General features: G+C 64.0%; 52 protein-coding genes and 1 pseudogene (2 of these 53 cut by a window edge). 25 read left to right on the top strand and 28 right to left on the bottom strand.

Annotated features, from left to right (window positions below; translation table 11 throughout):
* Positions 1-1017: the 5' portion of an acyl-CoA dehydrogenase family protein gene (locus AC629_RS02340; protein WP_084803161.1), read on the bottom strand. It extends 258 nt beyond the left edge of the window; 1017 of the gene's 1275 nt are visible here — the first part of the coding sequence; the start codon lies at positions 1015-1017; its stop codon lies beyond the left edge, outside the window.
* Positions 1018-1241: 224 nt separating this feature from the next.
* On the opposite strand from AC629_RS02340, the gene AC629_RS02335 reads away from it, so the two are divergent.
* Positions 1242-2021: an enoyl-CoA hydratase-related protein gene (locus tag AC629_RS02335; RefSeq protein WP_084803160.1), complete on the top strand. Its 780-nt coding sequence runs from the start codon at positions 1242-1244 to the stop codon at positions 2019-2021.
* A 172-nt stretch (positions 2022-2193) separates the two neighbouring features.
* On the opposite strand, the gene AC629_RS02330 is transcribed toward AC629_RS02335, so the two are convergent.
* The 3 genes from AC629_RS02330 to AC629_RS02320 are packed head-to-tail and all read right to left on the bottom strand — an operon-like array spanning position 2194 to position 4345.
* The gene (locus tag AC629_RS02330; protein WP_084803175.1) at positions 2194-2571 is read right to left on the bottom strand and encodes a DUF6285 domain-containing protein; all 378 of its coding nucleotides are present in this window, start codon (positions 2569-2571) and stop codon (positions 2194-2196) included.
* A 2-nt stretch (positions 2572-2573) separates the two neighbouring features.
* Positions 2574-3560 (bottom strand): phosphotransferase family protein, encoded by a 987-nt coding sequence (locus AC629_RS02325; protein WP_084803159.1) that lies wholly within the window; start codon positions 3558-3560, stop codon positions 2574-2576.
* On the bottom strand, positions 3557-4345 hold the full coding sequence (locus AC629_RS02320) for an enoyl-CoA hydratase/isomerase (protein ID WP_084803174.1): 789 nt from the start codon (positions 4343-4345) through the stop codon (positions 3557-3559). Before AC629_RS02320 ends, AC629_RS02325 begins: the two co-directional genes overlap by 4 nt.
* Positions 4346-4525: 180 nt before the next feature.
* Between AC629_RS02320 and AC629_RS02315 the strand changes: the two genes are divergently transcribed.
* The 6 genes and pseudogenes from AC629_RS02315 (at position 4526) to AC629_RS02300 (ending at position 8355) form a co-directional block, all read left to right on the top strand.
* Positions 4526-5305, top strand: a complete 780-nt coding sequence (locus AC629_RS02315; RefSeq protein WP_084803158.1) for an SDR family NAD(P)-dependent oxidoreductase — start codon at positions 4526-4528, stop codon at positions 5303-5305.
* Positions 5306-5413: 108 nt separating this feature from the next.
* Positions 5414-5794, top strand: coding sequence for a VOC family protein (locus AC629_RS02310; RefSeq protein WP_084803157.1), 381 nt, complete (start codon positions 5414-5416; stop codon positions 5792-5794).
* Between the two features lie 267 nt (positions 5795-6061).
* Positions 6062-7339 (top strand): acyl-CoA dehydrogenase family protein, encoded by a 1278-nt coding sequence (locus AC629_RS02305; RefSeq protein ID WP_084803156.1) that lies wholly within the window; start codon positions 6062-6064, stop codon positions 7337-7339.
* A 128-nt stretch (positions 7340-7467) separates the two neighbouring features.
* Complete coding sequence (locus AC629_RS44785) at positions 7468-7605, top strand: hypothetical protein (protein WP_349531022.1); 138 nt, start codon at positions 7468-7470, stop codon at positions 7603-7605.
* A gap of 24 nt (positions 7606-7629) precedes the next feature.
* A pseudogene (locus tag AC629_RS48200) lies at positions 7630-7884 on the top strand (GNAT family N-acetyltransferase); the annotation flags it as partial.
* 9 nt (positions 7885-7893) lie between these two features.
* Positions 7894-8355, top strand: coding sequence for a GFA family protein (locus AC629_RS02300; protein ID WP_245331677.1), 462 nt, complete (start codon positions 7894-7896; stop codon positions 8353-8355).
* A gap of 208 nt (positions 8356-8563) precedes the next feature.
* Here AC629_RS02300 and yghU read toward each other — a convergent pair whose 3' ends face one another.
* Both yghU and AC629_RS02290 read right to left on the bottom strand, forming a co-directional pair.
* Positions 8564-9439 (bottom strand): glutathione-dependent disulfide-bond oxidoreductase, encoded by an 876-nt coding sequence (gene yghU / locus AC629_RS02295; RefSeq protein ID WP_084803154.1) that lies wholly within the window; start codon positions 9437-9439, stop codon positions 8564-8566.
* Between the two features lie 185 nt (positions 9440-9624).
* On the bottom strand, positions 9625-11280 hold the full coding sequence (locus AC629_RS02290; protein ID WP_084803153.1) for a flavin-containing monooxygenase: 1656 nt from the start codon (positions 11278-11280) through the stop codon (positions 9625-9627).
* Positions 11281-11535: 255 nt separating this feature from the next.
* On the opposite strand from AC629_RS02290, the gene AC629_RS02285 reads away from it, so the two are divergent.
* Complete coding sequence (locus AC629_RS02285; RefSeq protein WP_084803152.1) at positions 11536-12669, top strand: nitronate monooxygenase; 1134 nt, start codon at positions 11536-11538, stop codon at positions 12667-12669.
* 167 nt (positions 12670-12836) lie between these two features.
* Positions 12837-14351 (top strand): acetyl-CoA acetyltransferase, encoded by a 1515-nt coding sequence (locus tag AC629_RS02280; protein WP_084803151.1) that lies wholly within the window; start codon positions 12837-12839, stop codon positions 14349-14351.
* Positions 14352-14519: 168 nt separating this feature from the next.
* On the opposite strand, the gene AC629_RS02275 is transcribed toward AC629_RS02280, so the two are convergent.
* The 6 genes from AC629_RS02275 to ltnD all read right to left on the bottom strand — a co-directional run bounded on the left by AC629_RS02275 (position 14520) and on the right by ltnD (position 23967).
* On the bottom strand, positions 14520-15716 hold the full coding sequence (locus tag AC629_RS02275; protein ID WP_084803150.1) for an efflux RND transporter periplasmic adaptor subunit: 1197 nt from the start codon (positions 15714-15716) through the stop codon (positions 14520-14522).
* Positions 15703-18882 carry an efflux RND transporter permease subunit gene (locus tag AC629_RS02270; protein WP_084803149.1) on the bottom strand — a complete coding sequence of 1060 codons (3180 nt, stop codon included), beginning with the start codon at positions 18880-18882 and terminating at the stop codon, positions 15703-15705. Before AC629_RS02270 ends, AC629_RS02275 begins: the two co-directional genes overlap by 14 nt.
* A gap of 240 nt (positions 18883-19122) precedes the next feature.
* The gene (locus tag AC629_RS02265) at positions 19123-20814 is read right to left on the bottom strand and encodes a methyl-accepting chemotaxis protein (RefSeq protein WP_084803148.1); all 1692 of its coding nucleotides are present in this window, start codon (positions 20812-20814) and stop codon (positions 19123-19125) included.
* Positions 20815-20978: 164 nt separating this feature from the next.
* Positions 20979-22256: a 3-oxo-tetronate kinase gene (gene otnK, locus AC629_RS02260; RefSeq protein ID WP_084803147.1), complete on the bottom strand. Its 1278-nt coding sequence runs from the start codon at positions 22254-22256 to the stop codon at positions 20979-20981.
* Positions 22253-23035 carry a 2-oxo-tetronate isomerase gene (gene otnI / locus AC629_RS02255; protein ID WP_084803146.1) on the bottom strand — a complete coding sequence of 261 codons (783 nt, stop codon included), beginning with the start codon at positions 23033-23035 and terminating at the stop codon, positions 22253-22255. The genes otnK and otnI overlap by 4 nt, the downstream gene beginning before the upstream one ends.
* Before the next feature lie 14 nt (positions 23036-23049).
* On the bottom strand, positions 23050-23967 hold the full coding sequence (ltnD, locus tag AC629_RS02250) for an L-threonate dehydrogenase (RefSeq protein WP_084803145.1): 918 nt from the start codon (positions 23965-23967) through the stop codon (positions 23050-23052).
* Between the two features lie 105 nt (positions 23968-24072).
* On the opposite strand from ltnD, the gene otnC reads away from it, so the two are divergent.
* Entirely contained in the window at positions 24073-24747 is a 675-nt protein-coding gene (gene otnC, locus AC629_RS02245; RefSeq protein WP_084803144.1) for a 3-oxo-tetronate 4-phosphate decarboxylase, read from the top strand.
* Between the two features lie 181 nt (positions 24748-24928).
* On the opposite strand, the gene AC629_RS02240 is transcribed toward otnC, so the two are convergent.
* The 6 genes from AC629_RS02240 to AC629_RS02215 all read right to left on the bottom strand — a co-directional run bounded on the left by AC629_RS02240 (position 24929) and on the right by AC629_RS02215 (position 30551).
* The gene (locus AC629_RS02240) at positions 24929-25633 is read right to left on the bottom strand and encodes an ABC transporter ATP-binding protein (RefSeq protein ID WP_084803143.1); all 705 of its coding nucleotides are present in this window, start codon (positions 25631-25633) and stop codon (positions 24929-24931) included.
* Positions 25617-26348, bottom strand: a complete 732-nt coding sequence (locus AC629_RS02235; protein WP_084803142.1) for an ABC transporter ATP-binding protein — start codon at positions 26346-26348, stop codon at positions 25617-25619. Before AC629_RS02235 ends, AC629_RS02240 begins: the two co-directional genes overlap by 17 nt.
* On the bottom strand, positions 26345-27328 hold the full coding sequence (locus tag AC629_RS02230; RefSeq protein WP_084803141.1) for a branched-chain amino acid ABC transporter permease: 984 nt from the start codon (positions 27326-27328) through the stop codon (positions 26345-26347). Before AC629_RS02230 ends, AC629_RS02235 begins: the two co-directional genes overlap by 4 nt.
* A complete protein-coding gene (locus AC629_RS02225; protein ID WP_084803140.1) occupies positions 27328-28206 on the bottom strand; it encodes a branched-chain amino acid ABC transporter permease in 879 nt (292 codons plus the stop codon). Before AC629_RS02225 ends, AC629_RS02230 begins: the two co-directional genes overlap by 1 nt.
* Positions 28207-28401: 195 nt before the next feature.
* Positions 28402-29646, bottom strand: coding sequence for an ABC transporter substrate-binding protein (locus AC629_RS02220; RefSeq protein WP_074119863.1), 1245 nt, complete (start codon positions 29644-29646; stop codon positions 28402-28404).
* An 89-nt stretch (positions 29647-29735) separates the two neighbouring features.
* Positions 29736-30551 carry a putative hydro-lyase gene (locus tag AC629_RS02215; protein WP_084803139.1) on the bottom strand — a complete coding sequence of 272 codons (816 nt, stop codon included), beginning with the start codon at positions 30549-30551 and terminating at the stop codon, positions 29736-29738.
* A 119-nt stretch (positions 30552-30670) separates the two neighbouring features.
* Here AC629_RS02215 and AC629_RS02210 point away from each other — a divergent pair, with 119 nt between their 5' ends.
* From AC629_RS02210 to AC629_RS02195, 4 genes are all read left to right on the top strand, one after another.
* Positions 30671-31588, top strand: coding sequence for a LysR family transcriptional regulator (locus AC629_RS02210; RefSeq protein ID WP_084803138.1), 918 nt, complete (start codon positions 30671-30673; stop codon positions 31586-31588).
* Between the two features lie 109 nt (positions 31589-31697).
* Positions 31698-32948, top strand: a complete 1251-nt coding sequence (locus AC629_RS02205; protein WP_084803137.1) for a Zn-dependent hydrolase — start codon at positions 31698-31700, stop codon at positions 32946-32948.
* Between the two features lie 12 nt (positions 32949-32960).
* A complete protein-coding gene (locus AC629_RS02200; RefSeq protein ID WP_084803136.1) occupies positions 32961-33872 on the top strand; it encodes an NAD(P)-dependent oxidoreductase in 912 nt (303 codons plus the stop codon).
* Positions 33873-33883: 11 nt separating this feature from the next.
* Positions 33884-34957 (top strand): malate/lactate/ureidoglycolate dehydrogenase, encoded by a 1074-nt coding sequence (locus AC629_RS02195; RefSeq protein WP_084803135.1) that lies wholly within the window; start codon positions 33884-33886, stop codon positions 34955-34957.
* Positions 34958-35028: 71 nt separating this feature from the next.
* On the opposite strand, the gene AC629_RS02190 is transcribed toward AC629_RS02195, so the two are convergent.
* The gene (locus AC629_RS02190; RefSeq protein ID WP_084803134.1) at positions 35029-36102 is read right to left on the bottom strand and encodes a tartrate dehydrogenase; all 1074 of its coding nucleotides are present in this window, start codon (positions 36100-36102) and stop codon (positions 35029-35031) included.
* A 158-nt stretch (positions 36103-36260) separates the two neighbouring features.
* Between AC629_RS02190 and AC629_RS02185 the strand changes: the two genes are divergently transcribed.
* Both AC629_RS02185 and AC629_RS02180 read left to right on the top strand, forming a co-directional pair.
* Complete coding sequence (locus tag AC629_RS02185; protein WP_084803133.1) at positions 36261-37037, top strand: SDR family oxidoreductase; 777 nt, start codon at positions 36261-36263, stop codon at positions 37035-37037.
* Positions 37038-37166: 129 nt separating this feature from the next.
* Complete coding sequence (locus tag AC629_RS02180; protein ID WP_084803132.1) at positions 37167-38585, top strand: amidase; 1419 nt, start codon at positions 37167-37169, stop codon at positions 38583-38585.
* A 173-nt stretch (positions 38586-38758) separates the two neighbouring features.
* On the opposite strand, the gene AC629_RS02175 is transcribed toward AC629_RS02180, so the two are convergent.
* Together AC629_RS02175 and AC629_RS02170 are read right to left on the bottom strand one after the other, a co-directional pair.
* Entirely contained in the window at positions 38759-39865 is a 1107-nt protein-coding gene (locus AC629_RS02175; protein ID WP_084803131.1) for an amino acid ABC transporter permease, read from the bottom strand.
* A 2-nt stretch (positions 39866-39867) separates the two neighbouring features.
* Positions 39868-41055 carry an amino acid ABC transporter permease gene (locus tag AC629_RS02170; protein WP_084803130.1) on the bottom strand — a complete coding sequence of 396 codons (1188 nt, stop codon included), beginning with the start codon at positions 41053-41055 and terminating at the stop codon, positions 39868-39870.
* Between the two features lie 87 nt (positions 41056-41142).
* Between AC629_RS02170 and AC629_RS02165 the strand changes: the two genes are divergently transcribed.
* The 4 genes from AC629_RS02165 (at position 41143) to AC629_RS02150 (ending at position 45199) form a co-directional block, all read left to right on the top strand.
* Positions 41143-42015 (top strand): MurR/RpiR family transcriptional regulator, encoded by an 873-nt coding sequence (locus AC629_RS02165; protein ID WP_084803129.1) that lies wholly within the window; start codon positions 41143-41145, stop codon positions 42013-42015.
* 3 nt (positions 42016-42018) lie between these two features.
* On the top strand, positions 42019-43368 hold the full coding sequence (locus AC629_RS02160) for an aspartate aminotransferase family protein (protein ID WP_084803128.1): 1350 nt from the start codon (positions 42019-42021) through the stop codon (positions 43366-43368).
* Positions 43369-43380: 12 nt separating this feature from the next.
* Positions 43381-44394 carry an amino acid ABC transporter substrate-binding protein gene (locus AC629_RS02155; protein ID WP_084803127.1) on the top strand — a complete coding sequence of 338 codons (1014 nt, stop codon included), beginning with the start codon at positions 43381-43383 and terminating at the stop codon, positions 44392-44394.
* A 166-nt stretch (positions 44395-44560) separates the two neighbouring features.
* A complete protein-coding gene (locus AC629_RS02150) occupies positions 44561-45199 on the top strand; it encodes an aspartate/glutamate racemase family protein (RefSeq protein WP_084803126.1) in 639 nt (212 codons plus the stop codon).
* A gap of 8 nt (positions 45200-45207) precedes the next feature.
* Here AC629_RS02150 and AC629_RS02145 read toward each other — a convergent pair whose 3' ends face one another.
* The 5 genes from AC629_RS02145 to AC629_RS02125 form a co-directional block, all read right to left on the bottom strand.
* Positions 45208-45843 carry a TetR/AcrR family transcriptional regulator gene (locus tag AC629_RS02145; RefSeq protein WP_084803125.1) on the bottom strand — a complete coding sequence of 212 codons (636 nt, stop codon included), beginning with the start codon at positions 45841-45843 and terminating at the stop codon, positions 45208-45210.
* Positions 45844-46142: 299 nt separating this feature from the next.
* Positions 46143-46916 carry an anti-sigma factor family protein gene (locus AC629_RS02140; RefSeq protein ID WP_084803124.1) on the bottom strand — a complete coding sequence of 258 codons (774 nt, stop codon included), beginning with the start codon at positions 46914-46916 and terminating at the stop codon, positions 46143-46145.
* Positions 46913-47437 (bottom strand): sigma-70 family RNA polymerase sigma factor, encoded by a 525-nt coding sequence (locus AC629_RS02135; RefSeq protein ID WP_084803123.1) that lies wholly within the window; start codon positions 47435-47437, stop codon positions 46913-46915. The genes AC629_RS02140 and AC629_RS02135 overlap by 4 nt, the downstream gene beginning before the upstream one ends.
* A 39-nt stretch (positions 47438-47476) precedes the next feature.
* Positions 47477-48931: a YncE family protein gene (locus tag AC629_RS02130; RefSeq protein ID WP_084803122.1), complete on the bottom strand. Its 1455-nt coding sequence runs from the start codon at positions 48929-48931 to the stop codon at positions 47477-47479.
* Between the two features lie 9 nt (positions 48932-48940).
* Positions 48941-49474: a DUF305 domain-containing protein gene (locus AC629_RS02125; RefSeq protein WP_084803121.1), complete on the bottom strand. Its 534-nt coding sequence runs from the start codon at positions 49472-49474 to the stop codon at positions 48941-48943.
* Positions 49475-49826: 352 nt separating this feature from the next.
* On the opposite strand from AC629_RS02125, the gene AC629_RS02120 reads away from it, so the two are divergent.
* The 5 genes from AC629_RS02120 to AC629_RS02100 all read left to right on the top strand — a co-directional run bounded on the left by AC629_RS02120 (position 49827) and on the right by AC629_RS02100 (position 56205).
* Positions 49827-50816, top strand: coding sequence for a YeiH family protein (locus tag AC629_RS02120; protein ID WP_245331675.1), 990 nt, complete (start codon positions 49827-49829; stop codon positions 50814-50816).
* 2 nt (positions 50817-50818) lie between these two features.
* Complete coding sequence (locus tag AC629_RS02115; RefSeq protein ID WP_084803119.1) at positions 50819-51709, top strand: LysR family transcriptional regulator; 891 nt, start codon at positions 50819-50821, stop codon at positions 51707-51709.
* Positions 51710-51932: 223 nt separating this feature from the next.
* Positions 51933-52163 carry a hypothetical protein gene (locus AC629_RS02110; RefSeq protein WP_084803118.1) on the top strand — a complete coding sequence of 77 codons (231 nt, stop codon included), beginning with the start codon at positions 51933-51935 and terminating at the stop codon, positions 52161-52163.
* Complete coding sequence (locus AC629_RS02105; protein WP_084803117.1) at positions 52164-52400, top strand: hypothetical protein; 237 nt, start codon at positions 52164-52166, stop codon at positions 52398-52400.
* Positions 52401-52839: 439 nt separating this feature from the next.
* Positions 52840-56205 carry an adenylate/guanylate cyclase domain-containing protein gene (locus AC629_RS02100; RefSeq protein ID WP_084803116.1) on the top strand — a complete coding sequence of 1122 codons (3366 nt, stop codon included), beginning with the start codon at positions 52840-52842 and terminating at the stop codon, positions 56203-56205.
* A gap of 232 nt (positions 56206-56437) precedes the next feature.
* Here the strand turns inward: AC629_RS02100 and AC629_RS02095 are convergent, their stop codons facing one another.
* Both AC629_RS02095 and AC629_RS02090 read right to left on the bottom strand, forming a co-directional pair.
* Positions 56438-56644: a hypothetical protein gene (locus tag AC629_RS02095; RefSeq protein ID WP_084803115.1), complete on the bottom strand. Its 207-nt coding sequence runs from the start codon at positions 56642-56644 to the stop codon at positions 56438-56440.
* Between the two features lies 1 nt (position 56645).
* Positions 56646-57422 carry the 3' portion of an ATP-grasp domain-containing protein gene (locus AC629_RS02090; RefSeq protein WP_143198849.1) on the bottom strand. It continues 342 nt past the right edge of the window, so only the last 777 of its 1119 coding nucleotides appear in the window; its start codon lies off the right edge, out of view — the gene reads right to left on this strand; it ends in the stop codon at positions 56646-56648.

The following is a 57422-nucleotide window of genomic DNA, read 5'->3' as shown; positions in this document are numbered from 1 at the left end:
ATCCATCTCCCAGGCGGTCTTGCGGATCAACAGGCGCAGCATCTCGGCTTGCGTGGCGAGCTCGACCAGCGGGAACTGGATCGCCTGATTCTCGGCGAGCGCCTTGCCGAACGGCTTCCGCTCACGCGCGTATTTGACGCTCTCATTGATGCAGTAGACGGCCGCGCCCAGCGAGCTTGCGGCTTGGCGGATGCGGTTCTGGTGCACGAAGCATTGCGCCAGCGACAGGCCGCGGCCGACCTCGCCGAACTGGGCGTCCTCCGGCACGAACACGTCGGTGAAGCTGACGCGCGGATGGTCGGTCGGCATGTTGAAGGTCCACATGTATTCCTCGACCTTCACGCCCTGGCTCTTGGCCGGCACCAGAAAGCAGGTGATGCCGCGAGCATCGCCGTCATTGCCTGACGTGCGCGCGAACAGGGCGCAATGCGTGGCGACGTGCATGCCCGTCGTCCACATCTTTTCGCCGTTGATGATCCAGCCCTTGACGTTGTCGCGGGTCGCGGGCACCGCGCGTGTCTCCATGTGGGTGGCGTCCGAGCCATGATGCGGCTCGGTGAGGCCAAACGTGATTCGGTACTTGCCCTTGATAGAGCCGTCGATCATCGCCTTTTGGTCGTCGCGGCCGTAGCGGTCGAGCATGGTGACGACCGGGAAATTGCCGACGATGGAGTGCTCGTTCTGCAGGTCATTGTGCAGCCCGAGCCCCTTGGTGGCAAAATGCTCGCGGATCACCGCCATCCACAAATTGGAGCCCGACTTGCCGCCATATTGCTTCGGCACCGCGAAGCGCAGATGGCCGGCTGCGTCAGCCACATCCTTGGCTTTGCGCAGCAGCGTTTCCCATTCATGGCGCGGCAGGCCGCCGTTCTCGAAATCGGTGCGCGCCCATTCGCGGCGATGGTCGAAGAACCGGATGTTGTCGTCGGCCTGTTCGAGCGGCTTGATCTCGCGTTCGATGAAACGGTCGAGCTCTCCGAGATAGGCGACGAGATCGGCAGGCAATGAGAAATCCACGGTTCTCTCCCGGGTTGATTTTTCGTTTTGCGTTAAGGCGCTACGCGCGTTTTTGCTTTGCACGATTAAGGTGAGAAGAGTGCGCGCAAGTCAAGCAGCTGAAGTCAAGCAAGGGCGAGGCGTGTGAGAGGCGCAAGGCGCATTGCGCAATTCGATGGTGTTGCAGCGCTGACGCACGGTAGTATGACGCCAATATTCCCTCACGAGAAAATGCGGAGCGAGCGATGGAGCTGAAATTCTCAAAGGTGGAACGCAAGGGACAGATCACGATCGTCACACTGTCGCGCCCTGAGGTCTACAACGCGCTTCATACCGACGCGCATTTCGAGCTCAACAAGGTGTTTGACGACTTTTCCGCCGATCCGGAACAGTGGGTCGCCATCGTCACCGGCGCGGGCGACAAGGCGTTCTGCGCCGGCAACGATCTGAAGTGGCAGGCGGCGGGCGGCAAGCGCGGCTGGGACAAGGGCGGCTTCGCCGGCCTCACTTCGCGCTTCGACTGCGACAAGCCGATCATCGCCGCGGTCAATGGCGTCGCCATGGGCGGCGGCTTCGAGATCGCGCTGGCCTGCGACCTGATCATTGCGTCGGAGAACGCGACCTTCGCCCTGCCCGAGCCGCGCGTTGGACTAGCCGCACTCGCCGGCGGTCTGCACCGGCTGCCGCGCCAGATCGGCCTCAAGCGCGCCATGGGCATGATCCTCACCGCGCGCCATGTCAGCGCCAAGGAAGGACATGAGCTCGGCTTCGTCAACGAGGTGGTGCCGCAGGGCGAGGCGCTGTCGGGCGCGCTACGCTGGGCCGAGATGATCACCAAGAACTCGCCGATGTCGATCCGGGCCTCGAAGCAGACCATCCAGAAGGGACTGGCCGTCTCGCTGGAGCAGGCGATCGAGGAGCAGCGTGAGTATCCAGCGGTGAAGGCGATGGTGGCCTCGCAGGACTATATCGAGGGCCCGAAGGCGTTTTCGGAGAAGCGCCCGCCGAAGTGGCTGGGGAAGTAGGCGCTTCTCTCCGCCGTCATTCCGGGACGCGCCGACAGGCGCGGGCCCGGAAACCATCAGGCGGCAGAATATGCGGACGGATGGATTCCGGGCTCGTCGCTGCGCGACGCCCCGGAATGACGGCTGGGGGGGGAGCGCTGCGTAGGATGAGTTTCGCTTCGCTCTACCCATCCTACGGATTTCGCGACAGCTCCCGCTTGTAGGACGCATAGTTCGGCTGATCGACGGCGAGCTTGTCCATCGTGGTCTGCCAGAGGTGCTCGGCGAGGCCCGGTGTTGCCAGGTCGACCTCGCCTTTCGCGATGCGGTCGGCGAGCGCGCGGTTGAGCTCGGTGACTGAACCGTCCATGCCGAGCAGCGCACGCAGGCGCTCGACCTCCTTCGCATCGCTCCCCTCCTCCTGCGTCAGCTGTCGCGTGACGAGGTCGAGGATGTTGACGGCCACACGCAGCTTGAAAGCCTGGTGGCCGGAGATCAGCGGCGTGATGTCGTTGCGAAGGAAATCGGCGACCGCCTTGGTCAGCTCGATCGGTGTCGGTTCGTCCTGCATGGTCAACTCCCGCGCGGCGCCAGCAGCCGCAAGAGATCAATCTCCGTCTCGGAGGCGCGGCGGCCGATCATCGCGCGCTCCATCGAATGGTCCGGCCCCTCGCGAAACCGCTGCATCATGCCGCCGCACATGATCCCCCAGCGCAGCGTGCCCATCACTTCCCAGAATTTGACGCGCGCCGGATCGACCTTGCGGCCGGCGGCCTCATAGCCCGCGAACAGCTCCTCGCGCGAACCGAAACCGCCAACGGGCTTGTCGATTTCGCCGAAGCGCCAGGAGTTGACGCAGACCCAGCCGAGGTCCTCCATGGGATCGCCGAGATGGGCGAGCTCCCAGTCGAGCACGGCGCGGACGCCGTCGGCGCCGATGATGAGATTGCCGTTGCGGAAATCTCCATGCACCAGCGTCTCCTCGGCCGACGGTCCGGGATCGTGATCGCGCAGCCAGCGCAGCGCCAGCTCGAACACAGGCTTTGGCCAGTTCAGGCTGCGATAGTCGCGCTCGAATTCGCCGATCTCCTTGGCCGCGGTCATGCGGCGCAACTCGGGCAGCTTATCCAGCGGCAGCCTGTGCAGGCCGGCAAGCACGCCGCCGATCTGCCGCGCCAGATGCGGCCGCGCCGCCGCGAACTCGTCGTCCCGCAGGATCTTGCGGGCGATAGTCTCGCCCTCGACCCGCTGCATGATGAAGCCGGTGCCGAGATTCTCCTCAGCCGTCAACACATGCATCACCCGCGGCGATGGCACGCCGGCCTCGAAGGCGAGTTGCATGAGTTGCGCTTCAGCGGCGAGACCCGCCGCACGCGTCGGGGCTGCGCCATAGCCTTTCGGCGAGCGGCGCAGGATCGCGCCGATCGGTCCATCGGGATGAACGATGTCGAAGCGCCAGGTCTCCTGACTGGCGCCGCCGGACAGCTTTGCCGCCCCGGTGACGCCGGTCGCCCCCTTGCACCAGCGCGCAACGCTGCGCGAAAGCTCCGCCTCGATCATTTGCCTTTGAACTGCGCCGGGCGCTTCTCCAGGAACGCGCCAACGCCCTCACGGAAGTCCTGCGTGTCGCCGGCGCGGAGCTGGCACTGGAATTCGAGATTGAGCTGATCCTCGAAGGAATTTTCCGGGCTGTCCCAATAAAGCTTGCGGATCAACGACAGCGCAACCGTCGGGCCGCTTGCAAGCTCGCGCGCGAGCTTCATTGCCTCCTCCATCAGCACGCCGTCGTCATAGACGCGGTTGATGAGGCCCCATTCCAGCGCCTTCTCGGCCGGCAGGCGCTCACCCATCAGCGACAATTCAACCGAACGCGCCTTGCCGATCAGGCGCGGCAGCAGCCAGGTCGAGCCGCAATCCGGCACGAGACCGATACGGCGGAAGGCCTGCAGGAAGTAGGACGAGCGCGCGCACAGGATCATGTCGCCGAGGAGCGCGAAGCTCATGCCGGCGCCGGCAGCCGGACCGTTGACCGCGGTGACGATCGGGCAATGCAGATTGCGGATGCGGCGCAGGAACGGGTGAAACCCGGTCTCGAGCGTCACACCAGCCTTGGTCTTCTTCGACTGGTTGTTGCGGCCCTGGAGATTCGCGCCGGTGCAGAACGCCCGCCCCGCGCCGGTCAGCACGACGCAGCGCACCTCGTCCTTCTTCTCTTCGATCGCGTCGAGCGCGTCGGAGAGGCCGCCCAGCATGTCCACGGAGACCGCGTTCATCACCTCCTGATGGTCGAGCCTGAGGATGGCGACCGAACCATCGAAATCGAGCGTGACGTGTTTGAACTGCATGGTTTCCTCGTTAGTTGTCGCCTGTGATGTTTCGCAGGCCGGAATTACTTTTTGCCGGGGCGCATATTTGATTTTTGTCGCGGCCTTGTCCATGGTGCTCCGAACATACCTTGTCGTCGTATCGCACAATCTTGCGCGCACAGGCTGGCGCAGTTCTGTGCCAAAAACAGGAAACGCTCCATGAACATTTTCGACCTGACCGGCCGCGTGGCCGTGATTACCGGCGGCAATGGCGGCATCGGGCTCGGCATCGCGCAGGCGCTTGCCGGCCAGGGCTGCAACGTCTCGATCTGGGGCCGCAATGCTGACAAGAACAAGAGTGCTGCCGCGAGCATGGCGGGCTTGCCCGGCAAGGTCGATACCCGCGTCTGCGACGTCACCGACCCGGCCTCGGTCAATGCCGCGATGAAGGCTACGCTCGACACGTTCGGCCGGGTCGACGGCTGCTTTGCCAATGCCGGCATCGGCGGCGGCGGCCGGCGCGCCTTCATCGAGCGCACCGAGGAGGAATGGCGCACGATGTTCGCGACCAATCTCGACGGCGTGTTCCACGCGTTCCAGGCTGCCGCGAAGCACATGACCGATCGCGCCAATGCCGGCGATCCGTTCGGCCGGCTGGTAGCGACCTCGAGCCTCGCCTCGATCTTCGGCACCGCGCGCAACGAGCATTATGCGGCGACCAAGGCCGCCATCAACGCGCTGGTGCGCGCGCTCGGCGTCGAGCTGGCGCGTCATGGCGTCACCGCGAATGCGATCCTGCCCGGCTGGATCAAGAGCGACATGACCGCCGGCATCATGGCCAACGAGAAATTCGTCGCCAACGTGATGCCGCGCATTCCAGTGCGGCGCTTCGGCGAGGCCAGCGATTTCGGCGGCATTGCCGTCTATCTCATGAGCAAGGCGTCGTCCTATCACACCGCGGATACGTTCGTGATCGACGGCGGCTATACGGCGTTCTGATTTCTTGAGCACGTAGCCCGGATTGAGCGCAGCGCAATCCCGGATTACCAAAACAACAGGCCCGGATTTCGCTGCGCTTTATCCGGGCTCCAAACTCCAAGGAGGCATATGTTTTCACACGTGATGATCGGCACCAACGATTTAGACAAGGCCAAAGCGTTCTACGACAACCTGCTCGGCACGCTCGATGTGCGGCCGGCCAGGGTGGATGGCCATCGCATCTTCTACATCACCAAGACCGGCGTGTTCTCGGTGTCGAAGCCGATCAACGGTGAGCCGGCAACACACGCGAACGGCGGCACGATAGGCTTTGCCTGCAATTCGCCCGAGCAGGTCGATGCCTGGCACGCGGCCGGCATCGCCAGCGGCGGCAAGACCTGCGAGGACCCGCCCGGCGTGCGCCAGGGCCCGGGCGGCAAGCTCTATCTCGCTTACTTGCGTGATCTCGACGGCAACAAGATCTGCGCCATGCATCGGATGCCGAACTGACCACAACGACAGCTGTGATCGCCCGGCTTGATCGGGCGATCCAGTATTCCACTGGTGTCGGTGATTCACGGAAGGGCCGCGGCGCACTGGATTCCCCGCTTTCGCGGGGAATGACGGCGGTGAGCTGGCGGCCCATTCAAACAACATTTCAAACGCCCCCGCGAAAACTGCATCACATGGCATGGCTCGCGTGAAAAATGCGCGCTCGCGCTTTCGCCGCGCTGCGACTATTCTCTCGCCCAACAGTCTCAGCAAACGGGAGGAACAATGACAAAACACACCTACATTCCCCGCACCACCAACTACACCCTCAATCCTGGCGACGAGCTCAACGACCTCCGCATGTCGGATCAGGTCCGCCCGCTCTACGATCACGTCAAGAAGTTCATCCGCGACACCGTCGAGCCGATGTCGATCGAATTCGCCAAGGCCGGCGAAAAGAAAGAGGATCGCTGGAGCTTCACGCCGAAGCAGCTCGAGGTGCTCGAGGTCGCCAAGAACAAGGCCAAGAAGGAAGGCCTCTGGAACTTCTTCCTGCCCGATGACGAGACCGGCCAGGGCCTGAAGAACCTCGATTACGCCTATATCGCAGCCGAGCTCGGCAAGAGCCCGCTGGCATCGGAGACCATGAACTGCTCGGCGCCAGACACCGGCAACATGGAAGTGCTGGAGCGCGTCGGCACCAAGGAGCAAAAGGAGAAGTGGCTGAAGCCGCTGCTCAACGGCGATATCCGCTCGGCCTATGTCATGACCGAGCCGAACGTCGCCTCCTCCGACGCCAAGAACATTTCGACGACGGCAAAGCTCGTCGGCAACGAATGGGTCATCAACGGCGAGAAGTACTACATTTCCGGCCTTGGCGATCCCCGCTGCAAGATCCTCATCGTGATGGTGAAGACCAATCCGGATGCGGCGCCGAGCAAGCAGCAGTCGCAGATCCTGGTGCCGCGCGACACGCCCGGCGTCGAGGTGCTCGGCCCCATGTACGTGTTCGGGCAGGACCATGCCCCGCGCGGCCACATGCACATGCGCTTCAACAACGTCCGTGTGCCCAAGGAGAACATGCTGCTCGGCGAAGGCCGCGGCTTCGAGATCTCACAGCTCCGCCTCGGCCCCGGCCGCATCCATCACTGCATGCGCACCATCGGCAAGGCCGAGAAGGCGCTCGATCTGATGGTGCAGCGTGGCCTCACCCGCGAAGCCTTCGGCAAGAAGATCGCCCATCTCGGCGGCAACATGCAGATCATCGCGCAGGCACGCTGCGAGATCGAGGCGATGCGGCTGATGGTGCTGAAGGCCGCCAAGGCCATGGACGTGCTCGGCAACAAGGAAGCCCGCGTCTGGGTTTCCATGGTCAAGGCCATGGTGCCGGAGCGCGCCTGCAAGATCATCGACCAGGCGATCCAGATGCACGGCGCCACCGGCATCTCGCACTGGACTCCGCTCGCCGAGATGTACCAGGACGTCCGCCACCTCCGCTTCGCCGACGGTCCGGACGAGGTGCACTGGATGGTGGTGGGACGCCACGAGCTGAGCATGGCCTAATCCGCCAGATGCCGTAGGGTGGGCAAAGGCGCGCTTGTCGTGCGCCGTGCCCACCATCGCGGCTTCGCAAGCAGTAGTGGTGGGCACGCTTCGCCCACTCTACGAAGATCTCCTCGCACGGAGCATTCATGGAATACGCCGCCAGCGAGCTGACGCGGGTGCACATGGACCGATATCATCCGATGGGCCGCATGTTCGCCGACTGTTCCTGCCGCACGGACGACCGCGCTGTGTTTCCGGCGGCGGAGGGTGCGAAGAGCAAATAGAGGGCAACACGAAGGAGCGAGACGATGCCGGAAGCCTTTCACGACAACGAGGAGCGCGGCCGGTTCGAGCTCAATGTCGACGGGCCGGTCGCCTTCGTCACGTACCGGAAGAGCGACGGCGCCATCACGCTGGTGCACACCGAGGTGCCGCCCGAGCTCGGCGGCCGCGGCATCGGCTCAAAGCTCGGCCGCGCAACGCTGGATGCGGTACGCGCGCAGGGACGAAAGCTGTCTGTCGAGTGCGACTTCATCCGTAACTTCATGAGCAAGAATCCCGCCTACAACGATCTGCTCGCGGAGGGCGAGAACGCACAGCCGGAGCCGCTCGCAAGCTACCGGGCCGGCTGCTTCTGCGGGGCCGTGGAGGTCGAGGTCACGGGCAAGCCGGTCTTCGCCGGCCATTGCCATTGTGCCGACTGCCAGGCCTGGTCGGCCGCGCCGATCAACGCCTTCAGTCTCTGGAAGTCGGACAGCGTCCGCATCACCAAGGGCGAGGCAGAGCTCGCAACGTTCAACAAGACCCAGCACTCCTATCGCAAATTTTGCAAGCGCTGCGGCGGCCATGTCATGACCGAGCATCCTCGGATGCGGCTGATCGACGTCTACGCCAATCTGCTGAAGGGCTATACGCACCAACCGACGCTGCATGCGAACTACGCGAGCAAGATGGTGTCGGTGAAGGATGGCTTGCCGAAATATGTCGACCTGCCCGCGGAGCTCGGCGGGTCCGGGGAGATGTTGCCGGATTGAGGATCAAGTCTGGCTACACGGTCGCTCTGCTCCCTCGCCCCGCTGCGGGGCCGCGACGAGCTTCGCTCGCGCTGAGAGCATTGGGGTAAGGGGGGGAGTCTTCACCGGGACGGTGGCAGTCGGACTCGCGGAGAGCCCCTCACCCGAATTCGATCTGCGATCGAATTCGACCTCTCCCCGCAAGCGGGGCGAGGTGAAGAAAGAGCGACTACGACGCGGGCGCGAGCTTGTCCTGGGTCTTCGTCTCGAAATCGGACGCGTCGTGGCGTTCGTGGAGCTGGCTGGCGGGATCGCCTGAGACGCGGTTGACCATGCGGCCACGCTTCACCGCGGGGCGTTTAGCGATCTGGTCGGTCCAGCGCTGCACATTCTTGTAGTCCTGCACGGAGAGGAATTCGCCGGCGCCATAGACCAGCCCCTTGGCGAGCGCGCCGTACCAGGGCCAGACCGCGATATCGGCGATGGTGTACTCGCTGCCCGCGAGATACTCGTTGTCGGCGAGGCGCCGGTCGAGCACGTCGAGCTGGCGCTTGGTCTCCATCGCGAAGCGGTCGATGGCGTATTCGATCCTGGTCGGCGCATAGGCGTAGAAATGGCCGAAGCCGCCGCCGAGATAGGGCGCGCTGCCCATCTGCCAAAACAGCCAGGACATGGCTTCGGTGCGGGTCTTGATGTCCTTCGGCAGGAAGGCGCCGAACTTTTCAGCAAGGTAGAACAGGATCGAACCGGACTCGAACACCCTGATAGACTCAGGGCCGGAGCGATCCATCAGCGCCGGGATTTTCGAGTTCGGGTTGATGTCAACAAAACCGCTGCCGAACTGGTCACCATTGCCGATCCTGATCAGCCAGGCATCATACTCGGCGCCCTCGTGGCCGAGCGCCAGCAGCTCCTCCAGCATCACCGTGACCTTCACCCCGTTCGGTGTCGCCAGCGAATAGAGCTGCAGCGGATGGCGGCCGACCGGCAATTCCTTGTCGTGGGTCGCGCCGGCAATCGGGCGGTTGATGCTGGCGAACTGCCCGCCGTTCTCCTTGTCCCAGGTCCAGACTTTGGGCGGCACGTAGGCGGAGGTGTCGGTCATGAAAATGAGCTCCGGCGCGGAAGGCGCGTGGGTGTTAGCTAGCGAGATCGGTAAAATTGACAAGGGCGCCGGAATGCATGCCGGGCGGGGCGACTCTGCGTTTCGTCATGGCAGCCCACCTCTCCACCGTCATTCCGGGGCGCCCGGAGGGCGAGCCCCGCAATGACGAGAAGAGGTATGTCGGCCTAAGACGCCGCCGCCTGAGGCTGCTCTGCCCGCCCCATCAAAAACCCCTCATAACCCTTCGCCGCCACCTCGTCGCAGATCCGCCGGTAGACGCCGACGCCGCCGATATAGGGCATAAAGATGCGCGGCTTGCCGGGGATGTTGGCGCCCATGTACCAGGAATTGGCCTGCGGAAAGAGCGTGCCCTGGGCGACCTCGTTGACATGGGCGACCCATTTGTCTTCGGCGTCCCTGCCCGCCTCCATGGTGGCCAAGCCCTGCCTGCGCATGTGGACGAGGCAGTCGGCGATCCAGTCGACATGCTGCTCGATCGACACGATCATGTTCGAGAGCACCGATGGGCTGCCGGGACCCGTGATGATGAAGAGGTTCGGAAAGCCCGCGCTCATCAGGCCGAGATAGGTTTTCGGCCCCTCCTCCCATTTGCGGTTCAGCGTCTGCCCGCCACGGCCGCGAATATCGATTTTGGCGACCGATCCGGTCATGGCGTCGAAGCCGGTCGCCATTACCAGTGCGTCGACCTCGTGGTCCTTGCCGGCGACGCGGACGGCGCTCGCCGTGATCTCCTCAATAGGATTGGCCTTGATGTCGACCAGCGAGACGTTCGGCCGGTTGAAGGTCGCGAAGTAATCCGTGTCGATGCAGATGCGCTTGGTGCCGATCGGATGGCTATTCGGCTGAAGCAACTTAGCGGTCTCTGGATTCTTCACGATCTCCGCGATCTTGCCGCGCACGAAATCCGCCGCGGTGTCGTTCGCGGAGCGCTCGAGGCCGAGATTGTTGTAGACATACATGAAGGTGAGCCCGCCGCGCTCCCACCGCCCCGCGTATTTGCCCAGCCTGACATCGTCGCTATCATCGAGCGCTCCGCGATCGGGCTGCTCCGCGAAAATGCCGTTGCGCGCGACTTCGCGGGCGAAGCGGCGGATCTCAGGATAGTCCCTGCGGAACGCATCACGCTCCTCGCCGGTCAGCGCGGCGTTGCGGGCGGGAATCGAGAAATTCGCTGTGCGCTGGAACACGGTGAGATGCTTGGCCTGCTCGGCGATGATAGGCGCCGACTGGATGCCTGATGATCCCGTGCCGATCAGGCCGACGCGCAAGTCGGTGAAGTCAACGTCTTCATGCGGCCAGTTGCCGGTGTGATAGACGGGACCCTTGAAATTCTCGAGACCCTTGATGTCGGGCTTGCGCGCGTTCGAGAGGCAGCCCGTGGCAAGCACGACGAATTTGGCCTCAACCGTCCTGCCGTCGGAGGTCGTCACCGACCAGAACTTCCCATGTTCATTGAACGCCGTGCGCTCAACGCGAGTGTTGAACTGGATGTCGCGGCGCAGGTCGAAACGGTCAGCGACATGGTTCGCGTATTTCAGGATCTCCGGCTGCGGCGCGTAGCGCTCGCTCCAGTCCCATTCCTGCTGGAGCTCTTCGGAGAACGAGTAGGAGTACTGCATGCTCTCGACGTCGCATCGCGCGCCTGGATAACGGTTCCAGTACCAGGTGCCGCCGACGCCACCACCTTGCTCGTAAACCCGTGCCGAGAAACCAAGACCGCGCAGGCGGTGCAGCATGTACATGCCGGCAAAGCCCGCGCCGACGACGACCACGTCGTAGGCTTCCGCGGTTTGGCCCGAGCTCGATTGCACTGACGACATCGATTGGCGCTCCCTCGTTGTTTAATGTTGTTGGAGCCAGCATTCTCTCAGGCCAACCAAAGCGCAAGAGGCAAATCGGCGGGCGCAGTTCTGCTTATTTTGTGCAGCGGAATGGCCCCGCGCGCTGCGTGACGCCTGCACGCAAGATGCGCCGGAAAATCCGGCTTGGCATCGCAGACGGCGATGGGCTAGCGTCGGACGGCCTTCGCCGAAGGAAGCGACAACAGCAACGAAGGCGGCCGCCGGGAGAGAACAATGAAATCGCCGATCTGCGAGATGCTGGGCATCGAGTTTCCGCTGCTCGCCTTCAGCCATTGCCGCGACGTCGTCGCCGCCGTCAGCCGCGCCGGCGGCTTTGGCGTGCTTGGCGCCACCGTGCACACGCCTGATACGCTCGAACGCGAGTTGAAATGGATCGACGAGCACGTCGACGGCAAGCCCTACGGCATCGACGTGCTGATCCCGGAAAACATCTCGACGGCGGGCGAGAAGGACGTCACCTGGAAGAGCCTGGAGGCGCGCGTGCCGCAGCAGCACCGCAACTACACGCGCGATCTCCTGAAGAAGTACGATATCGAACTGATCACCACCGATGTTGCCGCCAATCAGCCGCAGCCGTTCGACGCGAAGACGGCGCTGGAATTACTCGAGGTCTCGTTCAATCACCCGATCCGGCTGATCGCCAACGCACTGGGCGTGCCGCCGAAGGCGATGATCGAGATGGGCAAGAAGCACGGTGTGCCGGTCGCAGCGCTCGTCGGGGCCAAGGAGCACGCGCTGCGCCAGGTCGCCGCCGGCGTCGACATCCTGGTCGTGCAGGGCACCGAGGCCGGCGGCCATTGCGGCGAGGTCTCGACCATGGTGCTGGTGCCGGAGGTGATCAAGGCGATCAAACCCATCCGCGACGTGCCGGTGCTCGCGGCCGGCGGCATCATGACCGGACGGCAGATGGCGGCCTGCATGGCAATGGGCGCGGCCGGCGTCTGGACCGGCTCGGTATGGCTCGCCACCGTCGAGGCGGAGACGACGGAGATCTTTCGCGAGAAGATGATCGCCGCGTCCTCACGTGACGCGATCCGCTCGAAGGGCCGCACCGGAAAGCCGGCCCGGCAACTTCGCTCGGTCTGGACCGACGCCTGGGACCGCGCACCAGAGAGCCCCGGCGCACTGCCGATGCCGCTGCAAAGCATCATCAGCCGCGACGCTTTCAACTCGATCGATCGCGCAGCCGCCGCCGGCAACGCCAAGGCGCGCGACCTCGTCAGCTATTTCGTCGGCCAGGGCGTCGGGTTGATCGACAGCGTGAAATCCGCGGGCGCGGTGGTGCAGGAGTTCAAGGAAGAGTTCGCCGAAGCCGTCGAGCACATGAATGCGCTGGTGGCGGAGTAGTCGCCCGTGGCCCATCCTTCGAGGCTAGCCCAGCGGCGCAAGCGCCGCTGGGCGAGCACCTCAGGATGACGCCTCTCCCCGTAGCCGTCATCCTGAGGTGCCGTAGCGCAGCGAAGGCCTCGAAGGACGACGGCGTGCCTAAGATCTAACACGTGAAGCAAGAAGAAATGACCAACTCCCCCATCCCCGAAGACCGCATTCCCGTCATCGTCGGCATCGGCGAAATCGTCGACCGCCCGAAAGAGATCAGCGAGGGTCTCGAGCCGCTCGATCTTCTGGAGCAAGCGCTGCGCCGTGCCGAGCAGGATGCGGGCGCAAAGCTGCTTGGCGAGGTGCAATCGCTCGACGTCGTCAACTTCCTGAGCTGGCGCTATCGCGATCCGGAGAAATTGCTGGCGCAGCGGCTCGGGATCACGCCTTCGCATTGCTATTACGGCCCGGTCGGCGGAGAGAGCCCGATCCGCTACATCCACGAGGCCGCCAAGCGCATCGCACGCGGCGAATGCACCGTGGCCGCAGTCTGCGGAGCAGAAGCGCAGTCGACCGCGACCAAGGCGGAACGCGCCGGGGCCAAGTTGCCATGGACGCCGTTCGCGCATGATGTGGAGGAACCGAAGCGCGGCGCGGCGTTCCAGAAACCGCTGGCCGTGACGCTCGGCGTGTTTCGCCCCGTCACCGTCTATCCGTTTTATGAAGCGGCTTCGTCGGCCCATTGGAGCCAAACACCGCGCGAAGCCATGGCGGAGTCCGGCACGCTGTGGTCACGCTATTCGGAAGCCGCCGCCCAAAACCCGAACGCGTGGCTGAAGCGGCGCTTTGCGCCCGAAGAGATCACGACTCCGACGGCGGACAACCGCCTGATCGCGTGGCCCTACAACAAGCTCATGGTTGCCAACCCGAGCGTCAACATGGGCGGCGCGCTGCTGCTGACTAGCCTCGCCAAGGCGCGTGCGGCCGGCATCGCGGAGGACAAGCTGGTCTATCCACTCGGCGGCGCCTCGGCGGAAGAGCCGCGCGACTACCTGCTGCGCGACCAGTTCTATGAGAGCCATCCGCAGAACGCAGTCCTGAAAGCGGCGATGGATCTCGCCGGCGGCGACGGCAGGAAGTTCGACGCGATCGAGCTCTACAGCTGCTTCCCCTGCGTGCCCAAGATGGCACGGCGAACGCTGGGCCTGGGCGCCGACGTGCAGCCGACCGTGACCGGCGGCCTCACCTTCTTCGGTGCACCGCTCAACACCTACATGACGCACGCGGCCTGCGCGATGGTGCGGCGCGTGCGCGATGGTGCAAAGCTCGGCCTGCTCTATGGCCAGGGCGGCTTCGTCACCAAGCATCACGCCCTGGTCGTGTCGAAGACAGCGCCGCGTGGGGCGCTGGCGCAAGAGACGAGCGTGCAGAGCGAGGCCGACCGCAACAAGCGCGCGGTGCCGGACTTCGTCACGGAGCCATCAGGCAAGAGCAAAGTGGAGAGCTTTACGGTGCTCTACGGCCGCAATGGCGATGTCGAGCATGGCGTCGTGATGCTGCGCACGGCGGATGACCGCCGCACGCTGGCGCGGATTCCGGCGAGAGATACGGCGACGCTGGCGCACCTGCTCAACATGGATCGGACGCCGGTCGGCTCGCTCGGCGAGATCGCGATGGCCGCCAATGGTGTGCCGGAGTGGCGGGTGGCCTGATCTCCCTCGCCCCGCTTGCGGGGAGAGGGTTGGGGTGAGGGGGAGTCTCCACGGGGGCGGTAAGAGTTGGACTCGCGGAGAGTCCCCCTCACCCGACGCGCTCAGGCGCGCAACGGCGCTGCCGAGCGCGTCGACCTCTTCCCGCAAGCGGGGCGAGGTGAAGAAGCCCTAGCTCTTCGGTGCCTGCTTTTCCGATGCCGTTGCGGGCTTGCCGCCGGCGCCGACGACGCGGACCGCGTCGCCATCGGAGAGGCCGTCCGGCGGGGCGGTGATGACACGGTCGTCGGGCGAGATTCCTGATGCAAGCTCGATCTCGCGGCCGAGATCACGGGCGATCGTTACGGTCTTGAACAGCACCTTGTCGTCCGCCCCGACGGTCGCGACGCGCAGGCCGCTGCCGTTGAAGATCAGGGCGCTGGCGGGGATACTGAGTGGCGCGGAGTCGCGCTGGAGGCCGAGCTTCACGCTGGCATAGCCGCCGGGCATCAGCTCTCCGCCGGAATTGTCCAGACCAAGCTGCATGCGCGTGGTGCCCGAGGCGACGTCCACGGCCTGCGAGGAGGCTTCCACCGTCGCCTGGAAGGTCCGGTTTGAATATTCCGGCAGCGCGATGGTGGCCTTGGCGCCCATCTTGATCGCCGGCACGTAGTTCTGGGGAACGTTCACGTAAACGCGTAGCTTGGTGATGTCGGAGACGACGAACATCGCCGGACCCGAGCCGCCGCCGGCATTGATCAGCGCACCGACGTCGGTATCGCGCGCCGTGACCACGCCGTCGAATGGCGCGGTGATCTTCTTGTAGCCGGCCAGCGCCTCAAGGCGCTCGACATTGGCCTGCCCCGAATGGACGGCAGCGTTCTTGTTGGAAAGGTCGGCAGTGCGCTCGTCGATCTCCTGCGCGGAGACGAAGTTCGATGCGACCAGCGTCTTGCGCCGGTTCAGCGTCGCCTCCGACAGCCGTGCGCTCGCCTGCTGGCTGGCGAGGTCGGCGCGGGCCTGCAAGAGCTGCTGGTCGAGGTCGGGCGCCTCGATCTCGGCGATCACCTGCCCGGCCTTGACGCGAGCGCCGATGTCGGCGCTCCAGCTCTTCAGATAGCCCGAGACGCGGGCGAAAATCGGAGCACGATAATAGGCCTCGAGCCGGCCCGGCAGATCGATGGTGGCGTTGCGGGCCTTGGCATTGGGCAGAGCCACCGCGACGCTGGGGACCGCCTGGTCGTCGGTCCATTCCTTCAGCTTGGAGCCCTGATCCTCGCGGGCCCGGATGCCGGTGCCGACCACGAGACCTGCTGCAATCAGCGCCACCACGCCGAAGATGCCCAGTTTCCGGTGCGACACCGCGGAGCGGGGTTCAGTGGGCGACATGCGGAGTCTCCAATGGGACGGCGGCTTTGGCGCCTTGTTTCTTGTGTACCATGCTGAACACCACAGGAACAAACATCAGCGTGGCGAAAGTTGCAAAGATCAGGCCGCCGATCACAGCGCGGCCAAGCGGCGCATTCTGCTCACCGCCCTCGCCCAGCCCCAAGGCCATCGGCGCCATGCCGATAATCATGGCGAGCGCAGTCATCAGCACCGGGCGGAACCGGACGAAGCCGGCTTCGAGCGCGGCCGCAATGGGATCGCCGAGCTCCTCGTAGCGCTCGCGCGCGAAGGAGATCACGAGCACGCTGTTAGCGGTGGCAACGCCCATGCACATGATGGCGCCGGTGAGCGCCGGCACCGACAGCGTGGTCTGGGTCGTGAACAGCATCCAGACAATGCCGGCGAGCGCGGCCGGCAGCGCGGTGATGATCACGAACGGGTCGGACCAGGACTGGAAGTTCACGACGATCAGGAAGTAGATCAGCACGACCGCGCCGAGCAGGCCGAACAGAAGGCCGGTGAAGGCACTGTTCATGGTCTGCACCTGGCCGAGCAACGCCACGGAGGAGCCCTTCGGCACGTCCTTGGCGGTGTCGGCGATGGCCTGGCGGATGTCGGTCGCGACCGCGCCGAGATCGCGGCCCGACGTCGTGGCAAAGATCTGCACAAGGTTCTGGATGTCGTATTGCGACACCACCGCGCTCGAGGTCGTGCGCTTGATGTCGGCGATTCCGCCGAGGATCGGCGACTGCGAAGCGCCGGTGGCGGTGATCGGCAGCGTCTGCAGCGCGCTGAGCGAGTCGATCTGGTATTGCGGCGTCTGCATCACGATGGAGTAGGACACGCCATTGTCCGGATTGAGATAGTAGGTCGGCGCGACCTGCGAAGAGCCGGCGAGATTGACGACGAGGCTGTTGGTGACGTCGCGCTCGGTCAGGCCGACATATTGCGCGCGGGTGCGATCGACATCGATATTGAAGGTCGGAAGGTTGGGCGATTGCTGGATGCGCGCATCCGCAACGCCGGGAATGCGGCGGACCCTGGCGAGCAGCTTGTTGGCGTAGGCAAAGTTGGCCTCGAGATTGGCGCCGCGGATCTGCAGATCGATCGGCGCGGGCGCGCCGAAGTTCAGGATCTGGCTGACGATGTCGGCCGGCAGGAAGGCGAAGCTGACGCCGGGGAATAGGCGCGGCAACTGCTCGCGCAGCACGCGCACATGCTCTTCCGTTGGCTTGTGGCCTTCCTTCAGCTTGATCTGAATGTCGCCGTCTTGCGGGCCGATCACGCCAGTGTTGTTGTAGGTCATGTTGATGCCGGAGATCGGCATGCCGATGTTGTCGGTCATGGTCTCGATCTCGCCCGGGATCAGCTTGCGGACCGCCTTCTGCACGTCGGTGAGCTGGTTGGCGGTCTCCTCGACGCGGGTGCCGACCTGGGTGCGGACATGCATCAGGATGTTGCCGGCATCGACCGCGGGGAAGAAGTTGCGCCCCAAGAACGGCACCAGCGCGAAGGACGCGCCGACGACGCAGAGGAAGCCGATCACGAATACCGCGCGATGCGCCAGCGCCATGGCCAGCAAACCGCGATAGCCGCCGCGAATGCGCTCGAATCGCGCCTCGAAGGCGCGCTGGAACCAGACAAACGGATTGCGCGACTTCGGCGGCTCGCCCTCGTGATGGACATGCGCATGCAGCAGGTAGTTCGCCATGGTCGGCACCAGCGTGCGCGACAGAATGAACGACCAGATCATCGCGAACATCACGGCTTCGGCCATCGGCACGAACAGGAAGCGCGCGACACCGGTGAGGAAGAACATCGGCACGAACACGATGCAGATACAGAGCAGCGACACGAAGGCCGGCGTCACGATCTGGTTGGCGCCGTCGAGGATCGACTGCTCGACCGGCTTGCCCTGCTCCAGATGGTAGTTGATATTTTCGATAGTCACCGTTGCATCGTCGACGAGAATGCCGACCGCGAGCGCAAGGCCGCCGAGCGTCATGATGTTCAGCGTCTCGCCGATCGCCGACAGCATGATGATGGCGCCGAGCACCGAGAGCGGAATAGAGACCGCGATAATGACGGTCGAGCGCCAGCTGCCGAGGAACAGGAGGATCATGACGCTGGTGAGCAGCGCCGCGATCACGCCTTCGAAAGCGACGCCCTCGATCGCGCCGCGCACAAACACCGACTGGTCGCCGATGAAGCCGATCTTCAGCGCATCCGGCAGCTGGTCCTTGACGTCGATCACCTTCTGCTTGATGCCGGCGATGATGTCGAGCGTCGAGGTCGCGCCTGCCTTCAATACCATCATCAGCACCGAACGGTTGCCGTCGACGTGGACGATGTTGGTCTGCGGCGGGTTGCCGTCGCGCACGGTCGCGACGTCGCGCACATAGACCATAGCTCCGTTGACGGTCTTGATCGGCAGATTGCCGAGTTCGTCGATCTTGAGCGGCGAGTTGTTGAGCTGGATGCTGTACTCGAAGGTGCCGATTTTCTGGGTGCCGACCGGCGTAATCAGGTTTTGCGCGGCGAGCGCGTTGGCGACGTCCTGGCCGGACAGGCCGCGCGCCTGGAGCGCGGTGGGGTCGAGGTCGATCTGGACCTGGCGCTGCTTGCCGCCGAACGGATACGGGATCGCCGCGCCCGGAACGGTGACGAGTGGCGTGCGCAGATTGTTGATGCCGATATCGGCGAGGTTCTGCTCGGTCAGGCCATCGCCGGACAGCGCCACCTGGATGATCGGTACGGTGGAGGCGGAATAGTTCAGGATCAGGGGCGGCGTCGCGCCCGGCGGCATCTGCTTGAGCAGCGTCTGCGAGATCGCGGTAACTTGCGCGTTGGCGGTCCGGATGTCGACGTTCGGCTGGAAGAAGATCTTGATGATGCCGAAGCCGTTATAGGAGTTGGCGACGATATGCTCGATGTCGTTGACCGTCGTCGTCAGCGCGCGCTGGAAGGGCGTGGTGATGCGGCCGGACATCTGGTCGGGCGGCAGGCCGGTGTACTGCCAGACCACGCCGATCACGGGGATGCGGATGTCGGGGAAGATGTCGGTCGGCGTCCGCAGGGCCGCCAGCGGTCCGATGATCAGGAGCAGGAGCGCGAGCACGACAAACGTGTAGGGTCGGCTCAGGGCAATTCGGACCAGAGCAATCATTCGTCAGGCAATTCCAAATCAGGGGACAGGGAACACGCCCCACGGGTTCCTCGGTTGGTTTACCCGAACACCGCTGAAATGGCCAACGACAGCGCGTCACGCGCGGTCACTTCCCTGCTATCGCATGGCGAAATCGCATTCCAGATATGCAGCCTTTGGCCGAAAGATTACAGAGGCCGCTCTCTGCAACGAAAAGCGGCGCCCGAAGGCGCCGCTCGGAGACTGCCGCTTTTTCCCGGCTTACGCCGCGCGGACGTTGGTCAGGAAATTGCTCACCTCGGTCTTCAGCCGGTTGGAGTCGTTCGACAGCATCTGCGCCGCCGACAGCACCTGCGAGGACGCCGTACCGGTCTCGGTTGCGCCGCGCTGCACGTCGGTGATGTTGGAGGAGACCTGCTGGGTGCCCTGCGCCGCCTGCTGCACATTGCGGGCGATCTCCTGGGTCGCCGCGCCCTGCTCTTCCACCGCAGCCGCGATCGCCGAGGAGATTTCCGACAGACGCTCGATGGTCGAGGAGATCTCCTTGATCGCGCCGACCGAGTCGTTGGTCGCCGCCTGGATGCCGGTGATCTGCTGGCCGATTTCGCCGGTCGCCTTCGCAGTCTGCTCGGCAAGCGCCTTCACCTCGGAGGCGACGACCGCGAAGCCGCGGCCGGCTTCACCCGCGCGGGCCGCTTCGATGGTGGCATTCAGTGCCAGGAGGTTGGTCTGGCCGGCAATGGTATTGATGAGTTCGACGACGTCGCCGATGCGGGAGGCCGCCTTGGACAGCTCGCTGACGCGCTCGGTGGTGGCACGGGCCTGGCCGACGGCTTCACCCGCCATCCGCGCCGATTCCTGCACCTGGCGGCTGATCTCGCCCACCGACGACGCCATCTCCTCGGTCGCCGAAGCCACCGACTGCACATTGGTCGAGGCTTCCTCGGAGGCACCGGCAACCGTGGTCGCCAGCCTCTGGGAGCGGTCGGCAGTCGAAGTCAGCGTCGAGGCGGCGGCCTCGAGCTGGGTTGAGGCCGACGACACGGTCTGGACAATCTCGCCGATCATCGATTCGAATTCGCGGGTGATGTTGTCGACGCGGCGGCCGCGCTCGATCTTGGCCTCGGCATCGGCCGCGGCGGCGTCGTCGGCAGCCTTCTTGGCGATCAGGGCCTCCTTGAAGATCTGGAGCACGTCGGCCATGGCGCCGATCTCGGTCTTCTCGCCGCGATGCGGGACCTCGGCGGTCAGGTCGCCCTGGCCCAGCGCCTGCATCGGTTGGATGATCGAGTTGATGCCGGCGGAGACGTCCTGCACGAGATAGAAGCTGACGCCGATTCCGGCGATGACGGCGACACCGAGAATGATCGCGACGAGCATGAACGCATAGTAGAAAGTGTCAGCCGCATCTGCAGCAGCCTGATCGCCGCCCTTGGTGTTGAGCTCGATATCCTTGTTCAGGACCTCATCCGCCTGGAGGCCGATCTTGTTGACCGTCTTGGAATTCAGTTCCTGAGCGTCGTGCGGAATCTTGCCGGCATCGCGGCGCGACAGCGCAAAAACCTCTTCGGTACCCTTCTTGTAGTCGTCCCAAAGGCTCGACCACTGAGTGTAGAGCGCCCGTTCCGCCGGTGACGTGATCATGGGCTCATAGTTCCTGCGCGCCTTCGCGAGCCCATCGAGCACCGTGACGGCGGTCTTCTCGTTCGCGAGCTTGTCGTCGAGCGTTTCAGCCAGCATGTGCTGGCGAACCACGTTGCGGTAGGTGATGACGCTGGCTCGAATCTCGCCGATCACGCGAACGCTGGGCATCCAGTTCGTGGTGATGTCGACCGTGTTGGCGTTGATCGTCCGCATCTTCATGACGGCGAGCAGGCCCATGCCGGCCATCGCGACAAGCAGGAATGCCACGACACTGATGATCTTGGCGCGGATGGAGATGGTGGCGAGCATAACTGGTCTCTTTGCGTTGGCGCGGTGCGCGTCCTGAAATTGCGGATCAACCAAAGGCGCGGCGCCGATATCCAACAACAAAGCGACTGAGCAGTTGTTAACTACGACTCCGTACGAGTACGGAACCTTAAAGAAGTGAATGAGCGACTAAGAACGCTCTGCGCTCAGCGCATGAGCCCAAGCGCATCGGAGAAAAAGTCCGGTCTGCCGAAGTTGCCCGACTTCAACGCGAGCAGCATGTCGCCGGCTTCCGCGCCGACGGCGCGCAGCACCGGGACGCCCGCAGCGATCTCCGCGCCGACCAAGAAGCCAGGAATCTTGAGGCGGTCGACGACCGCGCCGGAGGTCTCGCCGCCGGCCACGATCAGGCGTCGAACACCTGATTTTACTAGGCTTTCGGCAATGTCGGCCATCGCCTGCTCAATGGCGTGACCGGCCGCGTCGCGGCCGTGACGCGCCTGCAACGCGCCGACGTCATCCGGTGTCGCGCTCGATGCAATCAGCACCGGACCATCGGCGAGCCGGGGCCTGGCCCAGGCCAGCGCGCGCTCGGCTTCACCTTTTCCCGTAATAATACTGTCCGGGTTGAGACGGAGCACCGGCATGACGGATTCCGCCCTGGCAATCTGCTGTAACGTCGCCTGCGAGCAGCTTCCGGCAAGGCACGCCGCCGCTCCGCCGACGACGGCGCCCGACTCACTGCTCGCCGCCGCTGACTTGACCTTGCCGGTCGACACCAGCGCGCGCGCGAGCCCCAGGCCGACGCCGGAGGCACCGACCGACAGCCGACGCTGGGCTGCGACAAGGCCGATGGTTTCGAGGTCGCGGTCGAACACGGCGTCGATGATCGCGGCGCCAGTGCCCTTACCCGTTAATTCAGCGAGGCGAGCCCGCACGGCATCAGCACCGCGCGTCACGGTCGCGAGGTCGACGAGGCCGATTGGCGTCTTGCTCTGACGCGCCAGCACGCGGACCAGGTTGGAATCGTGCATCGGGTTGAGCGGATGGTCCTTCAGCGGGCTCTCGTTCAGCGGCACGGCGCCGACGAACAGATTGCCCTGGTAGACGGTGCGACCGGTCTCCGGGAAGGCCGGGGTCACCAGAACGGCGGCCTCGCCGCAGTCAGCGCGCAATGCGTCCATCACCGGGCCGATATTGCCGGCATCGGTGGAATCGAAGGTCGAGCAGATCTTGAACAGCACGTGGCTCGCGCCGCGGCCGCGCAGCCACTTCTCCGCCGCACGCGAGCGCGATACGGCAAGTCCGGCCTCGATCGAGCGGCTCTTCAGCGACACCACGACGGCGTCGACCTCAGGCAGCGCGAGATCGTCGGCGGGCACGCCGATGGTCTGCACGGTACGCAGGCCCGCGCGCGTCAGCGTGTTGGCGAGATCGGAAGCGCCGGTGTAGTCGTCGGCGATGCAGCCCAACGCAAGTGTCACGGCTTAACTCCCGCATAGGGCTTGAACCAGGCGAGGCCATCGGTGGTCTTGCCGCGTGGATTGTATTCGCAACCGACGAAGCCGGCATAGCCGAGCCGGTCGAGCTCGGCGAACAGGAATGGATAGTTCAGCTCCTCGCTGTCTGGCTCATTGCGCGAGGGAATGCTCGCGATCTGGATGTGGCCGATGATCGGCATCATCTCGCGCAATCGCATCGTCACGTCGCCATGGATGATCTGGCAGTGATAGATGTCGAACTGGAGCTTCAGGTTCGGAAGCCTCAACTCCTGGATCAGATCGCGGGCGAAGCCGAAATCGTTGAGGAAATAGCCGGGCACGTTGCGCGGATTGATCGGCTCGAGCACCACGTCGATGTCGTGCGGGGCGAAGAACTCCGCGGCCCACGCCACCGACTTGTAGAAGGCCTCGATAGCGACACGCTCGCCGCGGTTGGCGATGCCGGCCATCAGGTGGAGGCGCTTGACGGCGGTCGCCTTGGCGTAAGGCAGCGCCGTCTCGAGGCTCGCCTTGAGATCGGAAAAGCGCGCCGGGAGCGCAGCAAAGCCCTTCTCGCCGGCGTTCCAGTCGCCCGGCGGCAGGTTGAACAGTGCCTGCGTCAGGCCGTTGCGCTTGAGCCGCTCGCCGATAGCTTCGGCCGGATGCTCGTAAGGAAAGAGAAACTCGACCGCAGTGAAGCCCGCCTGCGCGGCAGCATCGAACCGGTCGAGGAATGGTACCTCGGTGAACATCATCGAGAGGTTGGCGGCGAAACGGGGCATTGGAATCCTCTTGTCTACTTATCGCCGGGAAGCTTCACGCCGGTGACCTGCGCATACATCCGCGCCACCGAGGCATCATCGTCGCGCCCCATGCCGGCTGCGGCCGTCATCAGGAACATCTGGAGCGCTGCGGCCGAGACCGGCACCGGAAATCTGGCGCTGCGCGCCATGTCCTGGATGATGCCGAGGTCCTTGACGAAGATCTCGACCGCGCTGCGCGGCGTGTAATCGCCATCGAGCACGTGCGGCATGCGGTTCTCGAACATCCAGGAATTGCCGGCGGAGGCCGTGATCACCTCATAGACCTTGCGGATGTCGAGGCCCTGCTTGGCCGCGAACGCCATGGCTTCGCTGGCCGCTGCGATGTGCACACCGGCGAGAAGCTGGTTGATCATCTTGAAGGCGGCGCCCTGCCCCGCGGCATTGCCGAGCTCGTAGAGCTTGGCGGCCATGGCATCGAGCGCCGGACGCGCCTTTGCGAAGGCGGCAGAGCTGCCGGAGGCGAGGATGGTCAATTCGCCCTGCGCTGCGCGCTGCGCGCCGCCCGAGATTGGCGCATCCAGATAATGCCGGCCGGTGGCCTCCAACTGTTTTGCGAGGCGACGCGCCACGTCGGGATCCATGGTGGCGGAGGATATGAAGACGCTATCCTTCGGCAAAGTCTCGGCGACGCCGTCCTTGCCGAACAGGACCGTCTCGGTCTGCGCAGCGTTGACGACGACGCTGACGACGATGTCGGCGTCCTTGGCCGCCTCAGCCGGCGTCCTGGCGCCCGCGCCGCCATCCTTCACGAAGCGCGCCACCGCTTCAGCCGAAACGTCGCAGCCCGTCACGGCATGGCCGGCGCGCTTCAGCGAGGTCGCCATGCCAAACCCCATCGAGCCGAGCCCGATGACGGCGATGCGCTGATTCTGTGTCGTGGAGGCGGACATATAACTGACCCTTGCGAACGTTTCCCGGACGGCCGCCGTTGGTAGCAGCTTGGTCAACCGAATAACACGGCTTGGCCGCGCTGCCAAAGCGTGAGACAAGCAGGCATGACGGCCATGAGCAACGAGACGCGGCTGCGTGAGGATATCTGCCGCTTCGGACGGTCCCTGTTCGAGCGCGGGCTGACGCCGGGCTCCTCCGGCAATATCAGCGTCAGGCTGGATGGCGGCGGCTGGCTGGTGACGCCGACCAACGCTTCGCTCGGCTTCCTCGATCCGGCGAAACTGTCGCGGCTGGACGATCAGGGCCGGCTGGTTTCGGGCGATGCGCCGACCAAGGAAGTTCCGCTGCACACCGCGCTCTACGATACGCGCGGGAGCGCGCGCGCCATCGTGCATCTGCACTCGACCCATTCGGTCGCGCTCTCGATGCTACCCGAGATCGACCCGCGCGCCGCGCTGCCACCAATGACTGCCTATTATTTGATGAAATGCGGCGCCACCGCGCTTGTCCCGTACTACCGGCCGGGCGATCCCGCTGTGGCCGATGCGATCAAGGGGCTGGCGGGGAAATATTCATCCGTGCTGCTCGCCAATCATGGCCCGGTGGTCGCCGGCGACACGCTTGAAGCCGCGGTGTTCGCGACCGAGGAGCTGGAGGAGACGGCGAAGCTGTACCTGCTGCTGCGCGGAATGAATCCGCGCTATCTGTCGCCGGAGCAGGTAGCGGATCTCGTGAAGGTGTTCGGAGTGACGCTACCGGAGCATGGGCACGAGCATTAGCTTCGTGCGGTCATGAGTGGAATAGGGCCACCTCTCCCACCACTTTCATTCCCCGCGAAGGCGGGGAATCCAGTACGCTGCGGCTTCTCCGTATCCCACTGACGTCTCGGAATACTGGATCGCCCGCCTTCGCGGGCGATGACACCGAGAGCGTGGGACGCGCGCGCCCAACACTTTGTGGCTAAAGCCCGAGATACGCCTTGCGCACGTCCGGATTGTCCTTGATCTCCGCGGATGGCCCCTGCATCAGCACGCGGCCGGTCTGCAGAATGTAGGCGCGGTCGGCGATTTCGAGGCACTCGGCCATGCGCTGCTCGACGATCAGCACGGTCATGCCGGCGTCGCGGATGCGCTTCACCGCTTGAAAGATCTCGTCGACGAGCTTCGGCATGATGCCCTGCGAAGGCTCGTCCAGCATTAGCAGCCGCGGGCGCGTCATCAGCGCACGGCCGATGGCGAGCATCTGCTGCTCGCCGCCGGAAAGCGTCTCGGCGCGCTGCTCCAAACGTTCGGACAGGCGCGGAAACAGCTTGAAGACGAGATCGAGCGGCCCCTCGCGGTCCGCTTCGCCACGATAGAGATAACTGCCGAGGCGAAGATTGTCGCGCACCGAAAGACGCGGGAACAGTCGGCGGTTCTCCGGCACATAGGCGATGCCGGTGGCGGTGATGTGATGCTGCGCCATGCCGTCGAGGCGCTTGCCGTCAAACGTCACCGTGCCCGACCGCGGGCGCTCGGCACCGGCGATGGATTTCAGCAGCGTCGACTTGCCCGCACCGTTGGCGCCGGCGACGCAGACGATTTCGCCCTTCTGGACCTCGATCGAGACCGCGGAGATCGCGACCAGGCCCTGATAGGCGGTCGTGACTTCATGCACCGACAGCATGACGATCTCCCAGATATGCGCTGATCACCTTGGGATCGCGGACGACCTCAGTGGGCTTGCCCTCGACCAGCACCTTGCCGAGGTCGAGCACGATGGCGCGATCAACCAGCGGCATCACAATCTCCATGACATGCTCGACCATCAGAACGGTGATGCCGGCGTCGCGCACCTTGCGCACCAGCGCCACGCCGGTCTGTGCCTCGGTCGGCGTGAGGCCGGTGAGGACTTCGTCGAGCAGCAGCAGTTTCGGTTCGGTCGCGAGCGCGCGTGCGACTTCGAGGCGGCGCTTTTCGGCCGGCACGAGGTCGCTCGCGAGCACGTCGGCACGCGCGGCAAGACCGGTGAACTCCAGCACCTCATGCGCCTTGCGACGCGCCTCGCGCATCACGGTGTTGCGCACCAGAGCACCAACGATGACGTTGTCGATGACCGTCATGGTCTCGAAGCTCTTGACCACCTGGAAAGTGCGCCCGACGCCGCGCTGGCAGCGCTCGGCCGCCGGCATGTGGGTGACATCCTCGCCGTCGAACCAGATCGAGCCTTGAGTGGGCGGCAGGACGCCGGCGATGAGATTGAACAGCGTCGACTTGCCGGCGCCGTTCGGGCCGATCAGGCCGACGATCTCGCCGCGGCCGACCGAGATCGAGACGTCGCTGTTGGCGACGAGGCCGCCGAACCGCTGCCAGACACCGCGGGTTTCAAGGAGCGCGGTCATCGCGTGGCTCGCTTCGCTTTTGTGCGCGAGAAAAGGCTCACCAATCCCTGCGGCAAGGCCAGTGAGATCAGCACGATCAGCGTGCCGTAGACGATAAGATCGACGCCGCGGCCGGAGCCGCCGATATAGGAGCGCGTCAGCTCCGTCATCGGGATCAGGATGGCAGCGCCGAGCACGGGCCCCCAAAGGGTGCCAATGCCGCCGAGAACGGCCGGCAGCGCCATCAGCAGCGAGAACTGGAAGCCCATCACGCTCTCAGGATCGATATAGGCGAGGAACTGCGCATAGAAGGCGCCGCCGACGGCAACGAGGAAAGCGGAGACGGCCGCCGCGCCCATCTTGGAGTTGAACACGACGACGCCGAGGCTTTCAGCTGCTTCCGGGTTGTCCTTCACCGCGCGCCACCAAAAACCCCATTTGGAATCTTCGAGCCACCAGGTGACGAACCAGGCGAGGCTGCACAGCGCCAGCGCAAAATAGAAGTACGGCAACTTGCTGCGCATGAACTGGAATTTCAGCCAGCTGTCGCCGCGCACCGGAATGGTGATTCCCATCGCAGCCCCCGCCCACTCCCAGTTCTGGAACAGCAGCAGCCCGATCTCGGCGATGACGATGGTCGCGATCACGAAGTAATGGCCGCGCAGGCGGAAGAAGGGATAGCCCAGCCCCATCGCGATGACGGCCGCGATCACGCCGCCGGCGAGCATGCCGAACCAGGGCAGCACGCCGAACTTCGTGAACAGAAGCTCGGTGGTGTAGGCACCGATCCCGAAATAGAGCGCGTGTCCCAGCGAGATCTGTCCGCAATAGCCGGAGAGGATGTTCCAGCTCTGCGACAGCGCCGCATACATCAAGGTCAGGATCAGGATGTTCTGGACGTAGACGTCCTTGATGAACAGCGGCGCAAGCGCGGCCAGTGCGGCCAGCACCGCGGCGATGATGAGGTCGCGGCGGCGCCGCGCGGCAAAATTCTTGTCCATCACATCGACCCGAACAGGCCGCGCGGCCGGATGAAGACGACGAGGAGATAGACGGCGTAGATGCCGACCGACTTCAGCGAGGGCGGCAGCACCAGCGCGGTGACCGCCTCGACGAGGCCGACGATGATGCCGCCGGCGAAGGCGCCAAACACGCTGCCAAAACCACCCAGCGCCACCGTGACATAGGCGATCAAGGCGAAGGACGCGCCGACATCGGGATAGATGTAGAAGAACACCGCCATGATCGCGCCGGCGAGGCCGACCAGCGCGGCTCCGAGGCCCCAACCGAGTGCGAACACGCGGTTCTTGTCGATGCCGACGAGCGCGACCGCACCGGGATCTTCACGGGTGGCTTCCAACGCCCGGCCGAAGTCAGTGCGATGAATGAAGAAATAGAGGCCGGCAAAGGCCGCGATCGAAACCAGCGCGCCGATGAGCTGCGGCTCCGGCAGGAAGATGCCGGCGACCGAGATGGTTTTGCCGCCGAGCCAGGACTGTGGAATGCTGCGATAGTCCGGCGTGAAGAAGAACTGTGCGAGGCCGCGCATCACGATGGCGAGGCCGAAGGTGGAGAAGATCTGCACCATGCCTGCATTGGCCTTGGCCCGCATGGCGAAGCGTACGACTAATAGATAGACCACCGCTCCGAATACGAAGAGTGCCGCCGCGACCAGCGGCGCCGACAGCAAGGGATCGATGGCGAAGAACGCGAACAGGAAGAAGGACGCGTACATCGCAATCATCAGGAACTCGCCATGGGCGAAGTTCACGACGTCCATCAGACCGAAGATCAGCGCGAGGCCGACCGCAATCAGTCCGTAGAGCAGGCCCATGAGAAGGCCGCTCGCGAGACTCTGTATAATGGCTTGGGCTGTCACCTCTGGTCCCCCGCTCGAAATGTCTTCGTGGGCTTCGTCATAGCGAGCGAAGCGAAGCAATCCAGAATGTCACCGCCGGGCGTGGTCTGGATTGCTTCGTCGCCAGCGCAAAATTGCTTCGCAATTTTGTCGCGGGCTCCTCGCAATGACGAGGCGCTCACGACGATCTCGATTGCTCCCCTGTTCCGGCCCCGCTTACTTCATCGGCCAGATCGCCTCGGCGATCGCGGCCTGCGGCGGGAAGACGGTGACGAACTTGCCGCCGACATATTGCAGCAACACCGGGTCGGCGTCGTTGTTCTGGCCCGCCTCGTCGAACTTGACGCGCTTCCAGGGCATGATGGTCTGCTCGCCCGGGATGTCGGTCGCCGCCAGCGCGTCGCGGATCTTCTCGCCGTCGGCCGACTTGGCGCGGTTGATCGCGTCGGCGAGGATGATTAGGCCCATGAACTGGCGCGAGGTGAGGTCGTTGAAGTCCTTGCCCGAGCGCGCCTTGAACATCTCGTTGATCTTGCCGACCATCGGGCGCTTCTGCGCAAGGTCGAGCGAGAAAGTGCCGCGCGAGATCACGCCTTCGAGCTTATCGCCGACGGCATCATAGAGCGCCTTCTCGGAGAAACCGGCGTCCTGCGCCACGATAGCGTTCGGCTTGTAGCCGAGCTCGGCCATGGTCTTGACGAGGAGGATACCGTCGGTGGTGTAGCTCGAAGGCATCAGCACATCGGCATTCGCGGTCTTGAGCTGCTGCACCTCGGCCGAGAGCGAGGGCGAGTTGGCGCGATACTTGATGTCGGACACGATCTTGTAACCGCGCTCGCCGGCGATCTTGGCCTGGGCGTTGCCCGAGTCGGTGCCGAAGATGGTGTCCTCGTGGAACAGCGACAGCGTCTCGATTTTGGTGCCCTTCTTCTTCATGGCGTCGAAGAAGTCGAACATCGCGGCCGAGTACATTTCGTCATGCGGGGCGGCGCGGAAGTAATATTTGAGGCCGCGGCGATGCAGGCTCGGCGAGGAGTTGTCGGCCGAGACGAACGGGATCTGGTAGCGTTCGCAGATCTGGCTGACGGTAACGGCGACCGCGCTCTGATAGGTGCCGATGATGGCGGAGACCTTCTCCTGGGTGATCAGGCGCTCGGCCTCGGCGCGGCCCTTCTGCGGATCGGCCTGGTGGTCGGCGAACACGAGACGCACCTTTGCGCCGCCGAGACCCGGCAGGCCCTCGCCCTTCGCGAGCGGCAGATCGAAATCGGTGTCCTTGTTGATGACCTCGAGCGCGGTCTCATAGGCCTTCTGCGCGTCGACGCCCTGCTGGGCGCTGCCGCCGGAGAACGGATAGATGACGCCGATCACGACTTCCGAGGTCTGGGCGCGTGCAGCCAGCGGCACCAGCGCTGCGGTGGCGGTGGCTCCTAACAGCACGTCGCGGCGAGAGATCGTCATGGCAAAGTCCCCTCTTACTGAATTTCGATTGATCGAATGAAGCGATTGATGAATGCGGTAAAGCCCGAAGAAGCAGCAAACGCTGCCTACTAAATCACGGCCATGCTCCTGTTCTTCAGATCCGTCACCAGCATCAGGCCGGGCGAATGCGTGATCGCGAATGGCACCTTCGCGGCGTTGATCACCGATTGCGGCGTGACGCCGCATGCCCAGAACACCGGGATCTCGTCGTCGGCGACGGGCACGGGGTCGCCATAGTCGGGCTTGGCGATGTCCTTGATGCCGATCAGATGCGGATGGCCGAGATGCACGGGCGCCCCGTGCACGGCGGGATAGCGCGAGGTGATCTGCACCGCACGGATCGCATCCGCCGGCTTGAACGGACGCATCGACACCACCATGGGCCCGGCGAACGGACCGGACTCGCCGCAAGCGATGTTGGTGCGGTACATCGGCACCCGCACATTACGCTCGATGTGGCGGATCGGCATGCCCTCGTCGAGCAACGCCTCTTCGAACGAGAACGAGCAGCCGAGCACGAAGGTCACGAGATCGTCGCGCCAGTACTTCGACACGTCGGTCGGCTCGTCGACCACCTCGCCGTCACGCCAGACGCGGTAGCGCGGCACATCCGTGCGGATATCGAGATCGGCGCCGAGCGCCGGGATGTGCGGACTGCCAACGTCGGACATGCCGATGATCGGGCATGGCTTGGGATTGAGCTGGCAGAAGCGGTGAAAGGCGCTGGCGTATTCGGCCGGCAGGATCGCCAGATTGCCCTGGACGAAGCCGGGGGCGACGCCGGCGGTGGAGGCGACGAGCCCCTCACGGTAGGCGACCCGAGCCTTGCGGCTCGGGAGCGTGTCGGGCGTTTCAGTTTGCTGCACTGCCGCAAAAACAGTCATCTGATCGACCTGCCTATAAACTCGACAAAGACAGCCAACACCAGGCGTGCTATAAAGTCTAATCTTCCTTTCTAATCGATCTCGATAAATCAAATTTATATATCGGGAAAATCCTTCCAATGCTGGACTTCAGGTCGATCGAAACCTTCCTCTGGGTTGTGAAGCTCGGCAGCTTTCGCGGCGCCGCGGCACGGCTCAACACCACCCAGCCAGCGATCTCCCAGCGCATCGCGCAGCTCGAGCGCGAGATGGGCGTAAAGCTCCTGAACCGCGATCATCGCGTGGCTTCGCCGACGCCGAGTGGCCGACAGATGATGGTCTATGCGGAGAAGTTGATCGGCCTGCGCGCGGCGATGATGGCGGAGATCGGCGACCGCTCCGCAATGCGCGGCGTGATGCGCCTCGGCGTCGCCGAAACCATCGTGCACACCTGGCTGCCGCGCCTGGTGAAGAGCGTAAACGAGATCTATCCGAACCTGTCGCTCGAGATCGAGGTCGACATCACGCCGAACCTCACCGCGCGCCTGCTCGCGCAGGAGATCGAGCTTGCCTTCGTGGTGGGACCGCTGTCTGCTTCGGGCGTGCACAACCGCGTGCTCGCGGATTATCCGATCGGATTTCTCGCAAGTCCCTCGCTCGGCCTCGGCAAAGGTCCGGTGACGCGCGCCGAGCTGGCGCGGTTTCCGATCATCACCTTCCCGCGCAAGACGCGGCCTTATGAGGTCGTGCGCGAGGTCTTCGACCGGCCGGAGCTGCCGCCGATCCGGCTGCACGCGTCGGCGTCGCTGGCGACCGTTATCCACATGGCGGTCGAAGGGCTCGGCATCGCGGTAATCCCCGACGCCATCGTCGAGAACGAGCTCTCCGACGGGCGGCTGCAGCTACTCGACACCGACCTCGCCATCTCGCCGCTGACGTTCACGGCAAGCTGGCTCGCCTCGCCCGACGTCGTGGCGGTGGAGCGCGTCGCCGAGCTTGCACGGCAGATTGCGCAGAGCAGCCTCGCGGTTGACGAGCCCGCGCTGGCGCGTCATTGAAAAAAGACGCCGGACAACCTTCAACGTCATTCCGGGGCGATGCGACGGGACCGCGCGAAGTGCGGCCCGGCAGCATCGAACCCGGAATGACAACTGAGAGACTGACCGCATGAGCCGAGCCGCCACCAACCTGCAAATCGATTCCGCCCGCCTCTGGGGCTCCATCCACGAGACCGCGCAGTTCGGTGCGACGCAGAAAGGCGGCGTGCGGCGACTGACGCTGAGCACCGAAGACAAGCAGGTGCGCAACTGGTTCCGGAAGGCCTGCGAGGACGCCGGCCTCGAAGTGCATGTCGATGCGCTCGGCTCGATGTTCGGCCTGCGCAAGGGCCGCGACATGTCGAAGCCGCCCGTCGGCATCGGCTCGCATCTCGACACCCAGCCGACCGGCGGCAAATATGACGGCATTCTGGGGACGCTCGGCGCGCTTGAAGTCATCCGCACGCTGAACGACGCCGGCATCGAAACCGAAGCGCCGATCTGCGTCGTCAACTGGACCAACGAGGAAGGCTCGCGCTTCGCGCCCGCGATGATGGCCTCGGCCGCCTATGTCGGCGATTTCACCACCGACGATATTCTCTCGCGCAAGGACGCCGAGGGCGTCACAGTGAGCCAGGCGCTCGACGGCATCGGCTATCGCGGCGACAAGCCGGTCGGCTTCCAGAAGCTCGGCTGCTTCGTCGAATTGCACATCGAGCAGGGTCCGATCTTGGAAGCCGAGGGCAAGACCATCGGCGTGGTCGATTCCGGCCAGGGCGTGCTCTGGTACGACGGCAAGATTTCCGGCTTCGAGAGCCATGCGGGATCGACGCCGATGCCGCTGCGGCGCGATGCGCTCGCCACGCTCTCGGAGATCGTGCTGGCGATGGAAGCGATCGCCAAGAAGCACGGGCCGAAGGCGGTCGGCACCATCGGCGAGGCAGTGATCGTAAACCCCTCGCGCAACGTCATTCCCGGCGAGATCGCCTTCACCGTGGATTGCCGCAGCGCGGATGGCACGATCATGGATGCGCTCGACCGCGATCTTCGCGCCGCGATCGCCGAGATCGCCGCGCGCCGCAAGGTCGAGGTCAAGATCGACCTGGTCTGGCGCAAGCCTCCGACGCACTTCGATCCCAAGCTCATAGCGGCGGTCGAAAACGCGGCGAATACGCTCGGCTACTCCAGTCGCCGCATCACCTCCGGCGCCGGCCACGACGCCTGCAACCTCAACACCGTCATGCCGGCGGCGATGGTGTTCGTGCCCTGCAAGGACGGAATCAGCCACAACGAGCTGGAGGATGCCACGCAGCCGGACTGCGCCGCAGGCACCAACGTGCTGTTGCATACCGTGCTGGCCATCGCCGGCGTCGCATCCTGATCGGAGAGAGCCATGCGCAGAGTTTTCGTCGACGCCAACGAAGCCCTCGCCGTGATCATGGAGCGGCTGGCAAAGCCCGGCGATCCAAAGGTGCGGATCCACAGGGATCCCGACATCAAGCCCGAGCAATATCCTGAAATCCTCGATGGCGCCGAGATCGCGATCGTCGACCACACGGCGCTCCCGACCGAGGTCGCGAAGAGATGCGCGGGCCTCAAGCACGTCGTTTTCCTCGGCACCGGCGCGCGCAGCTACATGAATCCGGAGGAGCTCGCAGAGCTTGGCATTTCCGTGCATCTGATCAAGGGCTATGGCGACACCGCTGTGGCCGAATCCGCGATCGCGCTGATGTGGTCCTCCGCCCGCGTCATCGCGATGATGGATCGCGAGATGCGCGCCGGCAACTGGCTGCGCGAGGACGGCATGCAGCTCACGGGCAAGACGCTCGGCCTGATCGGCTTCGGCGGCATCGCCGCCGAGGTCGCGCGCATTGCGTCCGGCAGCGGCATGAAAGTGATCGCCTGGAACCGCTCGCCGAAGACCCACTCCGGCGTGGAGTTCACCGACCTCGACACGCTGCTGGCCAGAAGCGACGTGGTATCGCTGCACTTGCTGCTCAACGACGAGACCCGCGGCATGATCACGCGCGACAAGATCGCGAAGATGAAGCCTGGCGTCATCCTGATCAACACCGCCCGCGGCGCCATTGTCGACGAACAAGCCATGATCGACGCGCTGAAGTCGGGCCACATCCGCCATGCCGGTCTCGATGTCTTCAATGTCGAGCCACTGCCGGCCGACCATCCGCTGACGACGATTCCGAACGTGACGCTGTCGGCGCATTCGGCGTTCCGGACGCCGGAGGCCAGCGAGAACCTCATTCATGCCGCATGGGAACATTGCCGCAGAATTGTGAAAGGATAAGAGCAACAACAATGGCCGACTACCGCACCATCAAGGCAGAGCCGCTCACCAACGTCATCCGCGCCATCGCGAAAGCCGGCGGCTCCTCGGACCGCGAAGCCGATCTCGTGTCCACCAACCTCGTCGAGGCGAATCTCAAGGGCCACGACTCGCACGGCGTCGGCATGATTCCGCGTTATGCCGAGGGAGTGGCCGAGGGCGGTCTCGCCGTGAACCAGCACGTCAAGATCGTGCTGGACACAGGCCCCCTGCTCACCCTGGACGGCCTCACCGGCTACGGTCAGGTGATGGGTTACGAGGCGATGGAGCTGGGCGCCGAGCGCGCCAAGCGCAACGGCGTGTGCGTCGTCGGCCTCTCCAACTCGCACCACATCGGCCGCATCGGCCACTGGGCCGAGCAGTGTATCGACCATGGACTGGTGTCGATCCACTTCGTCAACGTGATCTCGCGCCCAATCGTGGCGCCGTGGGGCGGCAGCGATGCGCGCCATGGCACCAACCCGTTCTGCGTCGGCATCCCGCGCAAAGGCAAGGAGCCGATCGTGCTCGACTTCGCCACCAGCAAGATCGCGCAAGGAAAGACCCGCGTCGCCCACAACAAGGGCGTCGAGCTGGAGCCCGGCACCATCATCGACAACGAGGGTAAGCCGACCACAAATCCGCGCTACACCGTGATCCCCCCGCACGGCGCGATCCTGCCCTTCGGCGAGCACAAGGGTTCGGGACTGGCGCTGGTGTGCGAAATCCTGGGCGGCGCGCTCACGGGCGGCCAGACCGTCAAGGGCCCGGATGACGGCAAGCGCCGCGTGCTGAACGGCATGCTCTCGATCATCATCGATCCGAACAAGCTCGGCACCGGCCAGAACCTCGCGCGCGAAGTCGAGAGCTTTGTCGCCTGGCACACTGCCTCGCCTCCCGGCCCCGGCGTCGACAGAGTGAAGATCGCGGGCGAGCCCGAGCGCGAGACCAAGAAGAAGCGTTTGGCCGAGGGCATTCCGGTCGATCCGAACACCTGGCAGGAGATCCTGGACGCCGGGAAGAGGTTCGGGCTGGATCAGGCCGCGATCGAGAAGATTGCGGGCTAGTTAAAAACGAAGGGCATCTCTCAATGTCGTCCCGGCCTTCGCCGGGACGACCCCGTGTTCGGTAGCCTGCCTTAGTCCACCATATCCGCGACCGCCTTGCCGCACGCGGTCGTGTCGGCGTTGCCGCCGAGGTCCTTGGTACGGAGCGTACGTTCGGCAAGTGTGCGCTCGATCGCATCGACGATTGACCTGCCGGCTTCCTTCTCGCCGAGATGCTCGAACATCATCGCGCCCGACCAGATCATTCCGATCGGATTGGCGATGCCCTGCCCCGCGATATCAGGCGCCGAGCCGTGCACGGGCTCGAACACCGACGGGAAATCGCCCTCCGGGTTGATGTTGCCTGATGGTGCGATGCCGATGGTGCCGGTGCAGGCAGGTCCGAGGTCGGAGAGGATGTCCCCGAACAGATTGGAGCCGACCACGACGTCGAACCAGTCCGGGTGCAACACGAAGTTCGCGGTCAGGATGTCGATGTGGTACTTGTCCCACTTCACGCCCGGAAACTTCCTGGCCATCGCCTCCACGCGTTCGTCCCAATAGGGCATGGTGATGGAGATGCCGTTGGACTTCGTCGCCGAGGTCAGGTGCTTCTTCGGCCGCGACTGCGCGAGCTCGAAGGCGAACTTCAGGATGCGGTCGACGCCGGTACGGGTCATCACGGTCTGTTGGGTGACGAACTCGCGGTCAGTATCGGGGAACATGCGGCCGCCGACGGAGGAATATTCGCCTTCCGTGTTCTCGCGCACCACCCAGAAGTCGATGTCACCGGGCTTGCGGCCCGCCAGCGGCGACGGCACGCCGGGCATCAGCCGCACCGGGCGCAGGTTCACATACTGGTCGAACTCGCGGCGAAACTTGATAAGCGAGCCCCACAACGAGACGTGGTCCGGGATTTTTGCCGGCCAGCCGACGGCTCCGAAGTAGATCGCGTCGTGCTTGCCGATCTTCTCCTTCCAATCATCGGGCATCATCTGGCCGTGCTTTTCGTAATAGTCCCAGGACGAGAAGTCGAAATGGTCAAAGTGCAGGGAGATGCCGTGTTTCTTCGCCGCTGCCTCCAGAACGCGCAGGCCCTCGGGCATCACTTCCTTGCCGATGCCATCGCCGGGAATGACTGCGATCCGGTATTGCTTCTTGCTCATCGAGAACGTCCTTGGTTGGTTCCGGCAGCCGCCGTCTTTTTTGGTCGCACTGCAATGACCCAAACTCGGCGGCAGTGCAACGCTGCACTGCAATGTTGACCATGGCGCGGCTGAGCGCCTACTGATTTCATCCTGTTCCCACCGAGCGAGTAACCTGCATGGATCTGCATTTGCGTGGCAAGCGCGTCCTGATCACCGGCGCGTCCAAGGGCATTGGCGCAGCCGCCGCCGAGGCCTTTGCCGAGGAAGGCGCGCACCTCCTGCTTGCCGCCCGCAGCGGCGATCAGCTCAAAGCGCTGGCGGATCGCTTGCGCTCCGCGCACCAGATCGATGCCGCCACAACCGTCGTCGACCTACGCAAGGCCGAGGACGTGGTGCGGCTCGCCAGGGAGGCGGCAGAGATCGACATCCTCGTCAACAATGCCGGTGACATCCCCGGCGGCTCCATCGACAAGATCGACGAGGCGACCTGGCGGCACGCCTGGGAACTGAAAGTGTTCGGCTACATCAACCTCACGCGCATGATCTACGCCCAGATGAAGGCGCGCGGCGGCGGTGTGATCGTCAACGACATCGGCGCGGCCGGCGAGAAGTTCGATGCCAATTACATCTGCGGCAGCGCCGGCAATGCCGCGCTGATGGCTTTCACCCGTGCGCTCGGAGGCAAGAGCCTAGCTGACAACATCCGCGTGGTCGGCATCAATCCCGGCCCCGTCGGCACCGATCGCCACGTCACGCTGCTCAAGACGCGGGCAAAGCACCAGTTCGGCGACGAGACCCGCTACAAGGAATTCCAGAGGAGCCTGCCGCTCGGCCGCCCCGCGCATGCACGCGAGATCGGCGACCTCATGGCGTTCCTGGCGTCCGATCGCGCCGGCTACACGTCGGGCGTGATCTACACGGTGGACGGCGGCATCAGCGCGGGGTGGGGTTAACTCCATCCTCGTCATTGCGAGCGACGCGAAGCAATCCAGAAATGCATCCGCAGCAAAAAAAGTCTGGATTGCTTCGTCGCTTCGCTCCTCGCAATGATGCAGCCTAGAACAAGCATAGGAGTAACATAATTGTCTCAAGACCTGATCCGCGAAACCGCATGCGCCGTGGTCGACAAGCTGCGGTCCGGCGACGTCTCGCCGCTCGAACTGCTGGATGTGCTGGAGAAGCGCATCAATGAGGTGGACGACAAGGTCAATGCGCTGCCGACGCTGTGCTTCGATCGCGCGCGGGATAGCGCGAAAGCGCTGATGCAGAAGCCGGCCGGCGCGCGCGGGCTGCTGGCGGGCCTTCCAGTGCCGATCAAGGATCTGACCGACGTTGCGGGCGTGCTGAATACCCAGGGCTCGCCGATCTACAAGGACAACGTCCCCGCAAAGTCCGACCTCATGGTCGAGAACCTCGAGGCCAACGGCGCCGTGGTCTACGCAAAATCCAACACGCCCGAGTTCGGCGCCGGCGCCAACACCTTCAACGAGGTATTCGGCGCGACGCTCAATCCGTGGGATACGTCCAAATCGGCGGCCGGTTCCTCCGGTGGCGCCGCCGTCGCGCTGGCCACCGGCATGGCCTGGCTCGCGCATGGGTCGGACATGGGCGGCAGCCTGCGCAACCCGGCGAGCTTCTGCGGCATCGTCGGCATGCGGCCGAGCATCGGCCGCGTCGCGCACACGCCGAAGGCGGGTATCAACCGTAATCTCGGCGTCCAGGGCCCGATGGCGCGCAATGTCGAGGATCTCGCGCTGCTGCTCGACGCGATGAGCGGCGACTATGCGGCCGATCCTCTGTCGCTGCCGGCGCCGGCAACCTCGTTCCTGTCGGCGGCGCAGTCGGGCAAGAAGCCGAAGCGCATCGCTTATTCGCCCGATCTCGGCATCACGCCGGTCGATCCCGAGGTCAAGGCGATCACGCGCAAGGCGGCGGAACGCTTCGCAGAAGCCGGAGCGACCGTCGAAGAGGCGCATCCGGACTGGCGCGAGGCGCATGAATGCTTCCACGTGCTGCGCGCCTTCGATTTCGCGATCAGCAAGGCCCAGCTGCTCCGCACCCAGCGCGACCTCCTCAAGCCCGAGGTGATCTGGAATATCGAGGAAGGCCTCAAGCTCACCGTCGAGCAACTCGAGCGCGCCGAAGCGCAACGCGTCGGCATGACCGCGCGCGCGATTGAGTTCTTCAACACCTACGATCTCTTGCTGGCGCCGACGACCATCGTGCCTCCCTTCCCGATCGAGCATCGCTATGTCGCCGAATGCGCCGGCAAGCGTTTCGACAATTACGTCGAATGGCTCGGCATCGTCTACGCCATCACGCTGGCCTGTTGTCCCTCACTGTCGCTGCCCTGCGGCTTCACGGCCTCGGGCCTGCCCGTCGGCATCCAGGTCGTCGGCGCGCCACGCGCAGATGCGCAAGTGATCGCCGGCGCCAAGGTGCTGGAGGATATCTTGGGTCTGCGCGGCACCACGCCGATTGATCCGAAGGTGAAGAAATAGTCGCGCTCTCGTGCCCTGGACGCAGCGCAGCGCTCCTTCAGCGGTGCGCTGCAGAGCCGGGGCCCAGCCCACGCTTTCCGCGATCGACCATGCATCTCCTGGGTCCCGGCTCTGCGGCGCAGCGCTGACGCGCTGCACCTTGTCCGGGACACGAGAGAGGTAGCGCGGGATTCTCACCTCCCGCTCGTCGCCTCCAGGCTCCGGCTATACCGCGACATCGCGAAGCAGAAGACGAAATAGATCGCGGCGACGAAGATGTAGACCTCCACCGAGAATTGCTGCCAGGCGGGGTCGATGATCGCCGTCTTCGCCGTCGTCAGCAGGTCGAAGATGCCGATGATCAGGACGAGGCTGGTGTCCTTGAAGAAAGCGATGAAGGTGTTGACCAACGGCGGGATGACGTGGCGGATCGCCTGCGGCAGGACGATCAACCGGTGCTTGCGCCAGTAAGACAGCCCCAGCGCATCGGCGGCCTCATACTGCCCACGCGGCACGGCCTGAAGCCCGCCGCGAATGACTTCTGCGAGATAAGCCCCGGCGAAAAGGATGATCGCGATCTGCGCGCGCAGGAGTTTGTCGATGTTGAAGCCAGCAGGCATGAACAGCGGAAACATTACGCTCGCCATGAACAACAAGCTCACCAGCGGCACGCCGCGGATCAGCTCGACATAGAGCACGCTGAGCGAGCGGATCGCCGGCAGCTTTGAACGCCGGCCGAGCGCGACGAGAATGCCGAGCGGGAAGCCGAAAGCTAGGCCGAAGGTTGCGAGGATCAGAGTCACCGGCAGTCCGCCCCAGCGATCCTGCGAGACGAAACTGAGCCCCAGCACGCCGCCCCACATCAGCACGCTGATCAGCGCCAACGCGCCGATCCAGAGATAGGCCAGCTCGCGCCGCCACAGGGCGCGGCGGGTAGAGAGGTAGAACAGCGCAATGAACAGCAGCACCGACAGCGCCGGCCGCCACTGCTCGTCAAACGGATAGGTGCCGAACAGGATGAAGCGGTATTTCTCAGGAATGATCGCCCAGCAGGCACCGACACCGCGCACCGCACGGCAGGCACTGGAGTCGTTCGCCGGCGTCAGCCAGACCGCATTCGCGATGCCCCATTGCGCGAAGCTGATCACACCTTTCGCGAGCACCGCCAGCAACGCCACCGTGAGGATGCCGTTCGGAATCGACGAGAACAGATTGGTGCGCAGCCAGCGCAGCACCGGGTTCCCAACTTGCGGTCGGCGGGCGGCACGTGGTGCGTCGGGGATATCGGTGATCACGGTCATGATCAGCGCTCCACCAGCGCGATGCGCGCATTGTACCAGTTCATGAAGAAGCTGATGCCGAGGCTGATGGTCAGAAACACCGCCATGATCAGTGCGATCGCCTCGATCGCTTGCCCGGTCTGGTTCAGCGTGGTGTTGGCGATCGAGACCACGTCCTGGTAGCCGATCGCCACCGCAAGCGAGGAGTTCTTGGTCAGGTTGAGATACTGGCTCGTCATCGGCGGCACGATGACGCGCAACGCCTGCGGCAAAATGATCTGCCGCAACATGAAGCTGCGACGCAGGCCGAGCGCGTTGGCGGCATCCCACTGGCCGCGCGGTACCGACTGGATGCCGCTGCGCACGATCTCGGCAATGAAGGCCGAGGTGTAGGTGACGAGCGCGATCAACAGCGCGAAGTATTCCGGCGCCAGCGTCAAGCCGCCGACGAAGTTGAAGCCGCGCAGTTCAGGCCATTCGATCTTCCAGGACATACCGAGCAGCACGGACACCAGCGCCGGCAGCGCGACGATGAGGCCGACCGCAAAGGGCCACGCCGGCCGCGGCTTGCCGTCGCGCATCTGTTGCGCGATCAGCCAGCGCCGGATCATGTAGAACGCCGCAAGTCCGAGCACCGCCACGCCGAGCACCCAAAGCTGCGGCGACCCGATCGGGATTGCCGGCAGGATCAGGCCGCGATTGGAAAGAAACACGCCCTCGATCGGCCGCCACGCCGCGCGCGCGGCCGGCAGCGCCTGCATCAGCACGTACCAGAACAGGAGTTGGAGCAGCAGCGGAATGTCACGGAGCGTTTCGACATAGACGGCAGCAAGCCGCGACAGCAGCCAGTTGGCGGACAGGCGCGAAATCCCGATCAGCGTGCCCAGAATCGTCGCAAGCACGATGCCGATCACGGCGACGCGCAAAGTGTTGGCGACGCCGACGACGAAGGCCCACAGGTAAGTGTCCTTCGGATTATAGGAGAGCCAACTGTCGGCGATCGGCATGCCGGCCTCGCGGCCGAGGAACGCAAAGCCGGTCGTGATACGGCGGGCCGAAAGATTGGTGACGGTGTTGGACCAGAGGAAGGCGATCACCGCAACCGCGATCCCGACCACCAGGACCTGCCAGAACAGTCCTTGCAGTTCGCGGCGTCCCCATGCGCCGAAGAAGCGGCGGCGCGGCGGTGGTCTCGGCGAGTCTGATGTCACAGCTCAAAAATCCTTCTCAAAAGCAACGATTTCCGGCGGCGCGCGTCAAGTGTTGCACCAATCTGAAATCCGTGCAACAAATGTTTCATGGCCGAGCCAGCGAAATCCTCGCCGTTGAGCGAACTCCGCATTGCATTGCCATCGCTCCCGATGCGCTTGCAGGAGGTCGGGCGCTTCGTCGCCGCCAACGACTACGACGCCACCACCCGTTCGATGCGCGATCTCGCCGCCGAAGCCGGCGCCGACCCCGCCGCATTCACGCGGCTTGCAAAGGCCATCGGCTATTCCGGTTGGGACGAGCTACGCGCTGCGCTGACCGAGGCGCGACGGCCGTCCCAGACATCGCCCTTCTCCGGCCGCGCAAAAGGTCGCCGTCACGGCCCAAATGCCGACGTCACGCTCGTCACCGACAAGCTCGAGGCCGAAGCCGCCGGCCTCCCACGCATCCCGGCGCAGCCGATTGCGGAAGCGGCCCGCGCGCTCCACGACGCCAAGCGGATCTGGATCACCGGCTATCGAAGCTGCCGCAGCGTCGCGGAACTGCTGAACTACGAGCTCCGGCTATTCCGACCGGAGCAGGTGCAACTCGTCGGCGCGTCCGGCCCCGACGATCTCGACCTCGGCGCCTTCAGGCCCGGCGAGGCCGTCATCGTCATCGGCTTCCTGCCTTACACAAATGCGAGCGTCCGCGTTGCGCAAGCCGCTCATCGCAGCGGCGCAACGCTGATTGCGATCGCAGATAGCCACTCGGCGCCGATGGCCGAAGGCGCCGACCACGTGCTGCTGTTCGAGGCCGCCTCCCCGCCTGGCTTTTTCCCCAGTCTCACCGGCGCGATTGCAATTGCGCAGTCGCTCGCTGCGGTGACGTTCTCGCTCGGCGGCGCGGCCGCGAAGAAGCGCCTTGAAAATACCGAGGCGCGTTTGGCAGCGGCCTCCACCTACGTCTCAGAGAAAGGTTGACCCATGACCGCTCGCACCAGCCGCGTCCTGCATCGTTCGTTGCGCGAAACTCCGCCCAAGGCGATCGGCGGTGAAGGCGTCTATCTCTTTGCCGAAGACGGGCGGCGTGTGATCGACGCTTCCGGCGGCGCGGCGGTCTCCTGTCTCGGCCACCAGCACCCGCGCGTGATTGCCGCAATGGCGAAGCAGGCCTCAACACTCGCCTATGCGCACACAGCTTTTTTCTCGTCCGAGCCGGCCGAGGCGCTTGCCGAAACGCTGGTCGGGCACGAGCCCGGTGGCCTCGCCTACGCCTATTTCGTCAGCGGCGGATCGGAGGCGATCGAGGCCAGCATCAAGCTGGCACGGCAATATTTCATCGAGCGCGGCGAACCGCAGCGGCAGCATTTCATCGCGCGGCGGCAGAGCTATCACGGCAACACCCTCGGCGCCCTTGCCGCGGGTGGGAATGCCTGGCGGCGCGCGCCCTATGCACCGTTGCTCTCGGCCGCCTTCAGCCATGTCACCCCGGCCTTCGCCTATCACGAGAAGCGCGACGGCGAGTCGGATGCGCAGTTCGTGGCGCGGCTTGCGGCCGAGCTCGAAGCCGAGTTCCAGCGACTCGGCCCGGACACCGTGGCGGCATTCCTCGCCGAGCCCGTCGTCGGCGCGACCGCCGGCGCCGTGACGGCACCGGACGGCTACTTCAAGGCCGTGCGCGAGATTTGCGACAGGCATGGCGCCCTTCTCATCCTCGACGAAGTCATGTGCGGCATGGGCCGCACCGGCACGACGCACGCCTGGGAGCAGGAGGGCGTCTTCCCGGACATCCAGGCGATCGCAAAAGGTCTCGGCGGCGGCTACCAGCCGATCGGCGCCATGCTTGCGAGCGGCAAGATCATCGACACCATCCGCTCCGGCTCGGGCGCCTTCCAGCACGGCCACACTTATCTGGCACATCCCCTCGCCTGCGCGGCCGCGCTCGCGGTGCAGGAGGTGATCCGCGAGGATCGCCTGCTCGACCGCGTCAAGGAGCGCGGCAAGCAACTCGAGCAACGCCTGATCGATCGCTTCGGCAATCACCGCCATGTCGGCGACATCAGGGGGCGTGGGCTGTTCTGGGCGATCGAGCTCGTCGCCGATCGCGCCAGCCGCACTTCATTCGATCCGGCGCTCAAGCTCAATCAGAAGATCAAGGCGGAAGCCTTTGCCAACGGCCTCGGCTGCTATCCCGGCGGCGGCACCGTGGACGGCGTCCGCGGCGACCATGTGCTGCTGGCGCCGCCCTATATCGCCTCTGCGGAGGAGATCGACCTGATCGTCGACCGGCTCGGCACGGCCGTCGACAACGTGTTGCGTAGTGTCAATCACTGAGGGGAGAGGAACATGATGAGAAAAGTGGTTATCGCCGCAGGTGTGCTCGCGGCATCGACGGTGATCGCGTCGGCGGCGACGCTCGACACGGTCAAGAGCCGGGGCACGCTGGTGTGCGGCGTCAGCGCCGGTTTTGCCGGCTTCTCCGCGCCGGATTCGCAAGGCAATTACAAGGGTCTCGACGTCGACTATTGCCGCGCGCTGGCGGCTGGCGTGCTCGGCGACCCCAACAAGGTGCGCTACGTCTCACTGACCGCGCAGAATCGCTTCACGGCGCTGCAATCGGGCGAGATCGACGTGCTCTACCGCAATTCGACGCAGACCTATTTGCGCGGCGTCACGCTGGGTCTGCGGCAGGGTCCGATCAACTTTTACGACGGCCAGGGCTTTGTGGTGAAGAAGGACCTCGGCGTGAAGGAGCTCAAGGACCTCAAGGGCGCCACCGTCTGCGTCGCGCAGGGCACCACGCATGAGGTCACGCTCGGCGATTACGGCCGGGCCAACGGCATCGACTGGAAGCCGCTGGTGTTCGACCGCATCGACACGATGTACCAGACCTTCTTCGGCGGCCGCTGCGATGCCATGACCCAGGACGCTTCCGCGCTCGCCGGCGCTGTGACGACCGCGGCGCCGAACCCCGCCGACTACGTCGTGCTGCCGCAGACCATCAGCAAGGAGCCGCTCGGCCCCTTCACCCGCAACGGCGACCAGGTCTGGAGCGACATCATCACCTGGCTTCATTACGGCCTGATCGAGGCCGAGGAGCTCGGCGTGACCCAGGCCAATGTCGACGAGATGGCGAAGTCGCAGACACCCGCGATCCAGCGGCTGCTCGGCGCCTCCGGCGACCTCGGCTCGCGGCTCGGGCTCGACAACAAATGGCTGGTCACGGCGATCAAGGCCACCGGCAATTACGGCGAGATCTATGAGCGCAATGTCGGCAAGGCGAGCCCGCTCAAGCTCGAACGCGGCCTCAACGGCCTCTGGAGCAAGGGCGGCTTGATGTACGCAATTCCGTTCAAGTAAACATCGCGCGTGTCCCGGACGCGCTGCAGCGTGTAACGCTGCTGCGCAGAGCCGGGACCCAGCGGCCAACAAGATGGGCCCCGGCTCTGCAGCGCAATACTGCGCATTGCGCTGCGTCCGGGGCACGAAAACTTACCAGGTACGCCCATTCAATCACGACGGCCCCATGCGCATCGCTCTGATCCACGCCCTCAAGCATTCCATCGCCCCGATCGAGACGGCTTTTGCAAAGGCATGGCCAGAGGCACGGCTGATGAACCTGCTCGACGACAGCCTCTCGGCGGATCTGGCGCGCGACGGGAAGCTCAGCGACGCAATGACCGAGCGTTTCCTCGCGCTCGGGGACTATGCAGCGGCGACGGGAGCCGACGGAATCCTGTTCACCTGCTCGGCCTTCGGCCCCTGCATCGAGGCGGTCGCACGCGCACATGCGCCGATGCCGGTGCTCAAGCCGAACGAGGCCATGATCGAGCGCGCCGTGACGATGGGCAAGCGGATCGGCCTGCTCTCGACCTTCCCGCCGACGCTGGTCTCGATGCCGCCGGAGTTTCCGGCCTCCGTCCAGGTCGTGCCGAAACTCGCCGAGGGCGCGCTGGCTGCGCTTGATCGCGGCGATCGCGCAGCGCACGACCGGCTGATCACGGAAGCTTCGCGCGATTTGCGCGATTGCGACGTCATTGCGCTGGCCCAGTTCAGCATCGCGGCGACTGCACCGCTCGTCGCGGAAGCCACCGGCCGTCCGGTCGTAACCACGCCGGACAGCGCCGTGGAAAAGCTGGAGAGACTGCTGGTGGCGAAGGCCTAGGGGCCAGCCTATTTCCGACGCTGCGCATCCTTGATCGCGACCGCGAGCGCCGCCTTCGTCTCGTTCACAAAATCCTCGACCAGCTCTTCGCGCGTGGCATGCGCTGCCTCGCCCGTGAACAAGCCCTGCTCGGCCAGCATCACCACGCCGTGTAGCGCAGCCCAGATCTTGAGCGCGTGCCGCTCGCGCAAATAGCCGACCGCCGGTACCTCCAGCGCTTCGACAACGAGTGCAAAGGTCTCGCGCGTGGCCTCGTGCAGCTCGCTGCCCTTGGCCGCGCATGACACGGTGCGCGAGGCGAACATCAACCGGTAGATGCCGTTGCGGCGCAGGCCGAAATCGAGCGTTGCCTGCGCCAGCCGCGAGAGTTTCGATTGCTTCGACGATTTCGCCATCGCCTCGCGCAGAATCGTGCTGAGCTGCCGGAACGCTTCCGCGGTCACCGCCGCAAGCAGCGCCTCGCGATCGGCGAAATGCCGGTACGGCGCCGGCTGCGAGACGCCGAGCTGTTTTGCCAGCGCCTTGATGCTGATCGCTTCAGCCCCACCCTGCTCCGCCTCACGCAAGGCGGCCTTGATCAGGGCATCACGGAGATCGCCGTGATGATAGGTGTTCTCAGGCTTGCGGGCGAGCTGTGACGGCATGTTGACGAGAAACCTATATTGTCTGTCAAACAAGAGCGGAGAATGTCGCATGAGCAAGATCAGGCACTTGCGTCACTCCGTTCAATCTGCCCTGCGAAATCTGCGAACCATTAGCTGCGAAATCAGCACGGGAGTCCATCAAAATTTCGAAGAGATTCTCATCGGCGCAACAGACCTCTCGATGGGTGGTGCAACTACACGGCGAAGAATACCCACGGCGACCTACCTCTCGCGCGATACGGCGCGATATCAAGAAGTAGCGCGAGGCGGCGTCTTCGCTGCCATACCCGATCGCAAAACTATATCGCGCGCGCCTGCCTGCGGACCTCGTTCGCGACGGGCCTCAAGGTCTCCGCCGGAGCCTTGCCGACGAGGCTGTAGCCAATCCCGCTATCGGCCCAGGTAAACCCGGTGGCGCCGTCGTTTGACTGTGCTGTCATTGGTGCGTTCTGGTCGCCACTGCTCATCGGCCGGGTCAGCACGACAACCCGGCTGCCATGGTCGTCATCATACATGAACATCGCGGCTGGTCCGTGCTGGGTCGCGACCAGGCGCCCGCCCATCAGACGGTAACCTGAGCTCGCCAGGTCCGGCACCTTGACGGGCCGATTGAGCCGGCTCGATATCCATTGGACGAGCTGAGCGGTGTCGGATGCTCGCACCTCGACCGGGCGGAGCCGATCCGGTGCGTAGACATTGTAGGAATAGGCTGCTTCCTGAGCGAGCGCGGCCAGGCCGCCAGGAGCTGCTTCCATCGAGCCGCGCACGATCCAGCCGCCAAACCCGCCCACGCTGAGCAGCAGCATCGCCGCGATCGCCCACCAGGCCGGCGGCGAACGACGCCTCTGGCCCTCGATGATGCGTGAAAGGTTCAGCTCGGGTGGCAACGGCTCGTCAGCAATCGGCGCCAGCGTGGCGCGCAACAGCTCGCGCTGGTCGGCAAAGCCGGCGACTCGCTTGGCGACATCCGGATGACCGGCGAGGTAGGAGCCGACTTCCGCTCGACGCTCCGGCTCGAGCACATCATCCACATAGGCGTGGAGGTCATCTTCCGTGATCGGCCGGTTGTTCATGTCAGCCTCCGCATCGTCACCACATTCCCTGGCGCACCGGCGACGCCGTCGAGCTCCTGCTGCAACCTCTCGCGTGCCCGCGACAGGCGCGACATCACGGTGCCAATCGGAACATTCAGTACCTTCGCGGCCTCCGCATAAGAGAGATCCTCGACGGCAACCAGCAGCAGTACGGCCCGCTGCTCCTCCGGCAGCCTTGCAAGCTTGTCCAGCACATCGTGATACATAAGCCGATGCTCCTGCGCGGCCGCCCCACGTAACTCGCCCTCCCCCGCCTCCTCGATCGGTACATGCCTGCCGCGCGATGACGCCTGACGGAATTGATCCGCCGCGAGATTGTGCAGGATCGTGAACAGCCAGGCGCGCACGCTGCCGTCCCGCCTCTGATGCCAGCGGCTGACCGCGCGCTCCAGGCAGTCCTGCACCAGATCGTCCGCGTTCGCGCGGTTGCGGACGAGCGCGCGCGCATAGCGGCGGAGGGCGGGGATCAGCGGCTCAACCTGAACCAACATGTCCTGCATCTCGCCCTCCGCCTGCGTTCCTTCGCGCTTGCGCGAACGTCAACGGGTCTCAATCTGGATCGCCTCGCCGGGCATGGCTGCGTCGCCGGGTGCGATCACAAGGTATCGCCTGTCAGCCTTTGCCCCCTGATCGACGATCTGCCGGATCGGGCCAACGGCGTTGACGATAGCCGATCCTGCCGGGTTCGTCATGAAAGCCGCAAGCGGCTGCAACGGGCCGCTGCCATCCTCGTGCTCGGCGACCGCCAGCACATATTTCTGCTTGGGCTGGAGACCTGTCACCGAGGCTTGCAGGATCTGGATCAGGCCCTGGTCGAACAGCGACACGCTGGTTGGCGCATTGCTGTCGCCCGTCCGCTGCTTGGGCGCCAAGGTGAGATGGGCAACCTGGCCGGCAACACCAAGCGGCTGCAGATTCTCCCGGTCGTCGGGATTGGGAGCGGCGTTGGGGACATAGGCAATCGCCTGAGGCGCTTGACCGATCGGAACGTTGGCAATCACCGTATTGGTCGCGGTATCGATCGCCGCCAGCGCATCGGCGTTCTCGAGGCCGACATAGATGCGCGTGCCATCACCCGACGGCCAGACGCCGTGCGGCAAGTTGCCGACCGGGATGGTCGCGACCTGCGAGAAATCGTCAGTGCGGAACACCTTAACTTCGTTCAGGCCGCCGATCGTGACATAGGCGAACGATCCCTTCGCGGTTTGCGCGAAGTTGACATGGTTCGTGATCGGGCCGGTGTCGATTGTCTTGATGAGGCTGAACGGGGGACGGGCGTCGAACACCTGTGTCTTGCCGACGTCCTTGAGCGTGAACCACACCTGCTTGCCGTCGGGCGTCGCAGCGATGTTCGGGCAGAACGGGCTTTCCTGCTTCACCTTGGCGACGATCTTATGATCGGCAACAGTGACGACGTCAGTTTCCGGATTGAACGAGGAGCAAATGTAGCCGTACTTGCCATCGGGCGAGAATATCTGCATGCCCGGGCCGCTCGGAGTCGTGATGCGCGTCTTCTCTTTAAAGCTCTTGGCATCGATCACGGAGATGTAGTTCTCGCCGCGCACCGTGACCCATACCTCCTTGCCGTCCGGCGTATAGAATGCTTCGTGCGGCGAACGGCCGACATAAGTCACGTGCTTGACGGCGTTGGTCGCGGTGTCGATGAAGGTCACCGAATTCGAGCCGATCGACACCACCGCGAGCGTGTGGTGATCGGGCGAATAGCCCATGCCGTGAACGAGCACCTGCCCCTTGTAAAGCGGGCTGAAGTTGAGGGGCTGCGGATCACCGAGCCGTATTACGCCGAGCAGCTTGTTGTCGACGGGATCGGTCACCGAGACCGTATTCGAGAACTGCTCGGCCGCATAAATGCGGTCATGATGGCTGATCGGTATGTCGGGCGAGGACAGCGCGCCGGGCGCTTGCCCTGCCCACGCAGCGGCCCCGGTCGCGAGCATCGTTGCCGCCAGGAAGAATGTCTTCCACGTTTTCATGTTTCGCTCCTAGTGTTTCATTCCGGAGGACATATCCATCTGCATGCCCGAATGATGATGATCGTGCGCGGCCGGGAGAGCCTGCGGTTGCGTCGGTGCAGGCGTCGTGTCGGTCGCCGGCTCGCCGATTGCGAGCTTCATCGCGGCAATCTCCTGCATCTGGTCGACGATGATTTCCTGCGCGATCCGCCGAAGCTGCTCGTTCTTGCCGTACCGCAGCTCGATCACCGCCATATCGATGGCCCCTTGATGATGCGGGTTCATCATTGCAACGAAGTCGCGATCGATGTCGCCGGTCGGCTTCGCCGCCATGTCGTTCATCATCTTGGTCATCGCCGCATCGTTCTCTTTCAGGAACGCGGATTCCTCGGCGCTCAGCCCCGCCGGAGGATCGGCTGGATGGTCTTCATGCGCGAACGCGAGCGGCGGGATCGCGCAAGCAATAAGGACCCGGCCACCAAACAGGATCGCGGCGAGCCCAAGTTTTCGGAGACGACACCTGCTCGCGAGTGTCGTGAGGAATCTGCGAGATGGCCGGTGCATCCTGAACTCCCATGTTGATCGCATGGAGGTTGGACGGCGCAGCGCGCCCCGTATTCCAAACGGCCACGAAAGTTCTTCGGCCGTGAGCGGCAGGCCTTCAAAAACGCGAGCTGCAGCAATGACTAAGGCACAAACCTTCAGCCGATCACAGAAGCGTTAGCGTCTTCGACAAGAAATGCTCCCGCTGGGAAATGATCGATTTTTCCGATTACAATGAACCAATCAATCCATTGGATCACTTTGTCGTCGCAGACCACAGTTGACGAAACCCGGAGTGACGCCAATGACCTCTGCCATCGACATCCACCATTCTTCAATCAAGCTCGCCATCCGCAAAACCATCGCAGCGCGTATGGAATCCGCCCGCGCGATCATCCCCGGGATCGCGCTGACCGGAGCCATCGCGCTCGCCGCAAAATCGCTTCACGGCGTTCCAGGGGTTGCCACGTTCAGCCCCATGATCCTCGCCATAGCGATCGGGATTTCGATACGCAATCTGGTCGGCACGCCGTCTTTCGCCGCCCCGGGAATCGCTTTCAGCATGCGTCGCCTGCTTCGAGCCGCGATCGTTCTCCTCGGCTTTCAGATCACACTGACCCAGCTTGCAGCCGTGGGGGCGCAGGGACTCTTCATCGTGATCGGCACGCTCGTTGCCACGTTTGGATTTACTCTTGCAGCCGGCCGGGTGCTGGGCGTCGACCGAAAGCTCACTGAACTGATCGCCGCGGGCACTTCGATCTGCGGTGCCTCGGCGGTGGTCGCAACCAACAGCGTCACCGGGGCGTCCGACGAGGACGTCGCTTACGCGATCGCCTGCGTCACCATCTTCGGCTCGATCGCGATGTTCGCCTACCCTGCGCTGCCCCATCTTCTGCAGCTCGATGGCGCAGCCTATGGCCTCTGGAGCGGAGCATCGATCCACGAGATTGCGCAGGTGGCCGCCGCTTCCTTTCAGAACAGCCAGGACGCCGGCGAAGTCGCGACGGTCGCCAAGCTCTCGCGAGTCATGTTGCTCGCCCCAGTAGTCGTCGCCCTGAGCGTCGCGCCCCGGCTTGCGGTCCGGGGCGCCGGCGGCAGGTCGGCAAGACCACCCCTGCCCTGGTTCGCAATCGGCTTTGTTGCGGTGGCCGCACTCAACAGCGCCGTGAGTATACCCGAAGGCGCGAGGGGCGCGACGGTCACCCTGTCCGCCTTCCTGCTCACGGTCGCCCTCGCCGCCATGGGCCTTGAGACCGACGTCTCGAAACTCTACGCGCAGGGGCTGCGTCCGGCTATATTGGGTGCACTTGCCTTCCTGTTCATTGCAGCATTCAGCCTGGCTCTCATCAAATTCGTGGGGTGACCATGACGCTCGAACAGCTCCGAATCTTCGCCGCGGTCGCCGACAAGCAGCACGTGACGCAAGCCGCCCGCGAATTGAATCTGACGCAATCGGCCACGAGCGCGGCGATCGCCGCGCTCGAAGGCCGTTATGGCGTCAAGCTGTTCGATCGAGTGGGTCGCGGCATCGTTCTCACGCATATGGGCCGCTCGTTTCTCGGAGAAGCCCGTGCCGTGCTGGCGCGTGCCCATGCCGCCGAGCAGGTCCTGCGGGACTTCGCCGGGCTCAAGGCCGGAAGGCTCGTGATCGCGGCCAGCCAGACGGTCGGCAGCTATTGGCTGCCTACGAGGCTGCTGGCTTTCAAGGCTATCTATCCCGGCATCGAGCTTGACGTGAAGATCGCCAACACCGAACACGTCGCGACCAACGTTCGCGACGGCATGGCGGATCTCGGCTTCATCGAGGGCGACATTGACGACGGCGCATTGTCGGCCCGGCGCGTCGACGGCGATGCTCTGGTCGCCGTCGTGGGCCCACAACACCCTCTGGCGAACCAGAGAAAGCTGCCTTCAGATTGGATTGCCACGACACCATGGATCCTTCGCGAGCCGGGCTCCGGAACGCGTGCCATGTTCGAACGGGCTCTGAAGAAGCGCGGAGTGCGCCTTTCCGACCTCACGGTGCAGCTCGAGCTCGCCTCGAACGAGGCAATTCGAACGGCGGTCGAGACGGGCCGCTGCGCCGCGGCCATCTCCGATCTGGTGGTCGCAAAGGCGATCGAGGCAAAGCGGCTGTTCCAGCTGGAGGGCGAGCTGGCGAAGCGGTCGTTCTACGCTTTGCGTCACAAGGAGCGGCATGTGAGCAAGGCCGAAGCAGCGCTGATGTCCAGCATCGCAGCGGGCGCGGCTGCATAGAAAGGCCTGCGGCCACACTTCTATCGCAACGATTGAACCGACCACGACGGAAGCGTTCGGACGTTGTCGATTCACGACGACGTCCTTTCCGCATTCGATCGTGGCCGACGATCAGAACGATCCAATCATCTCGTTGGATTACTGCCGCCATGCGGTCTACCTCTTGGGAGCGGCAAGCAGATTGAATATCCCGCTTGCCGGAACATCGAGATGGAGATTTACAATGACCCGTTCGCTCCGCACTTCCCTCACAATCGCCTTGCTTGCCATCACCGCTTCGACACTCGGTGCACCGCTCGCGCATGCCAGCAGCCTGATGCATTCCTCGGGCGACAGGAGTACCATTCACTCGCAGGAGCGCTTCCGCCTTGCCAACCGGCATCTGCCGTACCAGCGCCAGGCGCCGTCGCAGCAGCGCGTCGAAGATCCGTTTGCCGACCTGATCCTCGGATGAGTGGACCTGCGTAAAGCGCGCGACGCGCTATTCCCGGGTGGATCCAACGCGGACGCCATCAACAACAATTGCCTGGCCCGTCACTCCGCAGACATGGTGCTGAACCAGCCGGCCCTCTCCAAGTCCGCCTGGGACTCCGAGGTCCGCAAGATGATCAAGGTCTACAGAGCGCCCATCGACGAAAGCAATGTGCCCGCGATCGTCGAGTATCTCGTCAGCACGAAGGGAACGAACTAGCGTCAGGCCTGCGACCACCGAGCTGGCATTGATCCAGCCAGCGCCCGGTAGCTTCATCGTTCCAACCGGGGACGGCGAAGCACGGCCGCGCAGGCAGTGTCGCACGAGCGCAAGTCTTGCGAAGCATCTTACGGGGTGCTCCCGCCGCCTGCGGCGCCCTCTGTCTCCAATCCCGAAACTCCCCCGATAGGGGAACTCGACTAGACAGCCTCGTAAGCCTATCGGCGCTCCGAGGCTTAAGGTAGCGGTGGGAGGTGGGCTCTCTCCAGTCTGGAAGCCAAGTGCCTGCGCTCGCGGCACGGTTGCAAAGCCAGCGAAGCACTAATTGCATCAAAATGCAGGTCTTTTGGGGGCCGTCGGCTTGGCCGCTGGGCCGAAAACCAGCTTGTTGACAATGGAGTTCGACGGTACCGTGGGTACGACCTTTTTAGGAACCTAAATGATTTGTCCGAGGTGCCAGCACGTAAACGGCGCAGCGGCGAAGTTCTGCGAACAATGTGCTTTGGCACTGACCCCCGTTTGCGCGAACTGCGGCACTGAGGTTTCGCCGACGGCCAAGTTCTGTTCGCATTGCGGTCATCCAACCGGTCAGGGCGCCGCAAACTACCTCTCCGCGCGCTCTCAGGCGGTGAGACCACGGACTGCCCAACTCATCCCTGACGACAATCTCGCCTCTACCGCCGAACTCGCGGGCGAACGAAAACAGGTTAGCGTGCTGTTCGCTGACATCACGGGCTCACTGGCCCTGATATCCGGCCAAGATCCGGAGAGTGCACAGGCGATCCTCAACCCTGTGCTCGAGCGGATGTGCGAAGCCGTCCACCGTTATGAGGGCACGGTCAACAGGATCCTTGGCGACGGTATCATGGCCATTTTTGGCGCGCCGCTCGCCCATGAGGATCATGCCGTGCGGGCTTGTTACGCCGCGCTGATGATGCAGGACTCCTTGGCCAAATTGGCGGAGGGTATCGATCAATCTGATCATAGCTCCCTCATGATTCGCGTTGGACTCAACTCGGGCGAAGTCGTCATCTGCGCGATCAGCAACGAGCTTGATAGAGAATACACCGTTGTCGGTGAGACCGTGCACTTGGCTTCGCGCATGGAGCAGTTGGCGCAGCCCGGCTCGATCTTGACGACGAAGAAGACCATCCGATTGGCTGAGGGATACGTCATGGCGCGGTCGCTAGGGCCGCTGCCGATTAAGGGGCTTGCCGAGCCCGAGGAGGTCTATGAGGTCATCGGAGCGGGGCCGGCGCGCACTCGTTTGCAGGCCGCTACGATTCGGGGCCTAACCCAATTTATCGGCCGCGAGGCCGAGCTCGATGAGCTGCGGCGCGCACAGCAGCTAGCCGACACGGGATCGGGCCAATCGGTAGCGATCATTGGCGAGGCGGGCGTGGGCAAGTCACGTCTCGTCTACGAGTTCACCCACGCCAATCGGCTGCTCGGTCTGCTTGGCTGGTTGGTGCTCGATAGTACGTCGATCTCGCATGGAAGAGCGACCAGCTACTTACCCGTCATCGCGCTTCTTAAGAGCTACTTTGGCATCCAAGACCGGGATGAGCTCCATGAGATGCGCCGAAAGGTGGTCGAGAAAATCTTCGCTCTCGACGAGAGGCTGGAACCGACGCTTCCCGCGTTACTCGCGCTGCTCGATATCCCGGTCGACGACCAAAGCTGGCATACGCTCGATCCAATTCAACGCAGGCGTCGCAATATCGATGCCGTGAAGGGTTTACTGCTGCGGGAGGCTCGCAAACAACCGGTCCTCTTGATCTTCGAGGACCTCCATTGGGTGGATAGCGAAACGCAGGAGTTGCTCGATGCCTTGGTCACCGTCCTGGGATCGGCTCGCCTTATGCTGCTTGTCAGTTATCGCCCCGACTACCAGCACAACTGGGGGAGCAAGGAAAACTACCATCAGATCCGGCTGAGTGCGTTGCCGACCCGTGACACGCGCTATCTGCTGGAGGCACTCCTGGGTGAAGATCCTGAACTCGCTTCACTCAAGCAGCTTCTGATCGCGCGGGGCGGAAATCCCTTTTTCATTGAGGAAACAGTCCGCTCCCTGGTGGAGACCCAATATCTTGCTGGAGAACGCGGTCACTATCGATTGTTGCGTCCGACCGGAAATATTCAGGTTCCACCCACCGTCCAGGCTATCCTGGCGGCGCGAATAGATCGGCTGCTTCCCGGTGACAAGAATCTTTTGCAAATTGCTTCAGTTGCAGGCCGCGAGACTCCGTTGGCGGTCCTTCGACCGATGGCCGACCTGACGGAAGGCGCGCTGGATGATGCGCTGGATCGGCTGCTGACGGCCGGCTTTCTCTACGAGTCCGGATTCTTTCCGGACGTAGAGTACTCGTTTGTACACGCGCTCACCCACGAGGTTACGTATGACGGCTTGCTGCGGACGCGACGGCGTGCGCTGCACGCGCGACTAGTCGGCACAATCGAGCATCTGTATCGGGACCGGATCGGCGAGCACATTGAGCGTCTTGCGCAGCATGCGGTTCGCGGAGAGTTGCCGGACAAGGCTGTTCAGTACCTGCGTCAGGCCGGATTGAAGGCGCTCTCGCGGTCGGCGCTCGAGAACGGGCGAGTCTGGTTCGAACAGGCGCTCGCGATCCTCGAGAAGTTGCCTGAGACCAAAGACAATATCGAGCTTACCATCGATATTCGCTTTGATCTCCGAAACGCACTTCACCCCTTGGGCCACCTTGAGAAATGCCTGGGCCAACTGCAGAGAGTGGAGGCGCAGGCGACACAACTCGCAGACAAGCGAAGGCTTGGTCAGGCATCGTCCTTCATATGCCAATACTATCGCCTGCTGGGCGAATTGGGCCCGGCGATCGAGGCGGGCGAACGAGCGATGTCCATAGCGGACGAATTGGACGACCTCTCGCTTCGGACGATAGTCAGTGGACACCTGGGAGCCGCTCTGGCGGCACAGGGAGATCACCATCGCGCGGTCCAAATATTGTCTCCGGCCGTTGAGCGCCTTCGCGGTGATCTCGCCTCCGACACGATGGGAACGACCGGGGTTCAGGGCGTTTTCAGGCGGGTCTATCTGGTGTGTTCGCTTGCCGAGCTCGGCGAGTTCGACCAGGCCCTGCGCCTTGCGGAAGAGGCCATGGAAATTGCCAGAGTTGCGAACCACGTCTACAGCCTTGCGTTCTCCTGTTACGGAGCTGGCACTGTTCTAGCCCTTCGGGGCGAAGCGCTGCGAGGTATCAGCGTCCTTGAGGAGGGCCTTGAGCTCTGCCGCTCATGGATTCTGCCACTGATGACACCACTGATCGGCACGTCCCTTGGATATGCCTATTGCCTCTCCGACCGCCTCGACGAGGCCATCGCACTGTTGGAGAAAACCGAACGAGAATCGACCGCAATGCGCCGCATGAGCGGGCTCGCCATGACCTTGGTCCGGTTGGGTGAGGCATATCTTCGAAAGCTTCGGGCGGTCGAGGCCGAGCAGTGCGGCCAACGGGCGCTGATGCTTTCACGCAAACATGGCGAGCGCGGCCACGAAGCGTACGCACTGCGATTGCTTGCTGAGCTTGGCGCGACAGACCCTCCTCAGCTTGACGAATGCCAGACAAATTTTCTCGAAACGCTGCGCAGGGCCGAGGAACTCGGTCTGCGACCTCTCGCGGCTCAATGTCACCTTGGGCTCGGAAAACGCTACCGATGGATTGGTCAGCAGACGAGCGCTGAACAGCACCTCAACATCGCCGCAACACTGTTCTCGGAACTCGGGATGCAGTTCTCGCTGGAAGAGCATGCCGCATGCGGCAGCTAGCTCAATTTGCCCGAGACCAGGTCAGCCAAAACCTGTCGCCGCAATCACGCGCGGGCTCGGAAACCCGCGCTGAAATGCAACCTAGCGGCGAGCTGAGGTTTCGATCTCGATGCTGCTGACCTCCAGCCCGCAGGAGCGCGCGAGAGCTCGCAGCTCGAGCTGGATCGCCTCCAGCTGATGGCTATCAAGGTCTCGATCGATCGTGACCGTAGCGACGACCTGTTTCTCCTCGCTACTTGGCAGCCTTCTTCTTTCTCTTTTTCTTGGCCGCTTGCGCGTCGCGATAGGCTGGGGTCGCTTTCCAATCCTTCTCAAACTCTCTCACTCCGGCCTGGAATTGACGAAGCAGCTTGCGCGTCTCTGTGCTTTTGGGTGTGACCGCCACCCGAATAAACGTGCGACCCTTGTTCACCCGTTTGTTGACCTTGATATCCGCCATGCTAGTTGCCTCTTGCGGTTGCCTGCAAGCGGCCCCGACGGGGGCCTGCCCCTTGCCAAGGTTTCTTGATGTTATCGGAGAATTCGGAAGCGTGGAAGATGCACGGAGGGCCATCGATGCCTCTGAGCATGTACCAATCCGGAGCCGCGTCGTAACTGTCCTCAATATCGACCGGCACACCTTGCGCCAGCCGGACATAGCTCGCAGCCATGTTGTGCTTTCCAACCAGATCGAAGATGTTGGTTGCCGACGAGAACCGGCCTGCGTTGATTTCCGTGATGCAAGGAACGCCGCGTGCATTCTCCTTGAGATCCACGCTGAAGACGCCGGACACCTTTGCATCAAGCAATTTGATCGCCCGTATGCAGGTCTCGACGACCTTCGGTTCGAACACCGTCTTTGCGAGGGCTGCTACGGAAGACACTTCCGCCGGTTGGCTGCCTGTCCCGAGGTAGGAAAGTCGTTCATACGTCTTGATCAGCACCAGCTCGCCATCCTTCCAAAGGCTTTGACAGCCGAAATCGCGGCCTGGCAGGTACTCTGAGAGCATGAACGAGGAGACAGGCACGCCGCGCATCTCCTTCCAGTACCGGATCCAGCTGCGCGCCTGCTCCGGCGTCCGAACCGGCAGCGCACCAAGCGCGCCAGCCCCGTCCCGAACACGGCACCATAGTGGCCTGCCCCTCAACTGCTGAAAGATCCTGGTAACGTGCCTCAGGTCCTTCACCTGATAGCTCGCGGGGGCGTCGACGCCGTTGGCGCGCAAGAGCGTAATGAG

The organism is Bradyrhizobium sp. NAS80.1 (assembly GCF_001908205.1).
In the GTDB taxonomy this organism is placed as follows: domain Bacteria; phylum Pseudomonadota; class Alphaproteobacteria; order Rhizobiales; family Xanthobacteraceae; genus Bradyrhizobium.
Note: the sequence above shows the minus strand (reverse complement) of the source record. Positions and strands in the feature narration are given on the sequence as shown.

Bases quoted from the DNA above. Each gene is read 5' to 3' on its own strand.
- AC629_RS02335 (WP_084803160.1), top strand. From the start codon at position 1,242: ATGGAGCTGAAATTCTCAAAGGTGGAACGCAAGGGACAGATCACGATC.
- AC629_RS02315 (WP_084803158.1), top strand. From the start codon at position 4,526: ATGAACATTTTCGACCTGACCGGCCGCGTGGCCGTGATTACCGGCGGC.
- AC629_RS02325 (WP_084803159.1), bottom strand. From the start codon at position 3,560: ATGATCGAGGCGGAGCTTTCGCGCAGCGTTGCGCGCTGGTGCAAGGGG.
- AC629_RS02190 (WP_084803134.1), bottom strand. From the start codon at position 36,102: ATGAGCAAGAAGCAATACCGGATCGCAGTCATTCCCGGCGATGGCATC.
- AC629_RS02305 (WP_084803156.1), top strand. From the start codon at position 6,062: ATGACAAAACACACCTACATTCCCCGCACCACCAACTACACCCTCAAT.
- AC629_RS02140 (WP_084803124.1), bottom strand. From the start codon at position 46,916: ATGAACAACCGGCCGATCACGGAAGATGACCTCCACGCCTATGTGGAT.
- AC629_RS02320 (WP_084803174.1), bottom strand. From the start codon at position 4,345: ATGCAGTTCAAACACGTCACGCTCGATTTCGATGGTTCGGTCGCCATC.
- AC629_RS02200 (WP_084803136.1), top strand. From the start codon at position 32,961: ATGCGCAGAGTTTTCGTCGACGCCAACGAAGCCCTCGCCGTGATCATG.
- AC629_RS02130 (WP_084803122.1), bottom strand. From the start codon at position 48,931: ATGAAAACGTGGAAGACATTCTTCCTGGCGGCAACGATGCTCGCGACC.
- AC629_RS02285 (WP_084803152.1), top strand. From the start codon at position 11,536: ATGAAATCGCCGATCTGCGAGATGCTGGGCATCGAGTTTCCGCTGCTC.
- AC629_RS02125 (WP_084803121.1), bottom strand. From the start codon at position 49,474: ATGCACCGGCCATCTCGCAGATTCCTCACGACACTCGCGAGCAGGTGT.
- AC629_RS02205 (WP_084803137.1), top strand. From the start codon at position 31,698: ATGAGCCGAGCCGCCACCAACCTGCAAATCGATTCCGCCCGCCTCTGG.
- AC629_RS02275 (WP_084803150.1), bottom strand. From the start codon at position 15,716: ATGTCGCCCACTGAACCCCGCTCCGCGGTGTCGCACCGGAAACTGGGC.
- AC629_RS02185 (WP_084803133.1), top strand. From the start codon at position 36,261: ATGGATCTGCATTTGCGTGGCAAGCGCGTCCTGATCACCGGCGCGTCC.
- AC629_RS02155 (WP_084803127.1), top strand. From the start codon at position 43,381: ATGATGAGAAAAGTGGTTATCGCCGCAGGTGTGCTCGCGGCATCGACG.
- AC629_RS02215 (WP_084803139.1), bottom strand. From the start codon at position 30,551: ATGACTGTTTTTGCGGCAGTGCAGCAAACTGAAACGCCCGACACGCTC.
- AC629_RS44785 (WP_349531022.1), top strand. From the start codon at position 7,468: ATGGAATACGCCGCCAGCGAGCTGACGCGGGTGCACATGGACCGATAT.
- AC629_RS02100 (WP_084803116.1), top strand. From the start codon at position 52,840: ATGATTTGTCCGAGGTGCCAGCACGTAAACGGCGCAGCGGCGAAGTTC.
- AC629_RS02310 (WP_084803157.1), top strand. From the start codon at position 5,414: ATGTTTTCACACGTGATGATCGGCACCAACGATTTAGACAAGGCCAAA.
- otnI (WP_084803146.1), bottom strand. From the start codon at position 23,035: ATGCCCCGTTTCGCCGCCAACCTCTCGATGATGTTCACCGAGGTACCA.
- AC629_RS02095 (WP_084803115.1), bottom strand. From the start codon at position 56,644: ATGGCGGATATCAAGGTCAACAAACGGGTGAACAAGGGTCGCACGTTT.
- AC629_RS02115 (WP_084803119.1), top strand. From the start codon at position 50,819: ATGACGCTCGAACAGCTCCGAATCTTCGCCGCGGTCGCCGACAAGCAG.
- AC629_RS02150 (WP_084803126.1), top strand. From the start codon at position 44,561: ATGCGCATCGCTCTGATCCACGCCCTCAAGCATTCCATCGCCCCGATC.
- AC629_RS02265 (WP_084803148.1), bottom strand. From the start codon at position 20,814: ATGCTCGCCACCATCTCCATCCGCGCCAAGATCATCAGTGTCGTGGCA.
- AC629_RS02110 (WP_084803118.1), top strand. From the start codon at position 51,933: ATGACCCGTTCGCTCCGCACTTCCCTCACAATCGCCTTGCTTGCCATC.
- ltnD (WP_084803145.1), bottom strand. From the start codon at position 23,967: ATGTCCGCCTCCACGACACAGAATCAGCGCATCGCCGTCATCGGGCTC.
- AC629_RS02220 (WP_074119863.1), bottom strand. From the start codon at position 29,646: ATGACGATCTCTCGCCGCGACGTGCTGTTAGGAGCCACCGCCACCGCA.
- AC629_RS02230 (WP_084803141.1), bottom strand. From the start codon at position 27,328: ATGGACAAGAATTTTGCCGCGCGGCGCCGCCGCGACCTCATCATCGCC.
- otnC (WP_084803144.1), top strand. From the start codon at position 24,073: ATGACGGCCATGAGCAACGAGACGCGGCTGCGTGAGGATATCTGCCGC.
- AC629_RS02175 (WP_084803131.1), bottom strand. From the start codon at position 39,865: ATGACCGTGATCACCGATATCCCCGACGCACCACGTGCCGCCCGCCGA.
- AC629_RS02280 (WP_084803151.1), top strand. From the start codon at position 12,837: ATGACCAACTCCCCCATCCCCGAAGACCGCATTCCCGTCATCGTCGGC.
- AC629_RS02330 (WP_084803175.1), bottom strand. From the start codon at position 2,571: ATGCAGGACGAACCGACACCGATCGAGCTGACCAAGGCGGTCGCCGAT.
- AC629_RS02160 (WP_084803128.1), top strand. From the start codon at position 42,019: ATGACCGCTCGCACCAGCCGCGTCCTGCATCGTTCGTTGCGCGAAACT.
- AC629_RS02240 (WP_084803143.1), bottom strand. From the start codon at position 25,633: ATGCTGTCGGTGCATGAAGTCACGACCGCCTATCAGGGCCTGGTCGCG.
- AC629_RS02235 (WP_084803142.1), bottom strand. From the start codon at position 26,348: ATGACCGCGCTCCTTGAAACCCGCGGTGTCTGGCAGCGGTTCGGCGGC.
- AC629_RS02210 (WP_084803138.1), top strand. From the start codon at position 30,671: ATGCTGGACTTCAGGTCGATCGAAACCTTCCTCTGGGTTGTGAAGCTC.
- yghU (WP_084803154.1), bottom strand. From the start codon at position 9,439: ATGACCGACACCTCCGCCTACGTGCCGCCCAAAGTCTGGACCTGGGAC.
- AC629_RS02270 (WP_084803149.1), bottom strand. From the start codon at position 18,882: ATGATTGCTCTGGTCCGAATTGCCCTGAGCCGACCCTACACGTTTGTC.
- AC629_RS02290 (WP_084803153.1), bottom strand. From the start codon at position 11,280: ATGTCGTCAGTGCAATCGAGCTCGGGCCAAACCGCGGAAGCCTACGAC.
- AC629_RS02165 (WP_084803129.1), top strand. From the start codon at position 41,143: ATGGCCGAGCCAGCGAAATCCTCGCCGTTGAGCGAACTCCGCATTGCA.
- AC629_RS02135 (WP_084803123.1), bottom strand. From the start codon at position 47,437: ATGCAGGACATGTTGGTTCAGGTTGAGCCGCTGATCCCCGCCCTCCGC.
- AC629_RS02120 (WP_245331675.1), top strand. From the start codon at position 49,827: ATGGAATCCGCCCGCGCGATCATCCCCGGGATCGCGCTGACCGGAGCC.
- AC629_RS02195 (WP_084803135.1), top strand. From the start codon at position 33,884: ATGGCCGACTACCGCACCATCAAGGCAGAGCCGCTCACCAACGTCATC.
- AC629_RS02145 (WP_084803125.1), bottom strand. From the start codon at position 45,843: ATGCCGTCACAGCTCGCCCGCAAGCCTGAGAACACCTATCATCACGGC.